This window comes from Pseudomonas sp. NPDC089996, from assembly GCF_044748405.1.
Taxonomy (GTDB): Bacteria; Pseudomonadota; Gammaproteobacteria; order Pseudomonadales; family Pseudomonadaceae; genus Aquipseudomonas.
On the sequence record NZ_JBIVGA010000021.1, the window covers coordinates 1 to 55,791 of the forward strand.

The 55,791-nt window shown below is 59.4% G+C and carries 53 protein-coding genes, 6 tRNA genes and 2 pseudogenes (1 of these 61 only partly in view); 38 read left to right on the plus strand and 23 right to left on the minus strand.

Annotation, left to right across the window (positions count from 1 at the left end):
- Positions 1 to 205 precede the first annotated feature (205 nt).
- From ACIPW4_RS25000 to ACIPW4_RS25010, 3 genes are read left to right on the plus strand one after another with little or no spacing between them, the layout of a single operon-like run.
- Complete coding sequence (locus ACIPW4_RS25000) at positions 206 to 865, plus strand: paraquat-inducible protein A (protein ID WP_400662752.1); 660 nt, start codon at positions 206 to 208, stop codon at positions 863 to 865.
- On the plus strand, positions 852 to 1,475 hold the full coding sequence (locus ACIPW4_RS25005) for a paraquat-inducible protein A (protein WP_400662755.1): 624 nt from the start codon (positions 852 to 854) through the stop codon (positions 1,473 to 1,475). Before ACIPW4_RS25000 ends, ACIPW4_RS25005 begins: the two co-directional genes overlap by 14 nt.
- The gene (locus ACIPW4_RS25010) at positions 1,468 to 3,768 is read left to right on the plus strand and encodes an MlaD family protein (RefSeq protein ID WP_400662758.1); all 2,301 of its coding nucleotides are present in this window, start codon (positions 1,468 to 1,470) and stop codon (positions 3,766 to 3,768) included. The genes ACIPW4_RS25005 and ACIPW4_RS25010 overlap by 8 nt, the downstream gene beginning before the upstream one ends.
- A gap of 202 nt (positions 3,769 to 3,970) precedes the next feature.
- Here ACIPW4_RS25010 and rpsT read toward each other — a convergent pair whose 3' ends face one another.
- Positions 3,971 to 4,249: a 30S ribosomal protein S20 gene (gene rpsT / locus ACIPW4_RS25015; RefSeq protein WP_003247625.1), complete on the minus strand. Its 279-nt coding sequence runs from the start codon at positions 4,247 to 4,249 to the stop codon at positions 3,971 to 3,973.
- A 250-nt stretch (positions 4,250 to 4,499) separates the two neighbouring features.
- Here rpsT and murJ point away from each other — a divergent pair, with 250 nt between their 5' ends.
- The 6 genes from murJ to ispH all read left to right on the plus strand — a co-directional run bounded on the left by murJ (position 4,500) and on the right by ispH (position 11,835).
- Entirely contained in the window at positions 4,500 to 6,038 is a 1,539-nt protein-coding gene (gene murJ, locus ACIPW4_RS25020) for a murein biosynthesis integral membrane protein MurJ (protein ID WP_400662761.1), read from the plus strand.
- A gap of 118 nt (positions 6,039 to 6,156) precedes the next feature.
- A complete protein-coding gene (gene ribF, locus ACIPW4_RS25025) occupies positions 6,157 to 7,107 on the plus strand; it encodes a bifunctional riboflavin kinase/FAD synthetase (protein ID WP_400662764.1) in 951 nt (316 codons plus the stop codon).
- Complete coding sequence (gene ileS, locus ACIPW4_RS25030) at positions 7,104 to 9,935, plus strand: isoleucine--tRNA ligase (protein ID WP_400662767.1); 2,832 nt, start codon at positions 7,104 to 7,106, stop codon at positions 9,933 to 9,935. Before ribF ends, ileS begins: the two co-directional genes overlap by 4 nt.
- Positions 9,928 to 10,443: a signal peptidase II gene (gene lspA, locus ACIPW4_RS25035; RefSeq protein WP_400662770.1), complete on the plus strand. Its 516-nt coding sequence runs from the start codon at positions 9,928 to 9,930 to the stop codon at positions 10,441 to 10,443. The genes ileS and lspA overlap by 8 nt, the downstream gene beginning before the upstream one ends.
- The gene (gene fkpB, locus ACIPW4_RS25040) at positions 10,436 to 10,873 is read left to right on the plus strand and encodes an FKBP-type peptidyl-prolyl cis-trans isomerase (RefSeq protein ID WP_400662773.1); all 438 of its coding nucleotides are present in this window, start codon (positions 10,436 to 10,438) and stop codon (positions 10,871 to 10,873) included. Before lspA ends, fkpB begins: the two co-directional genes overlap by 8 nt.
- 14 nt (positions 10,874 to 10,887) lie before the next feature.
- Entirely contained in the window at positions 10,888 to 11,835 is a 948-nt protein-coding gene (gene ispH / locus ACIPW4_RS25045; protein WP_400662776.1) for a 4-hydroxy-3-methylbut-2-enyl diphosphate reductase, read from the plus strand.
- A 1-nt stretch (position 11,836) separates the two neighbouring features.
- Here the strand turns inward: ispH and ACIPW4_RS25050 are convergent, their stop codons facing one another.
- Positions 11,837 to 12,316 carry a GspH/FimT family pseudopilin gene (locus tag ACIPW4_RS25050; RefSeq protein ID WP_400662779.1) on the minus strand — a complete coding sequence of 160 codons (480 nt, stop codon included), beginning with the start codon at positions 12,314 to 12,316 and terminating at the stop codon, positions 11,837 to 11,839.
- Positions 12,317 to 12,425: 109 nt separating this feature from the next.
- Here ACIPW4_RS25050 and ACIPW4_RS25055 point away from each other — a divergent pair, with 109 nt between their 5' ends.
- From ACIPW4_RS25055 to thiO, 5 genes are read left to right on the plus strand one after another with little or no spacing between them, the layout of a single operon-like run.
- Entirely contained in the window at positions 12,426 to 12,608 is a 183-nt protein-coding gene (locus ACIPW4_RS25055) for a prepilin-type N-terminal cleavage/methylation domain-containing protein (protein ID WP_400662782.1), read from the plus strand.
- Positions 12,605 to 13,252, plus strand: coding sequence for a PilW family protein (locus ACIPW4_RS25060; protein ID WP_400662785.1), 648 nt, complete (start codon positions 12,605 to 12,607; stop codon positions 13,250 to 13,252). The genes ACIPW4_RS25055 and ACIPW4_RS25060 overlap by 4 nt, the downstream gene beginning before the upstream one ends.
- Positions 13,249 to 13,722: a hypothetical protein gene (locus tag ACIPW4_RS25065; RefSeq protein WP_400662788.1), complete on the plus strand. Its 474-nt coding sequence runs from the start codon at positions 13,249 to 13,251 to the stop codon at positions 13,720 to 13,722. The genes ACIPW4_RS25060 and ACIPW4_RS25065 overlap by 4 nt, the downstream gene beginning before the upstream one ends.
- A 1-nt stretch (position 13,723) precedes the next feature.
- Positions 13,724 to 14,113, plus strand: a complete 390-nt coding sequence (locus ACIPW4_RS25070; protein ID WP_400662791.1) for a type IV pilin protein — start codon at positions 13,724 to 13,726, stop codon at positions 14,111 to 14,113.
- Positions 14,114 to 14,166: 53 nt separating this feature from the next.
- Positions 14,167 to 15,264 (plus strand): glycine oxidase ThiO, encoded by a 1,098-nt coding sequence (gene thiO / locus ACIPW4_RS25075; RefSeq protein ID WP_400662793.1) that lies wholly within the window; start codon positions 14,167 to 14,169, stop codon positions 15,262 to 15,264.
- 126 nt (positions 15,265 to 15,390) lie between these two features.
- On the opposite strand, the gene ACIPW4_RS25080 is transcribed toward thiO, so the two are convergent.
- Both ACIPW4_RS25080 and ACIPW4_RS25085 read right to left on the minus strand, forming a co-directional pair.
- Positions 15,391 to 15,621: a PP0621 family protein gene (locus tag ACIPW4_RS25080; protein ID WP_400662796.1), complete on the minus strand. Its 231-nt coding sequence runs from the start codon at positions 15,619 to 15,621 to the stop codon at positions 15,391 to 15,393.
- Positions 15,622 to 15,714: 93 nt separating this feature from the next.
- The gene (locus ACIPW4_RS25085; RefSeq protein WP_400662799.1) at positions 15,715 to 16,734 is read right to left on the minus strand and encodes an outer membrane protein assembly factor BamD; all 1,020 of its coding nucleotides are present in this window, start codon (positions 16,732 to 16,734) and stop codon (positions 15,715 to 15,717) included.
- A gap of 147 nt (positions 16,735 to 16,881) precedes the next feature.
- On the opposite strand from ACIPW4_RS25085, the gene rluD reads away from it, so the two are divergent.
- The 8 genes from rluD (at position 16,882) to ACIPW4_RS25125 (ending at position 22,095) form a co-directional block, all read left to right on the plus strand.
- A complete protein-coding gene (gene rluD, locus ACIPW4_RS25090; RefSeq protein ID WP_400662801.1) occupies positions 16,882 to 17,844 on the plus strand; it encodes a 23S rRNA pseudouridine(1911/1915/1917) synthase RluD in 963 nt (320 codons plus the stop codon).
- Entirely contained in the window at positions 17,841 to 18,581 is a 741-nt protein-coding gene (gene pgeF, locus ACIPW4_RS25095; RefSeq protein ID WP_400662804.1) for a peptidoglycan editing factor PgeF, read from the plus strand. Before rluD ends, pgeF begins: the two co-directional genes overlap by 4 nt.
- A 139-nt stretch (positions 18,582 to 18,720) precedes the next feature.
- Positions 18,721 to 21,285 (plus strand): ATP-dependent chaperone ClpB, encoded by a 2,565-nt coding sequence (gene clpB / locus ACIPW4_RS25100; protein ID WP_400662805.1) that lies wholly within the window; start codon positions 18,721 to 18,723, stop codon positions 21,283 to 21,285.
- A gap of 365 nt (positions 21,286 to 21,650) precedes the next feature.
- A tRNA-Asn gene (locus ACIPW4_RS25105) sits at positions 21,651 to 21,726 on the plus strand.
- 4 nt (positions 21,727 to 21,730) lie between these two features.
- A tRNA-Pro gene (locus ACIPW4_RS25110) sits at positions 21,731 to 21,807 on the plus strand.
- 6 nt (positions 21,808 to 21,813) lie between these two features.
- Positions 21,814 to 21,889: transfer RNA gene (locus ACIPW4_RS25115), tRNA-Lys, on the plus strand.
- A gap of 48 nt (positions 21,890 to 21,937) precedes the next feature.
- Positions 21,938 to 22,014, plus strand: a tRNA-Pro gene (locus tag ACIPW4_RS25120).
- A gap of 5 nt (positions 22,015 to 22,019) precedes the next feature.
- Positions 22,020 to 22,095 (plus strand) — tRNA-Lys (locus tag ACIPW4_RS25125).
- A gap of 95 nt (positions 22,096 to 22,190) precedes the next feature.
- Here the strand turns inward: ACIPW4_RS25125 and ACIPW4_RS25130 are convergent.
- The 3 genes from ACIPW4_RS25130 to ACIPW4_RS25140 form a co-directional block, all read right to left on the minus strand.
- Positions 22,191 to 23,486, minus strand: a complete 1,296-nt coding sequence (locus ACIPW4_RS25130; protein WP_400662808.1) for an NAD(P)/FAD-dependent oxidoreductase — start codon at positions 23,484 to 23,486, stop codon at positions 22,191 to 22,193.
- Positions 23,487 to 23,570: 84 nt separating this feature from the next.
- Positions 23,571 to 23,744, minus strand: coding sequence for a DUF3094 domain-containing protein (locus tag ACIPW4_RS25135; protein ID WP_060512989.1), 174 nt, complete (start codon positions 23,742 to 23,744; stop codon positions 23,571 to 23,573).
- Between the two features lie 132 nt (positions 23,745 to 23,876).
- Positions 23,877 to 24,506, minus strand: coding sequence for a DUF1780 domain-containing protein (locus tag ACIPW4_RS25140; protein WP_400662811.1), 630 nt, complete (start codon positions 24,504 to 24,506; stop codon positions 23,877 to 23,879).
- A 98-nt stretch (positions 24,507 to 24,604) separates the two neighbouring features.
- Here ACIPW4_RS25140 and ACIPW4_RS25145 point away from each other — a divergent pair, with 98 nt between their 5' ends.
- Positions 24,605 to 25,294, plus strand: coding sequence for an energy-coupling factor ABC transporter permease (locus tag ACIPW4_RS25145; RefSeq protein WP_400662814.1), 690 nt, complete (start codon positions 24,605 to 24,607; stop codon positions 25,292 to 25,294).
- A gap of 156 nt (positions 25,295 to 25,450) precedes the next feature.
- Here ACIPW4_RS25145 and yacG read toward each other — a convergent pair whose 3' ends face one another.
- Genes yacG through ACIPW4_RS25165 form a run of 4 tightly spaced genes read right to left on the minus strand, consistent with a single transcriptional unit; the run spans position 25,451 to position 28,348 of the window.
- The gene (gene yacG, locus ACIPW4_RS25150) at positions 25,451 to 25,651 is read right to left on the minus strand and encodes a DNA gyrase inhibitor YacG (RefSeq protein ID WP_400662817.1); all 201 of its coding nucleotides are present in this window, start codon (positions 25,649 to 25,651) and stop codon (positions 25,451 to 25,453) included.
- Entirely contained in the window at positions 25,648 to 26,271 is a 624-nt protein-coding gene (gene coaE, locus ACIPW4_RS25155) for a dephospho-CoA kinase (protein WP_400662820.1), read from the minus strand. Before coaE ends, yacG begins: the two co-directional genes overlap by 4 nt.
- Positions 26,271 to 27,137: a prepilin peptidase gene (locus ACIPW4_RS25160; RefSeq protein ID WP_400662822.1), complete on the minus strand. Its 867-nt coding sequence runs from the start codon at positions 27,135 to 27,137 to the stop codon at positions 26,271 to 26,273. Before ACIPW4_RS25160 ends, coaE begins: the two co-directional genes overlap by 1 nt.
- 2 nt (positions 27,138 to 27,139) lie before the next feature.
- Positions 27,140 to 28,348 (minus strand): type II secretion system F family protein, encoded by a 1,209-nt coding sequence (locus tag ACIPW4_RS25165; protein WP_400662825.1) that lies wholly within the window; start codon positions 28,346 to 28,348, stop codon positions 27,140 to 27,142.
- A 215-nt stretch (positions 28,349 to 28,563) separates the two neighbouring features.
- On the opposite strand from ACIPW4_RS25165, the gene ACIPW4_RS25170 reads away from it, so the two are divergent.
- The 6 genes and pseudogenes from ACIPW4_RS25170 (at position 28,564) to ACIPW4_RS25195 (ending at position 34,436) form a co-directional block, all read left to right on the plus strand.
- A complete protein-coding gene (locus tag ACIPW4_RS25170) occupies positions 28,564 to 28,974 on the plus strand; it encodes a pilin (protein ID WP_400662828.1) in 411 nt (136 codons plus the stop codon).
- Positions 28,975 to 29,044: 70 nt separating this feature from the next.
- Positions 29,045 to 29,120 (plus strand) — tRNA-Thr (locus ACIPW4_RS25175).
- A 164-nt stretch (positions 29,121 to 29,284) separates the two neighbouring features.
- Positions 29,285 to 30,612: pseudogene (locus ACIPW4_RS25180) on the plus strand (tyrosine-type recombinase/integrase).
- A gap of 892 nt (positions 30,613 to 31,504) precedes the next feature.
- Positions 31,505 to 32,485, plus strand: coding sequence for an integrase domain-containing protein (locus ACIPW4_RS25185; RefSeq protein ID WP_400662831.1), 981 nt, complete (start codon positions 31,505 to 31,507; stop codon positions 32,483 to 32,485).
- Positions 32,482 to 32,775: a hypothetical protein gene (locus tag ACIPW4_RS25190; RefSeq protein WP_400662833.1), complete on the plus strand. Its 294-nt coding sequence runs from the start codon at positions 32,482 to 32,484 to the stop codon at positions 32,773 to 32,775. The genes ACIPW4_RS25185 and ACIPW4_RS25190 overlap by 4 nt, the downstream gene beginning before the upstream one ends.
- Positions 32,776 to 32,966: 191 nt before the next feature.
- Positions 32,967 to 34,436 (plus strand): TIR domain-containing protein, encoded by a 1,470-nt coding sequence (locus ACIPW4_RS25195; RefSeq protein WP_400662836.1) that lies wholly within the window; start codon positions 32,967 to 32,969, stop codon positions 34,434 to 34,436.
- Positions 34,437 to 34,666: 230 nt separating this feature from the next.
- Here the strand turns inward: ACIPW4_RS25195 and ACIPW4_RS25200 are convergent, their stop codons facing one another.
- From ACIPW4_RS25200 to ACIPW4_RS25210, 3 genes are read right to left on the minus strand one after another with little or no spacing between them, the layout of a single operon-like run.
- Positions 34,667 to 35,248 (minus strand): hypothetical protein, encoded by a 582-nt coding sequence (locus tag ACIPW4_RS25200; protein ID WP_400662838.1) that lies wholly within the window; start codon positions 35,246 to 35,248, stop codon positions 34,667 to 34,669.
- Positions 35,245 to 36,384: a toll/interleukin-1 receptor domain-containing protein gene (locus ACIPW4_RS25205; RefSeq protein ID WP_400662841.1), complete on the minus strand. Its 1,140-nt coding sequence runs from the start codon at positions 36,382 to 36,384 to the stop codon at positions 35,245 to 35,247. Before ACIPW4_RS25205 ends, ACIPW4_RS25200 begins: the two co-directional genes overlap by 4 nt.
- A 10-nt stretch (positions 36,385 to 36,394) precedes the next feature.
- Positions 36,395 to 36,964 carry a TIR domain-containing protein gene (locus ACIPW4_RS25210; protein WP_400662843.1) on the minus strand — a complete coding sequence of 190 codons (570 nt, stop codon included), beginning with the start codon at positions 36,962 to 36,964 and terminating at the stop codon, positions 36,395 to 36,397.
- A 374-nt stretch (positions 36,965 to 37,338) separates the two neighbouring features.
- Between ACIPW4_RS25210 and ACIPW4_RS25215 the strand changes: the two are divergent.
- The 4 genes and pseudogenes from ACIPW4_RS25215 (at position 37,339) to ACIPW4_RS25230 (ending at position 40,528) form a co-directional block, all read left to right on the plus strand.
- Positions 37,339 to 37,667: pseudogene (locus ACIPW4_RS25215) on the plus strand (GNAT family N-acetyltransferase).
- 347 nt (positions 37,668 to 38,014) lie between these two features.
- Positions 38,015 to 39,460, plus strand: coding sequence for an SIR2 family protein (locus ACIPW4_RS25220; protein ID WP_400662846.1), 1,446 nt, complete (start codon positions 38,015 to 38,017; stop codon positions 39,458 to 39,460).
- A gap of 2 nt (positions 39,461 to 39,462) precedes the next feature.
- Positions 39,463 to 39,930, plus strand: coding sequence for a TIR domain-containing protein (locus ACIPW4_RS25225; RefSeq protein ID WP_400662849.1), 468 nt, complete (start codon positions 39,463 to 39,465; stop codon positions 39,928 to 39,930).
- Between the two features lie 19 nt (positions 39,931 to 39,949).
- Complete coding sequence (locus tag ACIPW4_RS25230) at positions 39,950 to 40,528, plus strand: toll-Interleukin receptor (RefSeq protein WP_400662851.1); 579 nt, start codon at positions 39,950 to 39,952, stop codon at positions 40,526 to 40,528.
- A 585-nt stretch (positions 40,529 to 41,113) separates the two neighbouring features.
- Here ACIPW4_RS25230 and ACIPW4_RS25235 read toward each other — a convergent pair.
- Positions 41,114 to 41,653, minus strand: coding sequence for a hypothetical protein (locus ACIPW4_RS25235; RefSeq protein WP_400662854.1), 540 nt, complete (start codon positions 41,651 to 41,653; stop codon positions 41,114 to 41,116).
- A 120-nt stretch (positions 41,654 to 41,773) separates the two neighbouring features.
- Positions 41,774 to 43,468 (minus strand): DUF262 domain-containing protein, encoded by a 1,695-nt coding sequence (locus tag ACIPW4_RS25240; RefSeq protein ID WP_400662856.1) that lies wholly within the window; start codon positions 43,466 to 43,468, stop codon positions 41,774 to 41,776.
- Between the two features lie 729 nt (positions 43,469 to 44,197).
- Between ACIPW4_RS25240 and ACIPW4_RS25245 the strand changes: the two genes are divergently transcribed.
- Positions 44,198 to 45,352, plus strand: a complete 1,155-nt coding sequence (locus tag ACIPW4_RS25245; protein ID WP_400662859.1) for a Fic family protein — start codon at positions 44,198 to 44,200, stop codon at positions 45,350 to 45,352.
- Between the two features lie 60 nt (positions 45,353 to 45,412).
- On the opposite strand, the gene ACIPW4_RS25250 is transcribed toward ACIPW4_RS25245, so the two are convergent.
- A complete protein-coding gene (locus ACIPW4_RS25250) occupies positions 45,413 to 45,742 on the minus strand; it encodes a hypothetical protein (RefSeq protein ID WP_400662862.1) in 330 nt (109 codons plus the stop codon).
- 470 nt (positions 45,743 to 46,212) lie between these two features.
- On the opposite strand from ACIPW4_RS25250, the gene ACIPW4_RS25255 reads away from it, so the two are divergent.
- Entirely contained in the window at positions 46,213 to 46,434 is a 222-nt protein-coding gene (locus tag ACIPW4_RS25255; protein ID WP_400662864.1) for a hypothetical protein, read from the plus strand.
- A 74-nt stretch (positions 46,435 to 46,508) separates the two neighbouring features.
- Here ACIPW4_RS25255 and ACIPW4_RS25260 read toward each other — a convergent pair whose 3' ends face one another.
- Positions 46,509 to 47,018, minus strand: a complete 510-nt coding sequence (locus tag ACIPW4_RS25260) for a hypothetical protein (RefSeq protein WP_400662866.1) — start codon at positions 47,016 to 47,018, stop codon at positions 46,509 to 46,511.
- Positions 47,019 to 47,387: 369 nt separating this feature from the next.
- On the opposite strand from ACIPW4_RS25260, the gene ACIPW4_RS25265 reads away from it, so the two are divergent.
- Both ACIPW4_RS25265 and ACIPW4_RS25270 read left to right on the plus strand, forming a co-directional pair.
- Positions 47,388 to 49,358 carry a BCCT family transporter gene (locus ACIPW4_RS25265; RefSeq protein WP_400662869.1) on the plus strand — a complete coding sequence of 657 codons (1,971 nt, stop codon included), beginning with the start codon at positions 47,388 to 47,390 and terminating at the stop codon, positions 49,356 to 49,358.
- A 45-nt stretch (positions 49,359 to 49,403) separates the two neighbouring features.
- The gene (locus tag ACIPW4_RS25270; protein ID WP_400662872.1) at positions 49,404 to 50,204 is read left to right on the plus strand and encodes a class I SAM-dependent methyltransferase; all 801 of its coding nucleotides are present in this window, start codon (positions 49,404 to 49,406) and stop codon (positions 50,202 to 50,204) included.
- Positions 50,205 to 50,248: 44 nt separating this feature from the next.
- Here ACIPW4_RS25270 and ACIPW4_RS25275 read toward each other — a convergent pair whose 3' ends face one another.
- The 3 genes from ACIPW4_RS25275 to ACIPW4_RS25285 are packed head-to-tail and all read right to left on the minus strand — an operon-like array spanning position 50,249 to position 53,398.
- Positions 50,249 to 51,610, minus strand: coding sequence for a M48 family metallopeptidase (locus ACIPW4_RS25275; protein ID WP_400662875.1), 1,362 nt, complete (start codon positions 51,608 to 51,610; stop codon positions 50,249 to 50,251).
- On the minus strand, positions 51,601 to 51,966 hold the full coding sequence (locus ACIPW4_RS25280; protein ID WP_400662878.1) for a hypothetical protein: 366 nt from the start codon (positions 51,964 to 51,966) through the stop codon (positions 51,601 to 51,603). The genes ACIPW4_RS25275 and ACIPW4_RS25280 overlap by 10 nt, the downstream gene beginning before the upstream one ends.
- A complete protein-coding gene (locus ACIPW4_RS25285) occupies positions 51,926 to 53,398 on the minus strand; it encodes a CHASE2 domain-containing protein (RefSeq protein ID WP_400662881.1) in 1,473 nt (490 codons plus the stop codon). Before ACIPW4_RS25285 ends, ACIPW4_RS25280 begins: the two co-directional genes overlap by 41 nt.
- A 213-nt stretch (positions 53,399 to 53,611) precedes the next feature.
- Between ACIPW4_RS25285 and ACIPW4_RS25290 the strand changes: the two genes are divergently transcribed.
- Complete coding sequence (locus ACIPW4_RS25290) at positions 53,612 to 54,541, plus strand: malate dehydrogenase (protein WP_400662906.1); 930 nt, start codon at positions 53,612 to 53,614, stop codon at positions 54,539 to 54,541.
- Between the two features lie 72 nt (positions 54,542 to 54,613).
- Here the strand turns inward: ACIPW4_RS25290 and ACIPW4_RS25295 are convergent, their stop codons facing one another.
- Complete coding sequence (locus ACIPW4_RS25295; protein WP_400662884.1) at positions 54,614 to 55,597, minus strand: arsenic resistance protein; 984 nt, start codon at positions 55,595 to 55,597, stop codon at positions 54,614 to 54,616.
- Between the two features lie 71 nt (positions 55,598 to 55,668).
- Positions 55,669 to 55,791, minus strand: the 3' end of a protein-coding gene (locus ACIPW4_RS25300) for a hypothetical protein (protein ID WP_400662887.1). 471 nt of this gene lie beyond the right edge of the window; only the last 123 of its 594 coding nucleotides appear in the window; its start codon lies off the right edge, out of view; its stop codon occupies positions 55,669 to 55,671.

Here is a 55,791-nt window from a genome sequence, read left to right on the forward strand (position 1 = left end):
CAGTGAAACGATGCATCGCCGATGGTAGTGTGGGGTTTCCCCATGTGAGAGTAGGTCATCGTCAAGATTCATTTCGCAAAACCCCTATCTGCGCACGCAGGTAGGGGTTTTGTCTTTCCGGGGATCGTGACAGGCTTTAGTCGGCTCCCACATTTCGAGCTCGGAACACTAGAATAGAGCCGACGTACCTATTCAGAATCTCGAGATGCCCGATCCCTTCAAAACCGAAGCCTTGGACCAGTTACCGCTGGACGAACTGGTTGCTTGCCACGAATGCGATCTGTTGATGCGCAAGCCGGTGCTGCAACATGGCGAAAAAGCCCAATGCCCACGCTGTGGCTACGAGCTGTACGCCCACCGATACAATGTGGTCAATCGCAGCCTTGCTCTGGTGCTGACCGCCTTGCTGCTATTCGTGCCGGCCAACTTCCTGCCCATTATGCAGTTACACCTGCTTGGCCAGACTTCGGACGATACCGTCTGGAGTGGCGTGCTAGGCCTGTACAACTCGGAAATGCGCGGCGTCGCCGTGGTGGTGTTCCTGTGCAGCATGGCCATCCCCTTGCTCAAGTTGCTGTGTCAGCTGGCCGTGCTGCTGAGCATTCGCCTGAATGTCGGGCGCAGTTACGGCCTGCTGTTCTACCGCATCTATCACCACCTGCGCGACTGGGGCATGCTCGAGGTCTACTTCATGGGCGTGCTGGTGGCGATCGTCAAGCTCGTGGACCTGGCCGAGCTGACCGTTGGCCTTGGCCTGTTCTGTTTCATCAGCCTGTTGCTGATCCAGGTCTGGCTCGAAGTGGTGATGTCGCCACACCAGATCTGGAGCGCGTTGTCGGGGGAGGATCTCCATGCGGGCGATTGATGCAGGCATTCTGGTCTGCAATGAGTGTCATGAACTGAACCGTCAGGATGCCGAGAGCGATTCGCAGACCTGTACGCGCTGCGGCGCCATCGTGCACGGGCGCCGACCCAACAGCATCATCCGTACCTGGGCGCTGCTGATCACCGCTTCGATTCTGTACATCCCGGCCAACCTGTTGCCGATCATGACTGTCAGCACCCTGGGGCAGGGTAGCGGCGACACCATCATGTCCGGCGTCATCACCTTGCTCAAGCACGGCATGTTGCCTATCGCCGCTGTGGTGTTCATTGCCAGCATCCTCGTGCCCACTTTCAAGCTGGTGGGCATCGCTCTGCTGCTGTATTCGGTCCAGCGTCGCCAGCCACTGTCGGCAAGGCAAAGGATCCTGATGTACCGCTTCATCGAGTTCATAGGGCGCTGGTCCATGCTGGACATCTTCGTCATCGCCATTCTGGTGGCAGTGGTGAATTTCGGCCGTATCGCCAGTGTCGAAGCCAACCTGGGCGCTGTCGCCTTCGCAACTGTGGTGATCCTCACGATGCTTGCTGCTTTAACTTTCGATCCCCGACTGATCTGGGATAACACGGAGTCGGATGACGACCATGAGTGACATGCCAACGGCTAAAACCCGCCCTGCCTCGAATTGGTCGGCCATCTGGATCCTGCCGCTGATCGCACTGATGATCGGTGGCTGGCTGGCCTGGCAGGCCTATCGCGACGCTGGCGTGGAGATCGAAGTGCGTTTCGAGACCGGCGAGGGCATCGTCGCCAACAAGACCGAGGTGATCTTCAAAGGCATGTCGGTGGGCAAGGTCACCAAACTCGTGCTGGATGCAGAGGGCGAGAAGCAGGGGGTGATCGCCACCATCGAGATGAACAAAGCCGCCGAGCCGCACCTGAACAAGGGCACGCGCTTCTGGCTGGTCAAGCCAAGTGTCAGCCTGGCCGGTATCTCTGGCCTGGAAACGCTGGTGTCGGGCAATTACATCGCGGTGAGCCCGGGTGAGGGTGAGTTGACCAAGCGCTTTACCGCATTGAAGGTTGCACCACCGCTGTCCGATTCCGAGCCTGGTTTGCACCTGACCCTGAAGGCCGAGCGCCTGGGTTCGCTCAATCGGGACAGCCCGGTGTTCTACAAGCAGATCCAGGTTGGCCGGGTGAAAAGCTATCGCCTTTCCGAAGACCAGAGCACGGTCGAGGTCAAAGTGTTCATCGAGCCGGCCTATGCCAGCCTGGTGCGCAAGCACACGCGTTTCTGGAATGCCAGCGGCATCAGTATCGACGCTGATCTGTCGGGTGTGAAAGTGCGCAGCGAGTCGCTGTCGAGCATTGTCGCCGGCGGTATCGCCTTCGCCACGCCAGAGTATCGCAAGGACAGCCCACCGACCGACCCGAGCCTGCCGTTCCGCTTGTATGAAGACTTCGATGCGGCCCAGGCGGGTATCCGTGTCAAAGTGAAACTGAGCGACTACGAGGGCCTGCAGGCCGGCCGTACGCCAGTCATGTACAAAGGTATTCAGGTCGGCTCGCTTAAAACCCTGAAGATGGAAGACAACCTGGCCAGTGCCACGGCCGAGCTGACCCTGGACCCGTTGGCCGAGGACTACCTGGTCGATGGTACGCAGTTCTGGGTGGTCAAGCCTTCCATCTCCCTTGCCGGTATCACGGGCCTGGAAGCGTTGGTCAAGGGTAACTACATTGCCATTCGCCCAGGCGAGAAAGGCGCCAAGCCGCAGCGCGAGTTCGAGGCCCGGCCCAAGGCGCCGCCGCTGGACCTGAAAGCCCCCGGCCTGCACCTGGTGCTGTTCGCCGATACGCTGGGCTCGCTGGAGGTAGGCAGCCCGGTGATGTACCGGCAGGTCAAGGTAGGTAGCGTGCAGAGCTATCAGTTTGCCCGCAACAGCAAGCGCATCCTGATTGGTGTGCACATCGAGAAGGAATACGAGAACCTGGTCAATGGCTCCTCGCGCTTCTGGAACGTCAGTGGTATTACCCTGACCGGCGGCCTGTCGGGTATCAAGATCAAGAGTGAGTCGCTACAGACCCTCATGGCTGGCGGTATCGCCTTCGATACGCCTACACCCAATGTTGCGCTCAAGCGCCATATCCCACGCTTCCGGCTGATGGAGAGCCAAGAGGCGGTGAACCGTACCGGTACCCTGGTCACCATTCGGGTAGACCGGGCCGACGGCCTCAAGCCGGGTACGCCAATCCGCTTCCGTGGCCTGGATGTGGGGAGCGTCGAGAGCGTGGACCTGACAAAGGACTTGCAGGCGGTGCTGCTGCGGGCACGTATTACCGAGGCGGCTGAGCGCATCGCCCGTGCTGGCACGCAATTCTGGGTGGTCAAGCCGGCACTTGGGCTCGTGCGTACCGAGAACCTCGATACCCTGATTGGTGGGCAGTACATCGAAGTGCAGCCGGCGGTGAAGGACAAGGGACCGCAGCGTGATTTCATTGCGCTGGGCGAAGCGCCCGAAATCGCAGGGGAGGAAATCGGCCTGCCGTTGACCCTGAGTGCGCCGCGACGTGGTTCGATCAAGCCGGGAGTGCCTGTTACCTATCGCGAGGTGGCGGTGGGCAAGGTGACCGGCTTCGAGCTGGGCCAGACTGCGGATCGTGTATTGATCCATATTCTGATCGAGCCGCGTTATGCCGCCCTGGTGCGCGGCGGTAGCCGGTTCTGGAACAGCAGTGGTTTCGGCTTCGATTGGGGGCTGTTCAAGGGCGCTACGGTGCGTACGGAGTCGCTGGAGACGCTCATCGATGGCGGTATTGCATTTGCCACGCCTGAGGGCGAGCAGATGGGCAACCCGGCACGGCCGCAGCAGACCTTCGCCTTGTTCGACAAGCCGGAAGATGCCTGGCTGCAGTGGGCACCGAAGATCCAGATCGCCAAGTAGCTGCAATACCGCGTAGGAGCGGCCTTGTGTCGCGAAAGGGGCGCGCAGCGGCCCCAAAAATCTCCGCCCCAGCATAGATTGCCGGGGCCGCTGCGCGCCCTTTCGCGACACAAGGCCGCTCCTGCAAGAGTGCGATGTATCAGCAAGAAATTACAGGCATAAAAAAACCGACCCTAGGGTCGGTTTTTTCGACAAGCGTCGCTTAGGCAGCTGCAGCTTCTTTCAGTGCCTTGATGTGGCCATTCAGACGGCCTTTGTGGCGAGCAGCTTTGTTCTTGTGGATGATACCTTTGTCGGCCATACGGTCGATTACAGGTACAGCCAGAACGTAAGCGGCTTGCGCTTTTTCGGCGTCTTTTGCGTCGATGGCTTTAACTACATTCTTGATGTAGGTGCGGACCATGGAACGCAGGCTGGCGTTGTGGCTGCGACGCTTCTCAGCCTGTTTTGCACGTTTCTTGGCGGAAGGTGTGTTGGCCACCGTCGAGCTCCTCGAAAGACTTTAGGTAAATAGCAAACAAAATAGGCCGCGAATCATGCCGATGAGTCGACCGGATGTCAAGGCCACCTGCAGGGTTCCGCCGAGTGGTGCAGTAACAGGCGGGAAATATTCCTTTCTGCCGTGCTACCTGTAAACTCGGGATTTTTTGGCTCCCCTGCGAAGGCGCGGGAGTATCGCACATTCGGACGCTGTCTGGCAGCGCCCTCTGTCCCTGGCGTGAATCTTTTCGATGAATCTGCTCAAATCCCTCGCTGCAGTCAGCTCCATCACCATGATTTCGCGGGTACTGGGCTTCGTGCGCGACACCATCCTGGCCCGTGTTTTCGGTGCCGGTATCGCCACCGATGCCTTCTTCATCGCTTTCAAACTGCCCAACCTGCTGCGACGGATCTTTGCCGAAGGGGCATTTTCCCAGGCGTTCGTGCCGATCCTGGCCGAATACAAGACCCAGCAGGGCGAGGAGGCCACGCGCACCTTCATCGCCTACGTCAGCGGCCTGCTGACCCTGGTACTGGCCCTGGTCACGGCCGTCGGCATCCTCGCCGCGCCCTGGGTGGTCTGGGCCACTGCCCCCGGCTTCGTCGACAGTGCCGAGAAATACGCGCTGACCACCGACCTGCTGCGGGTGACCTTCCCTTATATATTGCTGATTTCGCTGTCGTCCCTGGCCGGCGCGATTCTCAACACCTGGAACCGCTTTTCGGTCCCGGCGTTCACCCCGACCTTGCTCAACGTGGCGATGATCATCTTCGCCTTGCTGCTCACGCCATATTTCGACCCGCCGATCATGGCCCTGGCCTGGGGCGTGCTGGCCGGTGGCCTGGCGCAGTTGCTGTATCAACTGCCAGCACTGAAGAAGATCGGCATGCTCGTGCTGCCACGTCTCAACCTGCGCGACGCGGGTGTGTGGCGGGTGCTCAAGCAGATGTTGCCGGCGATCCTCGGGGTGTCTGTGAGCCAGATCTCGCTGATCATCAACACCATCTTCGCCTCCTTCCTGGTGGCCGGTTCAGTGTCGTGGATGTACTACGCCGATCGCCTCATGGAACTGCCGTCCGGCGTGCTGGGCGTGGCCTTGGGTACCATCCTGCTGCCGACCCTGGCCAAGACCTACGCCAACAAGGACCGCGAAGAGTATTCGCGGATCATGGACTGGGGCCTGCGCCTGTGCTTCCTGCTGGTGCTGCCGTGCACCCTGGCCCTGGCGATCCTCGCCGAGCCGCTGACCGTGGCGTTGTTCCAGTACGGCAAGTTCAGCGCCTTCGACGCCGCGATGACCCAGCGCGCGCTGATTGCCTACTCGGTCGGCCTGCTGGCGATCATTCTGGTCAAGGTACTGGCACCAGGCTTTTATGCGCAGCAGAATATCCGTACCCCGGTGAAGATCGCCGTCTTCACCCTGGTCTGCACCCAGCTGTTCAACCTGGCGCTGGTCGGCCCGCTGCAGCACGCCGGCCTGGCCCTGGCCATCAGCCTGGGCGCCTGCCTTAACGCGGGCCTGCTGTTCTGGAAGCTGCGCAGCCAGCAGTTGTTTCAGCCACAGCCGGGCTGGGCGATGTACCTGCTCAAACTGGTGCTGGCAGTCAGCCTGATGACCGCAGTGCTGTTGCTGGGCATGCACTACCTGCCGGCCTGGGAACAGGGCAACATGCTGCAGCGGTTCCTGCGCCTGGGCGCGTTGATCGCGGCGGGTGTTGTGACCTATTTCGGTTGCCTGTACTTGTGTGGTTTCCGTCCCCGGCATTTTGCCCGCAAGGCCCTGCATTGAGCTTGAAGGCGGGTCAGGCGTCGGTTTTTCGCATTCCACGCCACCCCTTGGCGCTGCTGCCTGTCACCAGCGCCCGGGTGTGGTTATAATCGGCCACTTTATGAGCAAGAAGCGCGTTATGCAGCTGGTTCGAGGTCTTCACAACCTGCGCCCCGAGCACCGGGGCTGTGTCGCCACCATTGGCAACTTCGACGGGGTTCACCGCGGCCACCAGGCGATCCTGGCGCGCCTGCGCGAGCGCGGCCAGGAATTGGGCCTGCCGACGTGCGTGGTGATCTTCGAACCGCAGCCGCGCGAGTACTTCGCCCCGGACACCGCGCCCGCCCGCCTGGCGCGCTTGCGCGACAAGGTCGAGCTGCTGGCCGCAGAAGGCATCGACCGGGTTCTGTGCCTGGCGTTCAACCAGCGCTTGAGCAAGCTCAGCGCCGATGACTTCGTCAAGGCGATCCTGGTCGACGGCCTGGGCGTACGTCACCTGGAAGTGGGCGACGACTTCCGCTTCGGCTGCGATCGCGCCGGCGACTTCGCCTTCCTGGTCGCCGCTGGCAAGCAGCACGGGTTTACCGTCGAAGCGGCCAACACGGTGATCCAGGACGGCCTGCGGGTCAGCAGCACCGAAGTGCGCAAGGCGCTGGCCGAGGGCGACTTCGAGCTGGCCGAGCACTTGCTGGGCCGGCCATATCGTATTACTGGCCGCGTGCTGCATGGCCAGAAGCTGGCCCGCCAGCTTGGTACGCCGACCGCCAACATCCAGCTCAAGCGTCGCCGTGTGCCGCTGTCCGGGGTCTACCTGGCCAGCATCGAGATCGACGGCAAGGCCTGGCCGGGTGTCGGCAACATTGGCGTGCGCCCGACGGTGGCCGGTGACGGCCGCCCGCACCTCGAGATTCATCTACTGGATTATGCCGGCGATCTGTATGGCCGGCGCCTGACGGTGGAATTCCACCACAAGCTGCGTGAAGAGCAGCGATTCGCCTCCCTGGAGGCGCTGAAGTCGGCGATCGATGCGGATATCGCCGCCGCACGTGCACATTGGCACGCTCAACCGCTAACCAAGAGCCTGAAATGACCGACTACAAAGCCACGCTAAACCTTCCGGACACCGCCTTCCCCATGAAGGCCGGCCTGCCTCAGCGCGAACCGCAGATCCTGCAGCGCTGGGACAGCATTGGCCTGTACCAGAAGCTGCGCGAAATTGGCAAGGATCGTCCGAAGTTCGTCCTGCACGACGGCCCGCCCTATGCCAACGGCAAGATTCACATCGGTCATGCGCTGAACAAGATCCTCAAGGACATGATCGTCCGTTCCAAGACCCTGTCCGGCTTCGATGCGCCGTACGTACCGGGCTGGGACTGCCACGGCCTGCCAATCGAGCACAAGGTCGAGGTCACCCACGGCAAGCACCTGACTGCCGACCGTACCCGCGAGCTGTGCCGCGAGTACGCCGCCGAGCAGATCGAAGGGCAGAAGACCGAGTTCATCCGCCTGGGCGTGCTGGGTGATTGGGACAACCCCTACAAGACCATGAACTTCGCCAACGAGGCCGGTGAAATCCGTGCTCTGGCCGAGATGGTCAAGCAAGGCTTCGTGTTCAAGGGCCTCAAGCCTGTGAACTGGTGTTTCGATTGCGGCTCGGCCCTGGCTGAAGCCGAAGTCGAATACGCCGACAAGAAATCCCAGACCATCGACGTGGCGTTCCCGGTCGCCGATGAGGCCAAGCTGGCCGCCGCCTTCGGCCTGGCGTCGCTGGCCAAGCCAGCCGCCATCGTGATCTGGACCACCACCCCGTGGACCATCCCGGCCAACCAGGCGCTGAACATCCACCCGGAGTTCAAGTACGCCCTGGTCGATACCGGCGAGCGCCTGCTGGTGCTGGCTGAAGAGCTGGTCGAGTCGTGCCTCAAGCGCTACAACCTGGAAGGTTCGGTTATCGCCACCGCCCCGGGTTCGGCCCTGGAGCTGGTGAACTTCCGTCACCCGTTCTACGACCGCCTGTCGCCTGTCTACCTGGCCGACTACGTCGAACTGGGCGCCGGTACCGGCGTAGTGCACTCGGCACCTGCCTACGGTGAAGACGACTTCGTCACCTGCAAGCGCTACGGCATGGTCAACGACGACATTCTCACCCCGGTGCAGAGCAACGGCGTGTACGTCGAGTCGCTGCCTTTCTTCGGCGGCCAGTTCATCTGGAAGGCCAACCCGGCCATCGTCGACAAGCTGAGCGAAGTCGGCGCGCTGATGCACACCGAAACCATCAGCCACAGCTACATGCACTGCTGGCGCCACAAGACCCCGCTGATCTACCGCGCCACCGCGCAGTGGTTCGTCGGTATGGACAAGCAGCCGAGCACCGGCGAGCCGCTGCGCGAGCGTGCACTCAAAGCCATCGAAGACACCAAGTTCGTTCCGGCCTGGGGCCAGGCGCGCCTGCACTCGATGATCGCCAACCGCCCAGACTGGTGTATCTCGCGTCAGCGCAACTGGGGCGTGCCGATCCCGTTCTTCCTGCACAAGCAGACCGGCGAGCTGCACCCGCGTACCGTCGAGTTGATGGAAGCCGTGGCCAAGCGCGTCGAGCAAGAGGGCATCGAAGCCTGGTTCAAGCTGGACGCCGCCGAACTGCTGGGTGACGAAGTCGGTCAGTACGACAAGATCGCCGATACCCTGGACGTCTGGTTCGACTCCGGTACCACCCACTGGCACGTGCTGCGTGGCTCGCACGATATCGGCCACGCCACTGGCCCGCGCGCCGACCTGTATCTGGAAGGTTCCGACCAGCACCGCGGCTGGTTCCACTCTTCCTTGCTGACCGGCTGCGCCATCGACGGCCACGCGCCGTATCGCGAACTTCTGACCCACGGCTTCACTGTGGATGAAAACGGCCGCAAGATGTCCAAGTCGCTGGGCAACACCATCGAGCCGGAGAAGGTCAACAACACCCTGGGTGCCGACATCCTGCGCCTGTGGGTTTCGGCGACCGACTATTCGGGCGAGATGGCCGTTTCCGAGCAGATCCTGCAACGCAGCGCCGATGCCTACCGCCGCATCCGCAACACCGCGCGCTTCCTGCTCTCCAACCTGTCCGGCTTCGACCCGTCCCGCGACCTGCTGGCCCCGGAAGACATGCTGGCCCTGGACCGCTGGGCGGTGGACCGTACCCTGCTGCTGCAGCGCGAGCTGGAAGAGCACTACGGCGAATACCGCTTCTGGAACGTCTACTCGAAGATCCACAACTTCTGCGTGCAGGAGCTGGGCGGCTTCTACCTCGACATCATCAAGGACCGCCAGTACACCACCGGCGCCAACAGTGTCGCCCGACGTTCCTGCCAGACTGCGCTGTACCACATCAGCGAAGCGCTGGTGCGCTGGATCGCGCCGATCCTGGCGTTCACCGCCGACGAGATCTGGCAGTACCTGCCGGGCGAGCGCAACGAATCGGTGATGCTCAATGGCTGGTACCAGGGCCTGACCGAGCTGCCGGAAGGCACCGAACTGGACCGCGCCTACTGGGACCGCGTAATGGCCGTTAAAGCTGCGGTCAACAAGGAGCTGGAGAACCAGCGTACCGCCAAAGTCATCGGCGGCAACCTGCAGGCCGAAGTCACCCTGTTCGCCGAGGAAGGCCTGAGCGCCGACCTGGACAAGCTGGGCGACGAACTGCGCTTCGTGCTGATCACCTCGGCCGCCAGCGTCGTGCCGTTCGCCCAGGCCCCGGCCGAAGCCGTGGCCACCGAAGTCGAAGGCCTCAAGCTGCAGGTGGTCAAGTCTGGCCACGTCAAGTGCGGCCGTTGCTGGCACTTCCGGGCTGACGTCGGCAGCCACCCGGAACACCCGGAAATCTGCAGCCGTTGTGTCGACAACCTGAGCGGCTCCGGTGAGGTGCGCCACTATGCCTAACCCTGCGGCGGGGCGCTTCGGGCGCCTTGCATGGCTCTGGTTGAGCTTGCTGGTCCTGGTCATCGACCAGGCCACCAAGCTTTACTTCAACAACGCGTTGACCATGTACCAGCAAATCGTCGTCATTCCTGACTACTTCAGCTGGACCCTGGCCTACAACACCGGCGCTGCGTTCAGCTTCCTGGCCGACAGTTCGGGCTGGCAGCGTTGGCTGTTCGCCCTGATCGCCGTGGTGGTCAGTTCGGTGCTGGTGGTCTGGCTCAAGCGCCTGGGGCGCAACGAGACCTGGCTGGCCGTGGCGCTGGCGCTGGTACTGGGTGGTGCCATTGGCAACCTGTACGACCGTATCGTGCTTGGCCACGTGGTCGACTTCATCCTGGTGCACTGGCACAACACCTACCGCTTCCCGGCCTTCAACGTGGCCGACAGCGCCATCACCGTTGGTGCGGTGATGCTGGCGCTGGATATGTTCAAGAGCAAGAAGTCCGAGGATCCGGTCCATGACTGACACCCGTATCGGCCAGAACACCGAAGTCACCCTGCACTTCGCGCTGCACCTGGAAAACGGCGACACCGTCGACAGCACGTTCGACAAGGCCCCGGCCACCTTCAAGGTCGGCGACGGCAACCTGCTGCCAGGCTTCGAGAGTGCCCTGTTCGGCTTCAAGGCCGGTGACAAGCGCACCGTGGTGGTGGCCCCGGAGAATGCCTTCGGCCAGCCCAACCCACAGAACGTGCAAGTCATGCCACGGTCCCAGTTCGAAGGCATGGAGCTGTCCGACGGGCTGCTGATCATCTTCAACGACGCCGCCAACACCGAGCTACCGGGTGTGGTCAAAGCCTTCGATGACAATCAGGTGACCATCGACTTCAATCACCCACTGGCTGGAAAGACCCTGACCTTCGAGGTGGAGATCCTCGAGGTCAAGGGCCTGTAAGCCTGGAGCCGAGCATGCAAATCAAACTCGCCAACCCGCGCGGCTTCTGCGCGGGGGTCGACCGGGCGATCGAAATCGTCAACCGCGCGCTGGAAGTCTTCGGCCCGCCGATCTATGTGCGTCACGAAGTGGTGCACAACAAGTTCGTGGTGGAAGACCTGCGCAACCGTGGCGCCATCTTCGTCGAAGAGCTGGACCAGGTGCCGGACGACGTCATCGTCATCTTCAGTGCCCACGGTGTTTCCCAGGCCGTGCGCCAGGAAGCTGCCGGCCGTGGCCTGAAAGTGTTTGACGCGACCTGCCCGCTGGTCACCAAGGTGCACATCGAAGTGGCCAAGTACAGCCGCGATGGCCGTGAGTGCATTCTCATCGGTCACGAGGGGCATCCGGAAGTCGAAGGCACCATGGGGCAATACGACGTCAGCAACGGGGGGGCCATCTACCTCGTCGAAGACGAAGACGATGTTGCCCAGTTGCAGGTGAACGACCCGGACCACCTGGCTTTCGTTACCCAGACCACGCTGTCGATGGACGACACCAGCCGCGTCATCGATGCACTGCGGGCACGCTTCCCGAACATCGGCGGCCCGCGCAAGGACGACATCTGCTACGCCACGCAAAACCGCCAGGACGCTGTGAAGCAACTGGCTGACGAGTGTGATGTATTGCTGGTGGTTGGCAGCCCCAACAGCTCCAACTCCAACCGCCTGCGCGAGCTGGCAGAGCGCATGGGCACCCCGGCCTATCTGATCGATGGCGCGGAGGACATGCAGCGAGCCTGGTTTGAAAAGGCGCAGCGGGTGGGCATCACTGCCGGTGCTTCGGCCCCCGAGGTGTTGGTGCAGGGTGTGATCGAACAGCTCAAGGCATGGGGCGCTACCGGCGCCGAGGAGCTGGATGGGCGGCCGGAGAACATCACGTTCTCCATGCCCAAAGAGTTGCGGGTTCGCTCGCTGATCTGAGTCAGCGGCCTGCGCACAGGGGGTCTCTTTCTTCTTTTGTGCGCAGGTCGACTCTGCCTGCCCTTGATATCACCACCTGGTACCTGCTGCTCGCTGAAGAGCGCTCGCATACTTTCAGTGTCGCGCCGAATCGCCCCGCAGTTATACCCAGAGCACTGAATTTCACCTGTCCCTTGGTGTTTTCGGCGATTCGTATCGAGCGCATCAAACGGTGTTCACGCAGCACTTGCTGATTGTGCTCGAGTTGCACGATCCAGCCCTTGCTCCAGTCATTTTCCAACGGTCGCACAAGCACCGGCTGGCTTTGCAGCATGGCATGGCTGCGTGCACTGCGCAGTGCCTGTGCCAGATCCCGAGCTGCCGCCGCCCTGTGCAGGTCATCGCTCAGCTTCGCGTAGGCAGGCATACCGAGTTGCGTCAGTAACGCGGCCATGGCCAGGGCGAACATCATTTGAATCAGTGTTACACCACGTTGCCTCACCGTGCATTCCTCCCTGGAAGTGCTTGGCTATAGCTTCACGGTCGTTGGGCAGGAGGTCCAGTCGACCAAGTTCAAGACAATTGCGGGAAAAGTCGCAGGAGGTGCAGGGATGCACAAGAAACAGAGGGGCATGACGCTTCTGGAAGTGTTGTTGGCGGTCGTTGTGGTGGCTGTGGGTTCGTTCGCTTCAGCAGCGTTGCAATTGAAGGCATTGCGAGCAACCGACGAAGCGCGCCGTGACGGGCAGGCGGCATTGGCGGCGCACAGCGAACGTGAACGGGGTCGGCAATGAGGCGTATGCAAGCCGGCTTCGGTTTACTGGAGGTGATGCAGGCGCTGGCAATCGGGCTGATGGTGCTGTCGGCTGCCAGTCAGCTGTTCGTTTCCGCCCATCAAACATGGCGTCTTCAAGGCGCCGCACTACGCCTGCAGGATGATGCGCGTCTGGCGCTGCTGCGGATGGCGCAGGATATCCGCATGGCAGGGATGTTCGGTTGCCTGCGACTGAAACACGATGACTTCGTCGATCCGATGGCTCGGCAGGCATTTGCGCAGCCACTGTTGATTGGTCCGTCCAGCCTCGAACTGGTGGTCGGGGAGACAGTTGAACATACAGGTAGGCCGGACTGGACGCTGGTGACTGACTGCCGTACGGAATCCCGAGTGCACAAAGATCCCCCTTCGCCCACGGGAAAGCTGATGGCTCTGCGTATCAGTCGTCATCGCTATGAACTACGCGGCTCAACCCTTCAATTCATATGGGGAGGAGGCTCCCAGCCACTGATCGAACATGTGCGTGAGATGCAGGTTACGCAGGTTGATGCACCAGGCGGCGGGAGGGTGGATCTAAGGCTGACGTTATTCGAGCCGACGTTACAACTTGAGCAGCGCCATGAACTCAGCGTGGCACTGAGAAATTCGGGCTTCGACTCATGAGCCGCCAACGGGGAATGGTTCTGCTGCTATCTCTGGTACTGAGCCTGCTCTTGGCTTTGCTGGCGGCCTCAGCCCTTCGCGATGCCTTGCTCGAGACGCGAATGACTGGCGCGATGGAAGACGCCCTGCAGGCATTTGAAGAAGCAGAAGCCGTGTTGCAAGCAGGCGTTGAAGGACTCCTGCATTCGCCTCCGGGCAAGTGCAGCGACTGCAAACCTCCACCGCACCCCCACGATCTGTCAGGCCAATGGCAAAGCGTCAGAGACGGCTACTTTCACCTGCAGAACCTGGGGACAACGGAGCGCGCCGCCCACATGCCCGAGGGCGAAAAGGTCACCCTGTATCGAATAACAGCCGTCAGCCAGCAATTGGCCGCTCGCCAGGTGCTTGAAGCCGTCTACGCCATACCAACCGCTCAACCACAAGCTCCCCAGCGCATCCTCTGGCGGCAAAGACTGAGGCAGGACTGACATGCAGCAAGGTATGACCCTGATCGAGTTGTTGATTGTCGTGGCCGTGACCGGCATTCTGGCAGCCATTGCCTACCCCAGTTACAGCGACCAGCTCAGGCGAGCCGCACGCAGCGAAGTGGTTGGCCTGCTGCATGACGCCGCCCTGCGCCTGGAGCGCCATCGCGTGCGCACCGGCCAGTACGCCGAGGGCGACCCGCAACTGCCCACCAGCAATCGCCACTACCGCCTGCAGGCCCAACGCGACAGCGACACCTTCACGCTGATCGCACGCCGGCTGCCCGAGGGGCTGATGGCCGATGACCGTTGTGGCGACTTCCAACTCGACCAAGCCGGCGTGCACAGCAACCCGGGTGGTGTCGAAAGCAGCGAGCGCTGCTGGGGAAGCTGAAGGTTGAATGATGCCCATGCATCGCGGATTTACTTCAGGTGTTGGATCGACAGATGAGCAAGCAAGTAGTGGTGGTCGGCGGCGGGGTGATCGGCCTGCTGACCGCGTTCAACCTGGCAGATAAGGTCGGCCAGGTGGTGGTGTGTGACCAAGGCGAAGTGGGCCGAGAGTCTTCCTGGGCCGGTGGCGGCATCGTTTCGCCCTTGTACCCTTGGCGCTACAGCCCGGCGGTGACTGCCCTGGCCCACTGGTCGCAGGATTTTTATCCACAGCTGGGCGAGCGGCTGTTCGCCAGTACGGGTATCGACCCGGAAGTACACACCACTGGCCTGTACTGGCTCGATCTGGACGATGAAGCCGAGGCGCTGGCTTGGGCCGAGCGCGAGCGCAGGCCACTCAGCGCTGTGGATATCTCGGCCGCCTATGACGCGGTGCCGGTACTTGGCTCGGGTTTCAAGCACGCCATCTACATGGCAGGCGTGGCCAACGTGCGCAATCCCCGGTTGGTGAAGTCGCTCAAGGCAGCGTTGCAGGCGCTGCCCAACGTGACCTTGCGCGAGCATTGTCAGGTCAGTGGTTTCGTTCATGAGAACGGGTGTGTCACTGGCGTACAGACGGCTGACGGTGTGCTTGCAGCAGATGAAGTGGTGCTCAGCGCTGGCGCGTGGAGCGGTGATCTGCTGCGCACCTTGGGGCTCGAGCTGCCGGTCGAGCCGGTGAAGGGCCAGATGATCCTGTTCAAATGTGCCGAAGACTTCCTGCCCAGCATGGTGCTGGCCAAGGGGCGCTATGCGATCCCGCGTCGTGATGGGCACATTCTGGTGGGCAGTACGCTGGAGCATGCCGGCTACGACAAGACCCCGACCGAGGACGCGCTGGCCAGCCTCAAGGCTTCGGCTATCGAGTTGCTGCCTGAGCTCAAGGATGCAGCGGTGGTAGGCCACTGGGCCGGGCTGCGGCCGGGTTCGCCTGAGGGCATCCCCTACATCGGGCCAGTGCCTGGGCATGATGGCCTGTGGTTGAACTGCGGCCACTACCGCAACGGGCTGGTGCTGGCGCCGGCTTCGTGTCAGCTGTTTACAGACCTGCTGACCGGGGGCGAACCGATCATTGACCCGGCGCCGTATGCGCCAGACGGGCGTTTGGGCTGAGATTGCCGGGCCCGCTGCGCGGGCCTTTCGCGACACAAGGCCGCTCCTACAACAGTCCGCGATCCCTGAGCGGCCTTGTGCCGCGAAAGGGCTGCAAGGCAGCCCCAATTTCACCAAGCTAAACGATCACCGCGATTGGCCAGGCCCTTGCTGCAAGTGCGCCTGGCTGCAATACCACTCCGTACCCTGCTGCAACGCGTTGTTGTCGGGCAGGTGTACGCCGCAGTGGGCGCAGCGCACCATCTTCAGTGGCGCGTCGAGCTTGGGCTCGGAGTGCGACTGCTGGCTGACTTTGAACTTGCGCCACAGCCAGAACGCGGCGGCGATCAGGGCGATCCAGAAAAGTAGGCGAACCATGGTGTCCAGCTTGTTGGTTGTAGAAGCCGACAGTCTAGGGCGCGGCCATGAAAAAAGGGAGGCCTCGGGCCTCCCTTTCTCACAGCGCATGGGTCAGTCGAACAGACCAAAGGTCATGTAGCTGAACCACGAGCGGCCTTTTTCGGCCTCTTTCGGGCCTTCCGGCAGGATTGGCTCGCCGTTCTCGTCCTTCGGCAGCAGCTCTTGGGGCATTTCGTCGCGTGCGTCCTGGAACTGCTTGACCACATCCTGGTTGGCGCGAGTTTCGCCCGGCGGCAGCGGGGTTTCGGTCTCGATCAGGCCCAGGGTGGCCTTGGACAGCCAGCCGCGGCCATCAGACTCGGTCTGCTTGGGCTGGAACTGGCCATCGACCAGGCTCGGGTGGTCCGGGTAGTTGAGCTTGAGGGTTTCCAGGCTGGTGGCAGCCAGCTCGTCCAGGTGCATCTTCTGGTACGACTCGACCATGACCGCCAGGCCGTCGCCGACCGATGGGGTTTCCTGGAAGTTCTCGACCACGTAGCGGCCACGGTTGGCAGCGGCCACATAAGCCTGGCGGCTAAGGTAGTAGTCGGCCACGTGAATTTCGTAGGAGGCCAGCAGGTTGCGCAGGTAGATCATGCGCTGCTTGGCATCCGGTGCGTAGCGGCTGTTGGGGAAGCGGCTGGTCAGCTGAGCGAACTCGTTGTACGAGTCACGGGCGGCGCCCGGGTCACGCTTGGTCATGTCCAGCGGCAGGAAGCGCGCCAGCAGGCCGCGGTCCTGGTCGAAAGAGGTCAGGCCCTTGAGGTAGTAGGCGTAGTCGACATTCGGGTGCTGCGGGTGCAGGCGAATGAAGCGCTCGGCGGCCGATTTGGCCGCCTCCGGCTCGGAGTTCTTGTAGTTGGCGTAGATCAGCTCGAGCTGCGCCTGGTCGGCGTAGCGGCCGAACGGGTAGCGCGACTCCAGGGCCTTGAGCTTGTTCACGGCGCTGGTGTAGCTGGAGTTGTCCAGGTCAGCCTGAGCCTGTTGATACAGTTCGGCCTCGCTGAGGTTCTCGTCAATGACTTCCTTATTGGAGGAACAGGCCGCGGTGAGCCCGAGGATGGCGATCAGCAGCAGGTGTTTCACTTGCATGGCGGCTTGCGTCCCTTTGACGGCCGCTGTCTTGGGCGGTGCCGTCCTGTTATGATGAGCGCCCCGGCCAACCCCGGGACAAAAGAAGCCGTATTTAACCACAAGCTCGCAGCTGAAACCAAAGGCTGTGCGCCCGCCGAATCGAGCATGTCCGAGATCATTCAACTTAGCGCAGAGGTCCCGTCCGAACTGGGCGGTCAACGCCTCGACCAGGTCGCCGCCCAATTGTTCGCCGAGTATTCGCGTTCGCGGCTTACTACGTGGATCAAAGAGGGCCGCCTGACGGTCGATGGTGCCGTCGTGCGCCCTCGTGACCCGGTTCATGGTGGTTCGCAACTTCTTCTGGAGGCCGAGCAAGAGGCCCAGGGCGAGTGGGTCGCAGAAGATATCGAACTGGATATCGTCTACGAAGACGACCATATCATGGTGATCAACAAGCCTGCCGGGCTGGTTGTGCACCCGGCTGCCGGGCATGCCAGCGGTACGCTGCTCAATGCGCTGCTGCACCACGTGCCAGACATCGTCAACGTGCCGCGCGCCGGTATCGTTCATCGCCTGGACAAAGACACCACCGGTCTGATGGTGGTGGCCAAGACCCTGCAGGCGCAGACCAAGCTGGTCGAGCAGTTGCAGAGCCGCACTGTCAGCCGCATCTACGAGTGCATCGTGGTTGGGGTGGTGATCGCCGGCGGCAAGATCGACGCCCCGATCGGCCGTCACGGTGGGCTGCGTCAGCGCATGGCGGTCACGGACGGCGGCAAGCCTGCGGTCAGCCACTACCGGGTGCTCAAACGCTTCCGTTCGCACACCCATGTACGGGTCAAGCTGGAAACTGGTCGTACTCACCAGATCCGTGTGCACATGGCGCATGTCGGTTATCCATTGGTCGGCGACCAGACGTACGGTGTGCGTTTCCGTATTCCGCCGGCAGCCAGCCCAACCATGGTCGAGGCGGTCAAGACCTTCCCGCGCCAGGCGCTGCATGCTCGGTTCCTTGCTTTGGTCCATCCGATCACCGGTGAGAAGATGAAGTGGGAGTCGCCACTGCCGGACGACTTCGTCTGGCTGCTGTCGCTGCTCAACCAGGACCGCGAGAGCTTTATCGGATGAATGGCCTGGCGCAGTCGCTGCTGATCCCCGACTGGCCAGCCCCGGCGTCGGTTCGCGCCTGCGTCACCACTCGTGAGGGCGGCGTCAGCCTCCCGCCCTATGACACCTTCAATCTTGGTGATCACGTCGGCGACGACCCGGCCTCCGTCGCCGAGAACCGTCGCCGCCTGAGCAACGCGTTCAGCATCCAGCCCGCCTGGCTCAAGCAGGTGCACGGCCTGGTGGTGGCGGATGCCGACCCGACCGTGGTGGCCGAGGCCGATGCCAGCTGGACTGCCCAGCCGGGCATCGCCTGTACCGTGATGACTGCCGATTGCCTGCCGGCGCTGTTCTGTGACCGCGCTGGTACCCGCGTGGCTGCGGCTCATGCCGGCTGGCGCGGGCTGGCGGGTGGCGTGCTCGAGGCCACCCTCGATCGCCTGGCGCTGGCGCCTGAAGAGGTGCTGGTGTGGCTCGGGCCGGCCATTGGCCCTAAGGTGTTCGAAGTGGGGCTGGAAGTGCGTGATGCCTTTACCGCTGCGCACCCTGAAGCGGCCCGGGCCTTCGTCGAGGGCGAGCGGCCGGGCAAGTTGATGGCCGATATCTATGCGCTGGCGCGCATTCGCCTGGCGGCACGTGGGGTGACGGCTGTGTATGGCGGTGGCTACTGCACGGTGACTGATGCCCGCTTCTTCTCCTATCGCCGCACCCCACAGGGTGGGCGTTTTGCATCGCTGGTCTGGCTGGACCCGCGCTGAGCGATCAAGCTGACCCCGGTCAACCCCGCTACGCTTGAATCTTCCAGAATCAGCCTTATCTATAAGGCATCTCAGGCAGGTTTCTTCATAAACAGGCGCTGTCCATCGCTCCGACCTGCCCTTTAAAGGAAGGTACACCATGCGAATAGACCGTTTGACCAGCAAGCTCCAGCTTGCAATATCCGATGCCCAATCCCTGGCCGTTGGCATGGACCACCCCGCCATCGAGCCCGTGCACCTGTTGCAGGCGTTGCTCGAACAGCAGGGCGGTTCGATCAAGCCGCTGCTGATGCAGGTTGGTTTCGACATCAACAGCCTGCGCCAGGCGTTGGTGAAAGAACTCGACCAGTTGCCGAAAATCCAGAACCCCACCGGCGACGTGAACATGTCGCAGGACCTGGCGCGCCTGCTCAACCAGGCAGACCGTCTGGCCCAGCAGAAGGGCGACCAGTTCATTTCCAGCGAACTGGTGCTGCTCGCCGCCATGGACGAGAACAGCAAGCTCGGCAAGCTGCTGCTCGGCCAGGGTGTGAGCAAGAAAGCCCTGGAAAACGCCATCAACAACCTGCGCGGCGGCGCGGCGGTGAATGACGCCAATGCCGAAGAGTCGCGCCAGGCCCTGGACAAGTACACCGTCGACCTGACCAAGCGCGCCGAAGAAGGCAAGCTTGACCCGGTGATTGGCCGTGACGATGAAATCCGCCGCACCGTGCAGGTGCTGCAGCGCCGCACCAAGAACAACCCGGTGCTGATCGGTGAGCCAGGCGTCGGTAAAACCGCCATTGCCGAGGGCCTGGCCCAGCGCATCATCAACGGTGAAGTGCCCGATGGCCTGAAAGGCAAGCGCCTGCTGGCGCTGGACATGGGCGCGCTGATCGCCGGTGCCAAATACCGCGGCGAGTTCGAAGAGCGCCTCAAAGGCCTGCTCAACGAGCTGTCCAAGCAGGAAGGCCAGATCATCCTGTTCATCGACGAACTGCACACCATGGTCGGCGCCGGCAAAGGCGAGGGCGCCATGGACGCCGGTAACATGCTAAAGCCGGCCCTGGCCCGTGGCGAATTGCACTGCGTAGGCGCCACAACGCTCAACGAATACCGGCAGTTCATCGAGAAAGACGCAGCCCTGGAGCGGCGCTTCCAGAAAGTGCTGGTGGAAGAGCCGAGCGAGGAAGACACCATCGCCATCCTGCGTGGCCTGAAAGAGCGCTATGAAGTGCACCACAAGGTGGCCATCACCGACGGTGCGATCATTGCTGCGGCCAAGCTCAGCCACCGCTACATTACCGACCGCCAGCTGCCGGACAAGGCTATCGACCTGATCGACGAAGCGGCCAGCCGCATCCGCATGGAGATCGACTCCAAGCCGGAAGTGCTCGACCGCCTCGACCGTCGCCTGATCCAGCTGAAAGTGGAATCCCAGGCGCTGAAGAAGGAAGAAGACGAAGCGGCCAGGAAGCGCCTCGAGAAGCTCACCGAGGAAATCGAGCGGCTGGAGCGCGAGTATTCCGACCTGGAAGAGATCTGGGCGTCGGAGAAAGCCGAAGTGCAGGGCTCTGCGCAGATCCAGCAAAAGATTGAGCAGGCCCGTCAGGAGCTGGAGGCCGCCCGCCGCAAAGGTGACCTGAGCCGCATGGCCGAGTTGCAGTACGGGGTGATCCCGGACCTGGAGCGCAGCCTGCAGATGGTGGACCAGCACGGCAAGACCGACAACCAGTTGCTGCGCAACAAGGTCACCGAGGAAGAAATTGCCGAAGTGGTGTCCAAGTGGACCGGCATTCCGGTGGCGAAGATGCTCGAAGGCGAGCGCGAGAAGCTGCTGAAGATGGAAGCATTGCTGCACCAGCGGGTGATCGGCCAGGGCGAGGCGGTGACTGCGGTTGCCAACGCCGTGCGCCGTTCGCGTGCCGGGCTGTCCGACCCGAACCGGCCAAGTGGTTCGTTCCTGTTCCTCGGCCCGACCGGGGTGGGCAAGACCGAGCTGTGCAAGGCACTGGCCGAGTTCCTGTTCGACACCGAAGAGGCCATGGTGCGCATCGACATGTCCGAGTTCATGGAGAAACACTCCGTGGCTCGCCTGATCGGCGCTCCGCCAGGCTATGTCGGTTATGAAGAGGGCGGTTACCTGACCGAGGCCGTGCGCCGCAAGCCGTACTCGGTGGTGCTGCTGGACGAAGTGGAGAAGGCCCACCCGGATGTGTTCAACGTGCTGCTGCAGGTACTCGAAGATGGCCGCCTGACGGACAGCCATGGCCGCACCGTGGACTTCCGCAACACGGTGATCGTGATGACCTCGAACCTGGGCTCGGCGCAGATCCAGGAGCTGGTGGGTGACCGCGAGGCGCAGCGTGCGGCCGTGATGGACGCCGTGGGTTCGCACTTCCGCCCTGAGTTCATCAACCGTATCGACGAAGTGGTGGTGTTCGAGCCACTGGGCCGCGAGCAGATCGCCGGTATTACCGAGATCCAGCTTGGCCGCTTGCGCAGCCGCCTGCTCGAGCGCGAACTGTCGCTGAGCCTGAGCCCGGAGGCGTTGGACAAGCTGATCGCCGTGGGTTACGACCCGGTGTATGGCGCACGTCCGCTCAAGCGGGCAATCCAGCGCTGGATCGAGAACCCGCTGGCGCAGCTGATCCTGGCTGGCACGTTCATCCCGGGGGCGGCGATTACCGCCAAGGTGGAAGGCGACGAAATCGTCTTTGCCTGATTGCTGTCATGAACCAGCCCCGCTTCGGCGGGGCTTTTTTTGCACTGCGCCTGTGGTGGGGCCAGTAAATCCGGGCCTTTCCGCCTTTTCTGGATAACCTGCTGAAATTTTTGAAATTTCTGCTTGCATCAAAAAACGAGTGCACCTAATATACGCCGCGTTGTCAGGCACTAAGCGAATCACCAGCAACAACGGTGACCGCAAAACAACTTACAAATCAGTAAGTTGAATGAAAAAAAGTGGTTGACAAGCAAAACGAAGAATGTAGAATAGCCGGCCTCAGCAGCGACAACGCGAAAGCGGATAGCCAAAGAGACCGAAGCTAACACAGGCTTCGAGGTGGTAAAGATGTACCGAAGTTCAGTTCCGCGATAGCTCAGTCGGTAGAGCAAATGACTGTTAATCATTGGGTCCCTGGTTCGAGTCCAGGTCGCGGAGCCAATCTCGGGGTGTAGCGCAGTCCGGTAGCGCGCCTGCTTTGGGAGCAGGATGTCAGGAGTTCGAATCCCCTCACCCCGACCATTTTCCGGGTCGTTAGCTCAGTTGGTAGAGCAGTTGGCTTTTAACCAATTGGTCGTAGGTTCGAATCCTACACGACCCACCATGTAGAAAAGGGCATCTCCAAATGAGATGCCCTTTTTTTTGAAAGACCCGGGGTGTAGCGCAGTCCGGTAGCGCGCCTGCTTTGGGAGCAGGATGTCAGGAGTTCGAATCCCCTCACCCCGACCATTTTTGGGTCGTTAGCTCAGTTGGTAGAGCAGTTGGCTTTTAACCAATTGGTCGTAGGTTCGAATCCTACACGACCCACCATGTAGAAAAGGGCATCTCGAATGAGATGCCCTTTTTCTTTGCCTCGGATTTATCCGGACCGGTCGGAAAGGGGCGCAAAGCGCCCCCAGCAATGGTCAATGCAGCTTCAGACGCGGCTCGGTACCCCGGCCGATCTTGCTCCCCAGCATCATCAATGCCGTGCGGAAGAACCCATATAGCGCCATCTGGTGCATGCGGTACAGCGACACGTAGAACATCCGCGCCAGCCAGCCCTCCAGCTTCACGCTACCCATCAGATTACCCATCAGGTTGCCCACCGCCGAGAAACGCGACAGCGACACCAGCGAGCCGTAGTCCTTGTACGCGTAAGTCGGCAGCGCCTTGTTCTCCAACCGTGCCTTCAGGCTCTGCGCCAGCATTGAAGCCTGCTGGTGCGCGGCCTGGGCCCGTGGCGGCACATTGCGGTCGCTATCCGGTTGCGGGCACGCGGCACAGTCACCAAAGGCGAAGATGTTGTCGTCGCGTGTTGTTTGCAGGGTAGGGCGCACCACCAGCTGGTTGATGCGGTTGGTTTCCAGCCCATCGATATCCTTGAGGAAGCCCGGTGCACGGATGCCCGCCGCCCACACCTTGAGGCTGGCCTGGATCACTTCGCCGTCCTTGGTTTTCAGGCCATCCTCGGTCACTTCGCTGACGGCGGCGTTGGTCATCACCTTCACCCCGAGCTTTTCCAGGGTCTTGTGCACCGGCACGCTGATGCGCTCCGGCAGCGCAGGCAGCACGCGCGGCCCTGCCTCGATAATGGTGATGTGCATGTCCTTGGGCTGGATGCGGTCCAGGCCATAGGCCGCCAGCTCGTGCGCTGCGTGGTGCAGCTCGGCCGCCAGTTCCACGCCGGTGGCGCCGGCACCGACAATGGCCACGCTGATCTGCTCGCTGGCCACATCGCCAGCGTGGGCGCGCAGGTAGTGATTCAGCAACTGCTGGTGGAAGCGCTCGGCTTGCTTGCGAGTGTCGAGGAACAGGCAGTGCTGCGCCGCGCCAAGGGTACCGAAGTCGTTGGTATTGGAGCCGACCGCGATCACCAGGGTGTCGTAGCCCAAAGTGCGCGCAGGCAGCAGCTCGCGGCCCTCTTCATCGAGGGTGGCGGCCAGTTGAATCTGCTTGCCTTCACGGTCCAGGCCGCTCATGCGCCCCAGCTGGAAGTTGAAGTGGTTCCACTTGGCCTGGGCTACGTAGTTCAGCTCGTCTTCCGAGGAGTTCAGTGAGCCGGCGGCCACTTCGTGCAGCAGGGGCTTCCAGATGTGCGTGAGGTTGGCGTCGACCAGGGTGATCTCGGCCTGCTTGCGCTTGCCCAGGCTTTTACCCAGGCGGGTCGCCAGTTCCAGGCCGCCGGCGCCGCCGCCGACAATCACGATGCGATGAGTCATGGGGATATCTCATAAGGTTTACGGAATTCGTGGCCACAAGGGCCGGCCGCAAACTGCGCGAATGAAGGGCGAGCGCCAAGCAGCTCATAGCACCAGTTCACTCAGCAGGCGGCTGATGAGACCCAACCCGATGGTCACGGCCAGTACCAGCACAAGGAGCAGCCAGGGCCGAAAAGGCCGGCGCTCGACTTGGTGCTGGGGGGCTCGCAGATACTCATCGACACGACGCTGATCTTCCGGGTTCAGGCGGCTGGTCATGGTGGGCCTCGTCAGGTAGACGTTTGTGACTGCACGAACGCCACAGCGTTCATGCAAGCGCTTCAGACAAATGATAATGCTTTCTATCCCTGGCGCCGAGTTTACGTGATCGCAAAGACTCTCGGCAGTGGATCAAAGACTGATGCCCACGTCGAAAACGATGCTGCGCCCCAGGTTGCCGCGCAAAAAGTCTGGCGCGTCGGGGTGGGCGAACAACACCCGGGCGAAGGTCGGCCCGACCAGCGACAGCGAGCGCCAGCCCTGGCGCAGGTATTCGGTGGGCGGCGGGAAGTGCGTGTTGAGGTCGAGCACTTCGCGCTTGAGGCTGGCAAAGGCAATGATGTCCAGTTCGTTAAGGTCCAGCCCGCGTTCGCGGTAGTTGTGCGCTTTCTTGCGCAGGGTCGGTGCCAAGCGCGCGAGCAGTTCGGCGGCGGCAATGCGCCGGGGGCGGGCTTCGCGGCGCACCAGCTGGGCCAGGGAAAAGGCACTGCGCCGGCGCTGCAGCTCTTCACGCCATTCGTCGTTGAGACGCCGGCCTTCGTCGAGCACGAAAAACACCTCGAATGCCGCGTCGCGAAACAGCACATCCGGAGGCTCCTGGCCGGCTGGGGTGAAGTCCTCGCTGCGGTATGGAATATTCAGCCCTTGCAACAGGCGCTGGCACACCCACCGCTCCCGCTCCCACTTGCGGGCGTTGGAGAGAAAGGCATTGGCTTGTTCGGCCTGGATGGTAAGCAGGCGCAGGTAGTCTGAGTCATCCATGGGAACAAGCTTAGTCGGCAATTGTGAACGTAAGACCCTGTTTGACCGTAGGAATCGGCATCAGGGTGTAGACTCTGGCTATCGGTGCCAGGAGCGCGATGCCAGTGATCAGTGCACAAGTCCTGTCTTCTGCCAGCCTGACCCTCGGCTGGCTGGGCTATATCCCATTGTTGCTCTGGGCTGCATCACGTACGCGGTGGGTAGAGTTATGCACCGACCGGCGCCGTCAGCACCTGCTGTTCGGCACGGTGTTCTGCCTGTTCACCCTGTGGCTGGTCCGGCGCGATTTCGATACGGGTGTGTCCTATCACTTCATCGGCATGACGGCGGTGACCTTGCTGCTGGACTGGCCGCTGGCGATTCTGGGTGGTTTCCTCGCCCAATTGGGCTTGTTGGCGCTGGGGCGGCAAGACCTGGCAGCACTCGGGGTCAACGGCTTGCTACTGGTCGGCTTGCCCGTGCTGATTACTGAGGTGTGCGCGATCCTGGTCGAGCGCGCGCAGCCGCGAAACCTGTTCGTCTACATCTTCTGTTCGGGGTTCTTTCCCGCTGCACTGACAGTGCTGATTTGCGTGCCGGTGGCGTTGGGAGTGCTGTGGCTGGACGGGCGCTTTGCGATGCCGGAGTGGCTCAGCGATTTTATCGGCTACCTGTGGCTGATGATGTTCCCCGAGGCGTTCATCAACGGCATGGTGATCAGTGCACTGGTGGTGTTCTGCCCGGAGTGGCTGGAAACCTTCAACCGCACCCGGTACCTGCAGGCGCCCTGGAAGGATGAAGAGCGCTGAACAGTCGACCAGCGCGGCCTTTGTAGGAGCGGCCTTGTGTCGCGAAAGGGCTGCAAAGCGGCCCCAGGATTTCCGCCCCAAGCTGAAATTGCCGGGGCCGCTTCGCGGCCCTTTCGCGACACAAGGCCGCTCCTACAGAGACCGGGTGTGTTCATGTCAGTGCCGGGGCTCCAGCTCCCCGGAGAACAGCTCATCCTCGGCATCCGGCGCCACCGGAATCTTGTGCTCCTCAGCCGCCCAGGCCCCCAGGTCGATCAGCTTGCAGCGATCGGAACAGAATGGCCGGTACGCATTGTTCTCGTTCCATTCCACAGGTGCGCCACAGGTCGGGCATTCGACGGTCAATGGCTGGCTCATGGCTGGCCTCCTCGTAAAGTCAGGTAAAAATGATGCAGGCGGTCAACCTGCTCATGCAGCGCGGCAAGGTCGCCGTCGTTGACCAGCACATCGTCGGCATGGCCCAGGCGTTCTTCACGGGCCAGCTGGGCCTTGAGAATGGCCTGCACCTGCTCAGGGCTGGTGTTGTCACGCGCCAGGGTTCGCGCCACCTGCAGTTCCTGCGGCACATCTATCACCAGCACGCGCTGGACCCTCTGGTACTGCCCCGACTCGATCAGCAGAGGTGAAACGTACACCGCGTAGGGCGACTCGGCCTTGGCCAGGTAACTGAAAATCTCCTGCCCGATCAGAGGGTGCAGCAGTTGCTCCAGCCACTTGCGCTGAGCGGGGTCGGCAAAGATCAGCTGGCGCAGGGCCGCACGATCAAGCTGGCCATCGTCAAGCAGCACGCCGGGGCCGAAGCGCTCGACGATGCTCGCCAGCGCCGGGCGGCCGGGCTCGACCACCCAACGCGCCGCCTGGTCGGCATCGACCAGGTGTACGCCAAGTTCGACGAAGCGCTCGGCGGCGGCGCTCTTGCCGCTGCCGATGCCGCCGGTCAACCCGAGAATCCAGGGGGTGAAGGCCTTGGTGGTCATCACATTCCAAACAGTTGCAGATAGAAGGCGTATATTTCATCACCCCAGAGCACAGCAATCCACCCCGCAATGGCCAGATAAGGGCCAAAGGGTATGGCAGTGCCGACCGATTGCCTGCGCACGCGCAGCAGGCACAACCCCGCCACCACACCGATCACCGATGACAGCATCAAGGTGACCGGCAATACCTGCCAGCCGCCCCAGGCGCCGATCAGTGCCAGCAGCTTGAAGTCACCATAGCCCATGCCTTCCTTGCCGGTGATCAGCTTGAACACCCAGTACACCGACCACAGGCTCAAGTACCCAGCCACCGCCCCCCACAATGCATCGTGTAAAGGCATCACAATGTCGAAGGCATTGACTACCAGCCCCAGCCACAGCGTCGGCAGCACCAGCACATCGGGCAACAGTTGCTGGTCATGGTCGATCAGGCTCAGCGCCAGCAGGCTCCACGTCAGCAGCAGCAGGGCCAGCGCCTCGAGGCCAGCGCCGGAATGCCAGGCCACCACCATCGACAACAGTGCACAGGCCAGCTCGACCAGTGGATAACGCGCACTGATCGGCTGTTTGCACGCCGAGCAGCGTCCGCGCAATGCCAGGTAGCTCAGTACGGGAATGTTCTCCCAGGCGCGGATCGCGTGGTTGCAATGCGGGCAGTGGGACGCGGGGAGGGACAGGTTGAAGCGCGCGTGCTCGGTGGTCGGCAGGCCCAGCACCTCCTGCGCCTCGCGCTGCCACTGGCGTTCGAGCATGATTGGCAGGCGATGCACCACTACGTTGATGAAGCTGCCCAGCAATAGGCCGAACACGCCGGCCAGGGCAATGAAGCAGGCCGGCTGCTCGGCCAGTAAAGTCCATGAAGTCATATTCAGATCAAGCTACCCAACTGGAAGATCGGCAGGTACATCGCCACCACCAGGCCGCCGACCAGCAAGCCCAGGACCAGCACGATGGCCGGCTCCAGCAGGCTGGTCAACTGGTCAAGCGCCTGGCTTACCTGTTCCTCGTAATGGCTGGCAGATTTCTCCAGCATCTGGTCCAGCGTGCCACTGGATTCACCGATGGCGGTGAGTTGCACCAACAATGGCGGAAACAGCGGTTCAATGGCCATCGCCTGATTCAGCGCCTGCCCGTTGGCCATGCCTTGGCGCAAGCGCAGCACCGCCTGCTCGTGCAGGCCATCGCCGCAGGCTTTGGCTACCGTGACCAGCGCATCCAGCAACGGTACCCCGGCAGCATAGGATGTCGCCAGGGTGCGGGCGAAGCGCGCCAGGGCCGCCTGGCTCAAGAGCTTGCCGAACACGGGGAGGCGCAAGGCTTGTGCAGTTATCCACAGACGTGCTGGCGCGTGCTTCTGATACAAGCGGGTCACGGCATATCCCAGGCCAAGCGTGGTTATCAACAGCAGCGGTGCATGGCGCGCCAGCCCTGTGGACAAGTCGATCACCCACTGCGTGAAGGCCGGCAACGCTGTATCGAAACCGGCAAATAGGCTCTCGAACCGTGGAATCACCTCCAGCAACAAGATCGCCGACACCCCTAATCCGGTCAGCAGCAGTAGCAACGGATAGAGCATCGCCTTGCGCACGCGTTTACGCAGCAGCTGGCGCTGTTCCAGCATTCCTGCCAATTGCTCCAGCTGCCGATCGAGCGTACCGGACTGCTCGCCCACGCGAATCAGGTTGCAGTACAACCCATCGAACCACGCAGGATGGCGCTGCAGCGCATCCGCCAGCCCCAGGCCCGAGCCCACATCCTGCTTCAATTTACCCAGCAATGCTGCCTGCCCCGCATCGCAGCCACTGCGGCCCATTACCTCGAAAGCCTGCAGCAGCGGCACCCCGGCCTTGAGCAAGGTGGCCAGTTGGCGGCTGAAACCCGCCGGGTCGGTCTTTTCCCGAGCTTTAGGCAATCGCCATTCAAACCCGCCGGCCGCCCGCAGGCTGACCACGTGGATGCCCTGGCGCTGCAAGCCGGCCCGTGCATAGGCCGGGCTGAGTCCGCTGACCTGGCCGCTGACCGAGGCGCCGCTGGCATCGGTGCCGCGCCAGGTATAGAGATGTGTGGATGGGTTCATGCAAAGGTCCTGTTCTGCTCGTGCGACAAGCCTGGAAACAGCTTGCCGCGTCCATGAGCGGGCGTATGTCCGTGATGCTCACTAGAGTAGTTCAGCGAAGATGACGCCCCGCCAGGCAGGGGTGACAAAAGGTGTCTGTTCAGGCCTACTGCGCCGCTGCCAGCTGGGGGGCAGTAGGCTCCCCACGAGTACGCGTATCAAAAAGGAAATCGTTCATGAAAGGGCAACGGGGTATCACCCTGATCGAACTGATGATCGTCGTCGCGATCATCGGCATTCTGGCGACCATCGCCCTCCCGATGTACACCAATCACCAGTCGCGCACCAAGGCGGCGGCCGGGCTGCTGGAGATCAGCGCGCTGAAGACGGAGATGGAACTGCGGTTGAACGAGGGCAAGGAGGTGACCAATGTGGCCGAGTTGGGCGGCCAGCCGGCCACGGCGAACTGTGCCATCACGGTCAGCAGCAAGGCGGCGGACGGGACCGGGACCCTTGAGTGCACCCTGGCTGATGCACCGGCCAATGTGGTTGGCAAGAGCCTGACCCTGACCCGCTCGCCTACTGGCTGGAGCTGCACGACCAACATCGAGGAAGACCTCGCGCCGAAGGGCTGCAAAGCGTCCTGAGGAAAGGGGAATAAGGTCGGGGAAACAGGGGTTTACGCGGCGGGTGCGGCAGTGGTACGTTGCGCTACACGCCGGTGTAGCTCAGTCGGTAGAGCAGCGCACTCGTAACGCGAAGGTCGCAGGTTCGATTCCTGTCTCCGGCACCACATCCAGCTCCACTGCATTCCGCTGAATGCTTTGGAAGCCCTCTAAACCGGCCTTCTGGCCGGTTTTTCGTTTCCACGACCCTCCGTCTGGAACCAACAAAATCCCCAATAACCGGGGGTATTTTTGGGGTACAGCGTCTTTCCTGAATGGAGAACGTACCCCTATGCCACGCCTAGCCAATCCGCTCAGCGACCTCAAATGCCGCACGGCCAAACCGCGTGATCGGGCCTACAAACTGTTCGACGGCGGGGGTATGTACCTGTATGTCGCGCCCAGTGGCTCTAAGACTTGGCGGCTGCGGTATTTCAAACCCAACGGCAAGGAAGGCACGCTGATCATCGGCAAGTACCCCATCGTTTCGTTGGCCGTGGCGAGGACCAAGCGCGATGAGGCCAAGGCCCTGTTGCTCGACAACCTTGATCCGATGGAAGAAAAGCAGAAGGCCAAGATCGCAGCTCAGCGGGCGAGTCTTCTGTTTGAAACCGTCGCTTTGGAGTGGCACGGCGAAATGTCCCGACGGTGGACTGAGGCCATGCCAAGACGGTGCTGAGCAGGTTGCGCACTCATGTTTTTCCACTGATTGGCCAGCGGCCTATTGCTGAACTCGACACCCATGATCTCCTTGAGGTCACCCAGCAAATCAAGGATCGCGGCACCATGGATGTAGCGCTGCGTGTGCAGAACTATCTCTCCACGATAATGCGGGGTGCGAAGCGGGCGCGGCAGATCACCCAAAATCCGGCGCTCGATCTGGCTGGCTCGATTCAAGCGCCGCGTACAGTTCACCGTCCAGCACTCTCACTGAATCGCCTACCTGAGCTGTTGAACCGAATCGACAACTACACCGGTCGCGAGCTGACTCGACTCGCAGTGCTGCTGACGCTGCATGTGTTCGTGCGCTCCAGCGAACTGCGCTTTGCACGGTGGGATGAATTCGATCTGCAACGGGCAATGTGGGAGATCCCCGATACCCGCAAGCCGATTGAAGGCGTCCGCTATTCCACACGCGGGACCAAGATGAGTGGGGACATTCAGATAGTGCCGCTGTCGCCTCAAGTGATCGAAATCCTTGAACGGCTGCGCAGCTTGAATCGCTTCTCTGAACTCGTATTGCCCGGTGACCACAGATACTGGAAACCCTCGTCGGAGAATACGGTTAACCAGGTGCTGCGCAATATGGGGTATGACACTACCAAAGACGTATGCGGGCATGGTTTCAGGACCATGGCTTGTAGCGCCTTGCTGGAATCGGGTCTATGGACGGATGCGGCGATTGAGCGGCAGATGAGCCATCAGGAGCGTAACCGCGTGCGCGCCGCGTACATCCACAAGGCCCAATTTCTGGAGCAGCGTCGGTTGATCATGGCGTGGTGGAGTAACTACATCGATGCCAACAGATCGGGCCATGTTACCCCTCATGAGTTTGCCCACCCGGTAGGCGACAACGTCACCGCCTTGCCAAATGGCCATGGCGCATTCAATCGCGGGTGAGCCTCCAAGATCGGCGCTGGCTGCTCTTTCACGCAGGTCCATCCAAACAGGGCTGCAAAGCCGCCCTGTTTGGATGGACCTTACTCTGAAGAGCTAAAAGCCACGATGTTGTCCGGGATTTACCACGGAATTCCACCGGTGGATAACCGCTTTTCAGGTCCGAAGTAGCGCTGAATTGCGGCCCTTGACCGGGTTTATCCACAAGCGTAGAACTGGCCGTGCAAGCGCTGTCGATGACAGCACCCCAGGTGGCCCGAACCTTCAAGGTCACGCCCCTCTCGCGGTGGTTCTCCCCAAGGGCGATTAGCATTCGGCAGCTCGCCCGGTCACTACCCATGTGATGGATGCTCTTACACATATAGCGCTCGTGCGCCAGATACACCGTACCTCGCTGCCCTGCAGCAACCTATCCGCTTGGCCGGCTATTGCGCCAACCTGTGCCCGTCTCTTTCTGTGGAAAGAGACGGGCATTTCTACCACTGCTGCAGCCCTGATCGCACATGGCTTTGCGGCATTCCCCCTCGTGACAATCGGCGTGACAAACGCCGATGTCACCAGCAACAGCCATGTAGATGATGGTGCCGCAGACCAAGGAATGGACTGCACCTGACTGACAGTCAGGCATGCCCCTGTCATCACATTGCTGCTTGCACATAGCTCAGGATCTCGCGGCATCGGTCTCGTCAGCCAATGCAGCCTCCACCCGCCCACCGGTAAGGTGCTCAGGAGGCCAGATCATGAGATGCCCTTGCTCTTGGACGTAAGGAGCCGCTAGTCCCGCGTTAGAGGACATCCCCACAGGTCGCAGGGGCCTTGATCCCTGATAACACTCAGCATTCTTGGCGGGATGACGTGGGGCGAGGATCGGAGAGCGAACGATGAGGAGACCAACATGGCATTGGTGGGCAGACGCGATGGCCGCAATTTCGGCTACGGCAGGCAACTGAGCTATGCAGGGCCGCAGGCGTTGAAAGACATGTTCGGCAGCGGCCACTACGGCACGGTGAAGGCACACTGTGATCGGTGGCAGGCATTCGTGAAGTGGTGCCGCTCAGAACAGGGGCCGGGTATCAATGATGCGCGGCAGATTGATCGGAAGGTGTTGGCGGACTATGCGGCGTATCTGCGCGACGTGGTTAGGCGCGGTGACCTTGCTGTCAGCACCGCACAAAATCGCCTATCCAGCGTTAACAGGACCATGGCGGCGCTTCGCGGTGATCAGTACGTGAAGTTGCCAAGTCCGAGCAAGGCGTTGGGTATGCAGCGCACCGGGGTTCGCCAGTCTGTGCCACAGGGCCAGGACCGCAAGCAGGTTATGCAGATCGTCGATGCGCTTTGCCGACATCATCAGCTACGAGCCGCTGCGATCGATTTGTTGGCACGAGCGACTGGCATGCGTTTACGTGAAGCCATCTTGGCTGACCTGCCACGGTTAAGCCGTGAGGCTGAAGCCTGCGGCAAGATCAACATCCAGGACGGCACCAAAGGCGGCCGCGCCGGCGCATCGGCGCCACGCTGGATTACGGTGGACGACCATGTTCGAGGTGCACTTGAGTTTGCACAGAGGGTTTCGCCTGCGGGTAGCCGCAACCTGATTGCGCCACACGAAAGCTACCTGCATGTTCTGCAAGAAATCATCCGACCTGCGCGGGGCATCCTGCATTCACACAACCTCAAAGGCTTCCATGAGCTACGAGCGGCATACGCATGTGAGCGCTATGAGCAAATCACCCAACACCGCGCGCCTATCAACGGCGGCCAATGTTGCCAGGTAGATAGGAACCTTGATCGTGAGGCCCGTTGGCAAGTCAGCTACGAACTGGGGTACGGTCGGATCGATGTGGTCGCCGCCTACTTCGGAGGACGGACATGAGCAAGCGATTCGATATGGAGTTGTTCTTGGCTGGCGTGCTGACCGGATCGCACGCCACACAACAACGCCATTTGCGGCAGGCGAGAATCATCCAAGCAGAAATTTCAGAGCGTTGGCAGCGACAGACGCCTTGGGCTTGGCAGAAAAAGCATGTGGATTGGTTTCTTGAGCATCGCCTAAATCGACCCAGCGAGACGACGCGGTATTACTATCTGCTGACCGTGCGGCTGCTCGCCCGTCGTTTACAGAAAGCATGGGTTTTCAACCTCAGAGCGAGGTACTGCTCTTGATAGGCACGACTGGCAGCAATCGACCCACTGAGGCCATTCACAGATGTCTGTTATCGACCAACAGCGGACGTTTAGAATCTCTCATTTAGCTACATAAGGTTACTGCGGGACGCTGGCCTTTGCCTGGCCGTATTGATAAATTATTGGGCTGTGATAGCTTTCAAACAAATACTGGAATACGGTGGGGATCGATGAAGCTCAACCTGGAAGAAGTTTTCGTTACTGAGGGTGTCCCTACCTTCACTTTTGTTAAGCCACCGAACTTTAATCGGATATTGCTTGATGTCCGCAGCGCGGGAAAGCCTGTTGTTCTGGAAGGGCAGTCCGGCACTGGAAAGACAACCTGCATCAAGCAAATCCTCAAGGAGTTGGCCGATCAGTTTCCGACGGAATATCTGGCGGCTCGCGAGCCTGTCGATGTATCACGAATCGAAGAAATCGCTCGTGAAAGGCCAGCTGGGCGCTTTGTCATCGACGACTTCCACCGCCTATCTTCGAAGCTTCAAGAGAGCCTTGCTGACCTTGCAAAGGTTTCCGCAGAGAGCTCCAACCCTAGCACGTGCACAAAACTAATTATTGTCGGAATCAACAACGTAGGGTCTAACCTAATTCAACTCGTTTCCGATATCGCCAAGCGTGTCGGAATCTACACCATTGCGCCGGGTGGCGAGAAAGAAATTCGTGATCTCGTGGACCGAGGTGCGGAGAAAATGGGAGTCAAAATCCCTGACGTCAATTTGATCTTCGAAGAGGTTCGCGGCGACTACTGGCTAGCGCAACAATTCTGTCAATCTATATGCCTAAAAGCTGGTGTGATGGAAACCTGCGACGAAATAATTGACATTACCTTCGATGTCGCCGACGTGCGCAGGGATGTCGTGGAACAATTACGCGCCGCCCACTATCCAGCAGTGAAAGAATTCTGCCGGGGAAAACGCTTTCGGCCCAACAATCTACCGTATTTCAAATTACTAAAGGCAATCGCTGAAAGCGGGTCATCCAACGTCGAGCTTACAGAGCTAGCGAATAGCGATCCATTAGTAAGGGGTAGCATAAACAATATCAAAGATCGTCGCCTGCCGATCCTGCTTGAGTCCAAGCCACTCGCAGCTAGATGCTTTTACTACAACAAAGAGACCAAGTATTTCTCGATTGATGACCCGGCTCTTTTCTATTTTTTGCGCCACCTTGATTGGGAAGCGCTGCGCCGGGACTGTGGTTTTCGGGAGCTGGCGGAAAACTACGAATATGATATCGCGCTTTCGTTTGCTGGAGAGAACCGCGATCTTGCCAAACATATAGCAAATCAGCTACTGGACCTCGACGTTCCTGTTTTCTACGACGAAGCTTTCGAATCGAATTTTCTCGGTAAGGCGTGGACAAAAAAATTCAGAGAAATTTTCGCGGACGAAAGCCGTTATGTCGTGGTGCTACTTGACAAGCATCATGCCGAGAAAATCTGGCCAACATTCGAGCGCGAGCACTTTACACCTCGCGTCGCCGATGAGCATGTAATCCCCATTTACTTGGATGACACCAAGTTTGTTGGGATCCCCGCGGACATTATCGGCGTGCATTTTAAATTCGATCAGGATGATCCTACATGGCGGGAGAATGCTGATCGGGAGATCGTTGAAAAACTAATTGGTAAGTTAACATAAAGTTACAATACAGTCACGCATCGCTTCGCTAACTGAGCATTGTGAGCGTACGTTAACGGCCGAGGTTGTGTAAAAACGTTTTGAGCGCCGAAATTGATCGATTAATGACTAAGTTCGGCGTCTCCAAACGAATTCTGAGTATCCATCACCGCTCTAGCGATGAAAAGTGGTTCATCGATGCATGAATCTGACTGCAGATGGCGCGGTCCCGCAGTAGATACCTTGGCTAATTAAGTCTGGTTCCGCGGCTCTGTCTGAGAAATTCCGAGCTCCTCCGAGAACAGGCGTGCGAAGTCCACACGGTCTTCTGTCATTCCTAGCCGTTTTGCCAAATCTTGCGCAGCTCCTCCAGGCGCGAAAACGGGAAGAATCGCGGCGTCAGGATGCATGCGGGCAAAGAGTTCGTACTCCTCTATTACTCCCTCCATTCCGCCAATGAACACTGCTGCGTGAAAAGAGCCTGAGAGCATCTTTTCTCGCATCTGTACTAGGCTGGCCTTTCGATCGTTTTCAACGGCATCGACGATCGTGAGGTTCGAGAACTTATCGTTTTCCTCCGGAAATCCCGCTGCGAAAAACCTACTTTGGAATAAGTGAACAGCAGCGGAATAGGTAACTCCCAAATCTGAACAGATTGCCCATATCATTGGAGTAATCGCTGGATGGCCACCCCAAACAATCTGTCTGCGGCCGAGTGCAACCGTCATCAGTTCTCGTACCGCGAATTGGATCAGGAACGGATCGGCGGTTTCATGGAAATTGCCACGATCAGGTCGAGGAACGCTCGCAGAAAGGAAGATTCGCTTTATCATGTGGCCTCCCAACCCGCAAAGTCCCAAGCCGCGTCACTTTGACGAACCCAGCGGGATCTCCCCACTCGTTTGGCGAGCCACTCGAGGTGCTCCTGCCAGCTTCTCATCATCCCGAAGTGGTTGTACACCACTGCACAATCGTCGTGACCTGCTCGGAGCAGAGTTTCCTGGAGTGTCATTGCCGTGGGCACTCCTAGTGTTGGTTGCACAGAAAGCCGGCGGCCATTGCGCAGTGTGACCTCCATCAGGCGACCGGGACCAATACCATTGACCTGACCTTCGATTTGTTCGATGGCATTTCGTACGGATTCGATGAGGCTCATGGTTCGTAGCGCGTGGCTCTGGCTACGCACGGCTTCCAGCTGACGGCAGATCCGCTTCACTGCCTCATTTGAAAGCTGGCCGTCGGCCAGGAATTCCTCGGACAGCAACTCAGCCCGGCTCGCTGTGCTTGTCACGGGGGACGGTGTGGAGTCAGGCCATTGGACGCGAAGCACACCTATTCCCTTAGCCAAGGCACGCCCATATTCGGCATCGGTCCAACGGCTTTTGAAGTATTCGGGGGTATCCAGCATCAGCAGCACGTCGACGTCGGATAGCTGATGCCACAGATGCTCTTGAAAGTCGACACCTGCGCCAATGCGGTGAGTATCCAGAAAGACGTCAAACTGGCGAGCAGACAGCTCGGCAAACAACTGAACTGCAACCGCTGTCGACTCGGCACGGCGGTAGCTGAGGAAGACTCTGCGCTGCCGAGGTAGCAGTCCGACGCATTCCAATAGTGCCGAAAACACTCGCTCCATGGGTACCTGGTCGAGAAAGATGCAATTGAAAGCGCGCAGTGAAGGTGGGACTTCGGCGGGGACCAGCCTCTCCGTACTGACAACTGGCAGGACTGGAACAATTTTGGGGTCGACTACGGCTGTGATATCGACGTCGGCGCCCATTGCACCGCCGATGAAGAGGGCTGCTGCGCAGGATCGGGGATTCGGCTGGAAATTGTCCGGACAAATTTGCAGTGCGAGCTCGACTGCGTCGAACCCGAACTGCACCTGCACTTCGGCCACCAAGTTCTGCAGCTCTTGAACCTGTGCATCGTTTGGATGCCCTAACACCGCTAATTCATACAGCGCCATAGCCTTTCCCTTACGCAATCCAGGTCGCGAAATTGTCGAAGCCCCTGTCCGCGACCCAATCATAGGTGGGTAACCAGTGGGATAGCTGGAAAAGTTTCCCGCGCTTCTCTGCGGACTGTTGAGAGATGTTGAATGAGCCTAGGTCGCTGTAGGCCACCCAAGAGCGTCCGTTCCAAATCTTCGGTGTGCCGGTACACCCATCTGCACTAATGCTTAGGCCCATGTAGTCGAATGGGTTTGGCCCTTGGGTGTGTACGTTGCTGTAACGATCACGGATGCCGTTGATATGGATCCCGATGACGAGATTCCCGCGTTCAATGCTCTTCATGATCTCGTACTGGACCCAACGCCTGGCATATGTACCGGATCCAATCAGTACAGCCGTGGCACTGGTGTTTTCGAGGCCACCATGGATCAGCCGCTTCAGCGCAAGGTCGCCCTGCTTCTTAGCGGTTTCCCATATCGAAGCATCAAAGAAGCCACCGTTGTCATCCTTCGTGATGTTGTGGTTTCGCACCACATTCGCGCGGAAATCGATAACGTTCTGGTAGTGGAAACTGAAAAAGCAGCGTCGGGCCATGAAATCTTCCTTCTGATGATCCTTCCCTTACAACTGGGACCGGCGTTAGCAGCTGATAGGGCAGCCTGTGTAAAACGAGAGACCTCTTCACGCTTATGATCACGAAGCCATGATAGTGATTGCAATGGCTTTTTTCGCGAAATAATACGGATTGCCGAGGCGAAACGCCGCGGGAGTTACGCGTAGTCTCACCACCTTCAAATCCGCCAAGCCGCCTGGCCTGGCCGCAAATTGCGTAATTGCATGGACTTGACCACCATGCTTCGCAAGATGAGCCTGGATGACTTGCCCAGCGCCAATGCCCTCTGCATGGAGGCATTCAGCTGGCGGTCGCGCCCTCGCTGTCGGTGCAGGTCGTGGAAACCTTTGCCAAGGTGGCGGCACAGCAGGCCTTTGCCGAGCGCATGACGGGCGACAACCTGATGCTAGTTTGTGTAGCAGAGGAGACCTTGGCGAGGCTGCTCGCACTTAAGGAAGGGCGCGATGTGGCAATACTGTTCGTCGCACCGGTTTGGCAGCGTCGCGGTGTTGGCAGGCGTCCGCTGGTGCGGCGTTGGAGCATGTCAAGGGCGACGTCGTGACGGTCAGGGCGTCGTTGTCTTCTGTGGGGGCTTATGAGCGCTATGGGTTTGCGCTGGCGGGGGAGGTAGGTGAGCTTGCCGGGCTGGTCTATCAGTCGATGGAAAAGCAGCTGGTCGGTTGAGGGCCAGCTTTCCTTATCTCCGACAGGCTGGGCTTGGCTGATGATCTGTTAAAAACTGTGCTCTGACCGCCCTCAGGGCGTGAAGCGGACGGTGGCAACGAGCATAAGTCGGTCAGGACCGGACACTTGCCAGGAACAGGTTCGCCCCTAAAGCTGACGTTTGAAACGTGTCTAGGATAGTAGGCGCGATCCAAAAGAGATGGCTTCGTAGCGCCGCACGATAAGTCACTAAATGAGTCGAGAGCTAGTCAGCGCAAAACAGACCTTGAAATCCTGTTATGTCGGCACCAGATAGCTTACTCGTGATGGCTAGTGGCCAGATTTTCCATACAAGGAGGTACTCGAGAGTGACTGCGCAGTTTTCGCCTGAAATCGAAGCGTTCATCAAGACCTACGTCAAAGATATCGAAGCAGGAGTGGCCGCCGTATTCGCAGGGGCCGGGTTGTCCAAGAGTTGTGGCTTCGTGAATTGGAGCGAGCTGCTCAGCGATATCACCTTAGAGCTAGGCCTCAAGGTTGAGCTGGAGCACGACCTGATTTCCGTGGCCCAATACCATGTCAACAAGAAAAACAGCCACGCTGGCCTAGCCCGGAAAATCCTTGAAGAGTTCTCCGAGCAGGCAGAACCCTCTGAGGCCCATAACATCGTTTCGCGACTTCCGATCAGAACCTATTGGACGACCAACTACGACACCCTGATCGAAGATAGCCTCAAGGCGAACTATCGTGTTGCTGACGTCAAACGCAGGGTTAATGACCTCGTCACCACCCGCCCCAAGCGAGACGCTGTCGTCTACAAGATGCACGGTGACGTGTCATTGCCTGGTGATGCCGTCCTCTATAAAGAGCAGTATGAGAAATACCACAGAACCCATGAATCCTTTGTAACGGCTCTCAGCGGGGATCTGGTCTCCAAAACATTTCTGTTCATCGGCTTCAGCTTCACGGACCCGAATCTTGATTATGTATTGAGCCGACTCCATGTCGCGGATAATTTTCGCCGGACCCACTACTGCTTCCTTCGCAAAGAACCTGCAGAACCTCAAGGCAAAGAAGATGCGGAGCTAGCGAAGTATCGCCAGCGTCGGCAGGAGTATCACGTCCGTGATCTGCAGCGCTTCGGAATTCAAGCACTGCTGGTCGACAACTATGAAGACATCCCGAAGATCCTAAAGGAGATCGAGAGCCGTTTTCTCAAAAAGACCATCTTCATCTCAGGCAGCGCCGAGGAGTATGGCGTTTGGAAGAAGCAAGAAGCCCTGAATTTCATACACTCCCTCTCAGCCGCCCTAGTGAAAGAAGGTTATCGAGTCGTTAACGGGTTTGGCTGGGGCATCGGTAGTGCCGTCATCAACGGTGCACTCGATGCCATCTACTCTAAGCCGGAGAAGTATTCCGAAGACCAGCTTATCATGCGACCATTCCCGCAGGTGGCCTCAAAGGGCAAAGACTTGAGAGAGCTGTGGCAAGAGTACAGGCATCGAATGATTGGGCTTTCTGGTATTGCTATTTTTGTCTTCGGCAATAAGGTCAAAGACGGTACCATCGTTAATGCTGATGGCGTACGCAGTGAGTTTTCGATCGCTCAAGAGAAAGGATGCGCTGCATTACCTATTGGTGCCACCGGCTACATGGCCAAAGAGCTGGCTGATGAGATGCTGGCCAATCAGGCTAATCACTTCTCCCAGCACCCTTGGCTGGAGGAGGAAGTAGCAAAACTCGCAGATCAAGCAGTTGATCGGGCCACTATCGAGAAAAAAGTTTTGTCTATCATCAAGAAGCTTGGGGGTTAGGGATGAAACGCAAGGTCTTTTATAGCTTTCACTTCGATAACGATGTGATGCGAGTGCAACAAATTCGCCAGATGGGCGCATTGGAAGGAGACGAGCCCGTCAGTCCCAATACCTGGGAGCAGATTAAACGCACTGAGAAAGGTGTGAAGGACTGGATTGATCGAAATTTAAATGGTAAATCCTGCCTTGTGGTGTTGATCGGTAGCAAAACAGCCGAGCGCCCCTGGGTTAAATACGAGATTAAACGCGCCTGGGAGCTTAATAAGCCGGTTGTCGGTGTCTACATTCATCGGCTAAATTGCCCCCGGAATGGCTATAGTTCGAAAGGTTCCAACCCCTTCGACAATTTCACCTTTAAGCGTAATGGTGTAACCGTCAAACCACTGGTGTACGAGCCCAAGGCCACAGATGCCTATGGTGATATTAAAGAAAACTTGGCTACCTGGATCGAAAACGCCATCAAACTCTAGCTAATTGGAAGTGATAAATATGGCCTACTTCACTAAAAGCGAGGCGCGTGCCGCTGCGGCCGGAGCTCGTGGCTATCGCACCGCGCAAGCTGTTTTGACCGCAACAATGGAAAGCTACAAGCCTCGTGAGGAGTTCGACATTTTCCTGTCTCACTCGATCGATGACTCTGATCTAGTTCTGGGAGTGATGCTGCTGTTGCAGAAACAGGGCCTGAAAGTCTATGTGGATTGGGTCGTCGACAAAAAGCTGGATCGCAATTCGGTAGATAAAGAAACCGCTGCAGTCCTGCGGGAGCGTATGAAATCTTCTCGCTCTATGATGTATATCGCCACCGGTAACTCCTCAGGATCAAAATGGATGCCCTGGGAGCTGGGCTTCTTTGATGGTCACAAACCAGGCCAAGTCGCAATCCTCCCGCTGCTGGACTCGGAGAGCCAAAGCTTTGAGGGGCAGGAATACCTAGGGCTATATCCGGTCGTCACCAAGAAACTGGAGAACTATGTCACGTACCATTTCGTGGAAGACCGAGGCAATCAATGGAGCAATCTCAAGAGCTTTGCGAGCGGTGCCCCGTCGTGGCAACGCTACAACCGCTAGCCTACACCCGAATCCCCGACCTGGCTGCATCATCCTTTGGCCACTGCGCGCAAAACGTAGTGCTCGGGGCGTGTCAGTATCCGTGACGATAGCGGCATCGACACTTAGCAAGGGGATTTTTTCTATGTGCAGCAGCAGTCGGATCGGTTTCACACACTCTGCGAGAGCATACTCGCGAGACTTAAGGTGTTAGTCGATGTCTAATAGGGTGAAGCTTCCAACTTCCTGGGCGCATTCAACTGGCTCCTTTTGGCCGTTGTCCGCCGGTGTTGAAGGGCAGCTTCGAGGCGTTTTCTGCCGTTCCTCACCTAGCATTTGACGTGGGTGTAGCTCTCACTGGAGTCTCCGCAATTCCCAATTCGATTCCACTGAAAGCCATAACTAGCTGATTTGTTTATAGATACCTTATGAGGTACATCAAAAGGTACATCAAATTCCAGCCCCCCGAAATCCGGGACCTTACGGCCAACAACCGTCCGTCTGTCTCCGCACCAGTTCACCAGGTTTTATGCAGCCTTATTTGCATGCTGCCTCCCACAAGATGCCCGCCCTGTGCGGGCATTTTTGTTTCTGCCGCGAGCAGCGTCAGCTATTTTTCCATTTACTCCTCAGGCTTTTTATCGAAGAGCGCAAATTGGCTTTTTTGGCTTCAGGTGTCAGTAAGCAAACGGAGCCGCGGGGCAGACCGAAAACCTTCTCAATGTTTGATTGAATGGTTTTAACGGATGCGTCACTGCGCGCTACCTTGAACCGGGTGCCTACAGGTTTTTTATCCACGCCAAGCTCTGTGTCGTCGTAGTCGACGCTTATTTCAAGTTGCCACTTGAACGGTTTGCTGCACAATGTTCTGCTTGGCTTGCTGATACGATCGATTTTTACCGTGTAGCCGTCAAACTCAAGGTCGTAGATGATGTGGTCTTCGATTCTTTTTACGTTAATCGAGTTCCAGGTTGTCCAATCTGTCGACTTTGTTAGAACCTCAATTTGGCAAGATAATGGGTTTGTATTGTCACGGTGCAGCATCAGAGAATCCGACAAATCCAGCCTGCTGCGCACTGACGCTGCAATGACATTATCGTTTGAGTCCAGGCAGGTTATTTTTGAGTGTGCTGGCCATTGAATCATTTTCAAGCTCCATTTGTTTGTATTGGCTATAAAGAAACTATTGCGCTGTAAGCATTTTAGGCGTTACACCATTCATGTAGTCGGCCCAGTTTTTTAGATCAGGGCGAGAGTGCAGTCTATTTAAAGATCACTTATCAACGCTGCGACGATCTTATCGTGCCTCGCCTGGATTGAATCTTGGTCCCAAACGCTACCTGCGCTGACAAATTTGACTATTTCGCGTTGTTGGAAATTGTGCTGGTAGGTCTTCAGTTTTTCGGCGAATGGGATGTTTCCCACCGCACAGTTGTGGGATTTGGACACCAGCAGGTAATTGCCGAGGCAGTTCAGGTATTCGCCCTTGAAGGTTTCGTCGTAGGCGCCGTAACCATGAGGACTAGCTGTGGGCTCGGTGGTTGGGGCGATGTGCTCCAGTTCTGGACGCTTGATGTCGTCATTACGCCGCGGCTCATAACCGCGCTGACCTTGTCCTTCCAGGTGCACTTCGTACTTCCATAGCAGGTGCCTAGCGGTAGAGTGTCTGATACCCCATTCTAGAGCCTCTGCCAGTTTTTCATTGTTCCAATAAGCCCACCACCCACTGCCTACAGTCTTGAGACGCTCGATGTTCTCAAGGATAGGCCCTATCGCCGGTGCGTCACTGGTAAATGCCTCGTAAGTATCATTAATGCGGGATGTGATATCCGCACGAGTGCCAATCAGGCGATGTCGGATGATCAGGCTTTCAAAGGCAACACAAAGCTGGTTCTTGTCCGGGAGAGGAAGACCAAAGCTGTAGGCCTTGAGAATAAATGGCAGTACAATCCCGATTCCGCCCAAGCTCACAAGTGAGTGAATCGGAAAACTGCTTCGCTCGTCAGCGCCGAAAAATGCCGTTAAATGTTCGAAACTGATGGCCAGTGAGCTGGTGAAGTCTTTCACAAACTCAAGAGGCGACTCTGCTGTAAGCATTTTCTCAATCCGGTCCAGCGCACCGCTTTCCCACAGCGAATTGAAGTGAACGCGCAAGGTGTGCTGCAGCACGTCGTCTTCATTGATGCGGTAATCAATTGCCGAGATCGACTTGTAGATGGTTTCGAAGCGGTTCTGGATCTCTTCGATCAGGTTGTCCCGCGCTTGTTGATCTTCGCTGTGAAGATGGATGGCATACATGAACTGCGCCTTAACCACCTCAAGGTTGGATGGGCGCTTGCCGCGGTTGTTCTGGAAGATGAACATCTGGATGGCTTCAGCCTCGTCCCGCACTGGGTGTGTACTGCATGATGCCTGGGACACGATTCGCAGCATGTCGGTCAGGAAGGCTTCAGGCTGAGAACCCAGCTTCTTTTTGAAGAAGTCGAAAGCATTGATGAGCCGCTGGGCAGATGTGGTCAGCGAAGCAGGGGCGACGGTTCTGGACTGGTTGATCACATAATCGACAAAGGTCTGGTTGTCGTAACCGACCGTCTTGAAGCGGATCTGACTTTCCCGCTTGATCATGTCTTTGTAGCAGTCCTGCTCATCTTCGGTGAGTGCGCGCTTGGCTTGTAGGCATGCGAACAATGCAGCTAGAAACAGCGTGATCGTGGTCAGGCGCTGCTGGCCGTCAATTACCCGGTACTCTCCCTGTGTCTGCTCAAATAGGAAATGGCCAAAGTAATAAGGGCTGCGGGAGTTGCTGCTGCGATAGGCTTCCAGGTCGGATAGAAATACCGCTGTCTGACTGACGCGGGTTGAACCTTCAGCTGGCGTATCCCAGGCATAAGCGCGTTGATATGTGGGCACGACGATGCGGTTGTTGGCCAGCATGTTGCGAATGGTTGAAGAGGCTTCCAAGAGGTATGTCCTTATGGGTGGTGGCGTTTTGCCTCATCATCGCTTGAGTGGTGCTTTTTTGCATGCTTGGGCACTATATTTATTTTGCTTGGCCCCGTCAGCATCCCCAGGGCTTCGCGGTTAGGGCTCAATGGCCAAGCGGTATGCAATCTCCTACTCTCGCTGGGCACCAATTTAAACAGCCCAAAAATTCCCGATTCGATTCCACCGAAAGCCATAAATAGCTGATTTTTTTATAGATAACCTTTGAGGTACATCGAAAAATCCACCAAATTCCAGCCCTACTAAAACCGAGCCCTCACTACCAACAACCGTCCTTCTGTCTCCGGCACCAGTCTTTAATCCGCGATGGTTCACCACCATACGTGGAGCCCAATGAAACCGCCGCCTAGGCGGTTTTTTGCGCCCACTCCCTGGGCGTTAAAACGCCACATTCTGCGGCATTTATGTACATTCGTTAGTACATCCTAGGTTCGGTTAGCAGGCGATGTACTCGCGCATCGTGCCGGTTGCCCGAGGTTGGGTCTGACGATTCGCAGGCCGGTTTCCTACCTTGTACTGTTCGTCCAGCCCCTCGCCCAATCGACTTATCGCCCCGCCTTTTTTGACTTAATCTTGCAGGGGATTTGAGATAATGCTTTTCTTTGATATGCCTTGAGCCCAGTGTTTACGGGCATAAGAGCAAAAAAATTTGAGATAATGCATTCGCCTCCTAGAGATAATTCCGAGATGCCTCAATTTTCTCACCACGATCTCCAGCTGTTGAACCCATCCTTTGACTCGCCCCTGGTCGACGTGCTGAGCGAGCTTGAGTTCCTGCGTCGTCTGAGTCTTGAGGGCGATACCCCGGCATCGATTTTCTTCCAGCTCAAGGACATCTTCCACACCCTCGAGAGCTTGGGTTCTGCGCGAATCGAGGGTAACCACACCACCTTGGCGGACTACATCGACAGCAAGGTCGAAGGCACGGCCGATAGCACCGATCAGTTGCTGGAGGTTGCCAATATCGAAAGAGCGATGGACTACATCGAAGAGGTGATGCAGCCCGGTGTGCCCCTGACGGAGCACATGATCCGCGAACTGCATGCCATGACTGTGGTCGATCTCCATCGCGAGGGTGACCGCACGCCTGGGGCCTACCGTGAAGGGGGTGTGCAGATTTCGCAGTCGGACCATCTTCCCCCGGAGGGGCTGCTGGTGCCGCAGTACATGCAGGAGCTGGTCTGCTTCATCAATCGCGACGATTCACCTAAATACGCGTTGATGAAAGTGGCGCTGGCGCACCATCGCTTTGGCTGGATCCACCCATTCGGTAATGGTAATGGGCGGGTGGTGAGGTTGCTTACTTACGCGTTGCTGATGAAGTACGGTTTCAACGTGAACGGTGGCGGCAGGGTGCTGAACCCCACGGCGGTGTTTTGCAACGACCGGGAGAAGTATTACGGCATGCTGGGGGTAGCCGATACCGGCACGCCGACAGGATTGGAAGCGTGGTGCGTTTATGTCCTCGAGGGCATTCGGGATGAGCTGGAGAAGGTGGACAGGCTCACTCAGTATGATTACCTCACGAAATCGATCTTATCCCCTGCGGTAAGCTATGCGCGCAGCCGGAAGTGGATTACCCCGGTTGAAGAGCAAATCCTGGACTGTGCGATACGCATGAAGGTGGTGAAGTCTAGCGACATCGGACAGGCGGTCCCGAAGCTCACTGCGCCACAGCGTACCTACCAGATCAAAAATCTGGTGGACCAAGGGATGCTGCTGCCGCTTAGCCCAGGTTCAAGGCAGTACACGATCGGTTTCTCGAACAACTACTTGATACGTGGCGTGATCAAGGCATTGAGAGAGCAAGGCTTCATCCCCGAGCCACTCGATAGCCCCTGACCCGCACAGGCACCGCGCTGTAGGAGCGGTCTTGCGCTGCGAAGGGCCGCAAGGTGGCCCCTACCTCCGCACTGGTCCCTGCCCGAAGGTCGCCGCCGCAATCCTCAAAACACTTTTTTCTTTTGCCCAATCGATCAGGATTTCACTTACTTTGGTCCCTCGTGGAGTGGGCTGAGGCGTCCAGTTCACCACCGAGTAGTGAAAGCCGAGCACCCGATCACCTTCGCGTGGTTCCAGGGTCAGAGTATCGTCCACCGGTCGCAGCAGTGTGATGCGCTTTTTAGCCGCTGAAGGATGACGGGCATCGTGGTAGATCTCGGTGCCTTGTGCCATGAGTGAGGCGCTGAACGCTGCCAGATGATCTGGGCTACTGATGCCCCTTTTCATCATGAGGGGCCGTTTCGTAACGTTTGCGGCCCTACTACCTGTGTGGGCTTCCGACTGGCCCTCACGCTTGCGAAAGCAGCCGCATAGGGATAAATTCCCCCAGTCGCCGAAGCATCGGTGATGCGACCTTGGCCGGTCGGAATCGAAAGGCGCAGCAGCGCCCAATCTTCATCGCAGGCGCTTTTTTTGTGCCCGCGATGTTGCGTTATGGCGGTGGTGCGCGGGACACCTTCGGGTGTGCCGGGCTCCTTTCGTCCCGGTCGGCCAACCCGCGTACTGCTGCCACCTAAACTTGCTTGGCCGCGAGCGGTGGCAGTTCCACAACGAAAGGAACTCATGCATGACCATCAGAAATCCGTTCAGGACCCTCGCATCCGCTCTCCGCCGCCGCCCCGCGCCGGCTCCCGAACCTCATCGCTTCTACCCCATCTGCAACATAACGCACCCCACCTCCAAGCCCAGGCAGGTGCCCCATGACTGACCAAGATCGCCTCTCCAACCTCCAGAGCTACGCCTGGACCCTCGAACTGCTCGGCGAAGCCCTGGTCCAGCACGATGAAGTGCTGGAGTGCGAGCACAACCCTCAGCTCAGTTTCCGCAACACTGCCGGCATTCACCAGGCAATCCGCATCATCAGCCGGTTGGCCAGCGAGCAGTGTGGAAAGATGATCGAGCCTAGCGACCAGCATACGTAGCAGACCGGCGAAGTCACCGCTGCCGCCAGCCAACGCTGGCGCAGCTGTTGACTTGAACAGGCTATGCCCGACAACTAGATTTCATCCGGGTGATTCAGCCACGCGGCATTGCGTTCCAGTATGGTGAGTTTCAAATGCAGCTTTGCATCGTAGCTGGCAAACAGGTAGGTGTGCCTGGAGTCGTGGCGCCGGTGTAGATGCAGGCAATGACCGCTTGCACGTTCGCGCAACATGCAGGCGACAGAGTCGCCGGTCATGTCTGCCAGGGTCAGGGGGCCGTACGCACCGAGCAGCTCGAACCGGGCGGGTGCTGTGCGCTCTGTACTGAATGCGCCGATCTCTCCCTGGCTGCCCCGGCTGATCGCCTTTCCGAAATGGCCGCCGGGAGATCTTACATACAGCTGATAGCCATCCTTGGTGTGCCTGAAGTACAGGATAGGCGATAGGTGAGGGTTGGCTGCGGGCTGGTGGCCGAGCAGGTGAGAATCGTCCCGTTCGTTGAACCGGCCACTGAATACGCCTCCCCCAGACCCTGCGATGAGGATTTTCGCTGGCCTCCCCAGCAGCACATCGAGAAAGTTCAAGTGCGCGCCAGGGACGCTGATTTGCCCAATGAATGACTGTTGCCTGTGGCTAAGCATGGTGCAGACCCTTTTTGCTGGAAATGCCCGATGCTAAGGAGGCTACGGCCATCGGCTCAGCGAGTTGCATTTCCATGCACATGCGAAAAAGCCCGGCACAAGGCTGTACAGCAGTTCACATGAATATGATGCACACGGTTTGGGGCCGCTTCGCAGCCCATCGCCGGCAAGCGCGGCTCCCACACCAGTACAAGGCTTGTAGATAAGCAGGCCCAGCATCCAATGCACTAAAACCCTTCTGAACTACACTCCATGAGCCGTTGCGGCCTCCCAGCATGCGAGCGCTTAGCGCCAGAAGAGACCGACCCCTTTATGGACAGCTCCAAGCCCAAAAGCACCCTCAATCCGCCCGTGTTCTACACCAGCGCCATCTTGATCTTGTTGCTGGTGATGTACGCCGTGTTCTTCCAGGGCGAGGCACAGACTCAATTCGACCAAATCCAACGCTGGATCAATACCAACGCCAGCTGGTTCTACATTCTGTCAGTCGCACTGATTCTGATCAGCGTGGTGTTTCTGGCCGTGAGTCGCTACGGGGACATCAAGCTGGGGCCGGATCACAGCGAGCCCAATTACCGCAACAGCAGCTGGTTCGCCATGCTGTTCTCGGCAGGCATGGGCATCGGCCTGATGTTTTTCGGCGTGGCCGAACCGGTCATGCACTTCACCAGCCCTCCGGTAGGCGAGGCCGGTACGGTGGCCGCTGCGCGCGAGGCGATGAAGATCACGTTCTTCCACTGGGGGCTGCATGCCTGGGCGATCTACGCCATGGTTGCGCTGATCCTCGCTTACTTCAGCTTTCGCAATGGCCTGCCACTGACGCTGCGTTCAGCGTTGTATCCGCTGATTGGCGACCGCATCCATGGCCCGATCGGCCACGCAGTCGACGTGTTTGCCATACTCGGCACGGTGTTCGGCGTCGCGACTTCGTTGGGTTACGGCGTGTTGCAGATCAACAGTGGTTTCCATCACTTGTTCGGGCTGCCGGTGAACACCACCGTCCAGGTCATCCTGATCACGGCGACGTGCGCGCTGGCCACGCTCTCGGTGGCCAGTGGCCTGGACAAGGGCATCCGCATCCTGTCGGAGATCAACCTCGGGTTGGCCGTGGTGCTGATGCTCTTCGTGCTGCTGCTGGGGCCGACGGTTTTCCTGTTGCAGGCCTACGTGCAGAACACTGGTGCGTATCTTTCGGACATCGTCAACAAGACCTTCAACCTGTACGCCTATGAACCCACCGACTGGATTGGCGGGTGGACGCTGCTGTACTGGGGGTGGTGGTTGTCGTGGTCGCCATTTGTGGGCCTGTTCATTGCGCGCATCTCCCGTGGCAGAACCATTCGCGAGTTCGTGTGTGGCGTGCTCTTCGTGCCTGCCGGCTTCACGCTGTTCTGGATGACCATCTTCGGCGACTCGGCGATCCACATGGTGCTCAACCAGGGCGTCACGGAGCTGGCGAAGGTGATCGATCAGGACAGCTCACTGGCGCTGTTCGCCTTTCTCGAGCACTTCCCGTTCTCGCGCCTGATCTCGATGGTCGCCGTGCTGATGGTGGTGGTGTTTTTCGTGACTTCCGCCGACTCGGGGGCGCTGGTGGTCGACATGCTGGCGTCTTCCGGGCACGACCATTCGCCCTTGTGGCAGCGTATTTTCTGGTCGGTGACCATCGGTGTGGTGGCTATCGCGCTGTTGCTGGCCAATGGGCTGAAGGCCTTGCAGACGGCAACCATCGCCAGTGCCTTGCCCTTCTCGATCATCTTGCTGGCATCGATCTGGGGCTTGTTCAAGGCGCTGAGCCTGGATGCCACCCGGCGTGGCTTGCGCAATCAGGCACTGCCCGGCCCTCAGCACGCCCGTCATGCACACGGCGGCTGGCAGCGGCGCTTGCGCAACATCGCGATGCGCCCGCGGCGCGCCCATGTCAATCGTTTCATCAGCGAGGTGGCCAAACCCGCGTGCGAAGAAGTGGCGAGCGAACTGCGCAAGCAGGGTTACGAAGTGACGGTCAACGAGGCCGAGAACGGCAGCGTCGCGCTGGAGCTGCTGCAAACGGGGGAGGGGCGTTTTCTTTATGAAGTGCGCCCGCGCGCGTTCACCGAGCCCAGTTTTGTCGTGCGCGACAGTGATGATGCCTCCGATGCGCGCAAGTACTTCCGTGCCGAAGTTCATCTGCGCGAAGGCGGGCAGGATTACGACATCATGGGCTGGGCCCGTGAGGATGTCATTGGCGATATTCTCGATCAGTACGAGCGGCATTTGCACTACCTGCACGTGGTGCGTTGATGTGTCTGGTTCTGGCCGCTACCTACGTAATGTCAGAGGTTCAAGATGGTTTCTCACAAGGAAGTTATCGAAGCAAATCGTGAGGCGTGGAATGCCTCTGCCGACCATCACCGGCGCAGTGCCGCCTGGTCTTGGCTTATGGATGCCGTGGCTCACAAGGACTTTTCCTGCCTCGACCCGACCCTGACCGAGTTGCTGTCACAGGTGGGTGTAACGGCAAAAAGTGTCGTTCAGCTGGGCTGCAACAATGGGCGCGAGGCGTTATCGCTGTTCGCGCTGGGCGCATTGGAGGTGGTCGGGGTTGATCAGTCTCGCGAGTTTCTCAAGCAGGCGCACGAACTGGTGGAGCGCTCACATTACCTGCCTGAGTTTGTCGAGGCGGACATCCACGAACTTCCGGCAAGCCTCTACGAACGCTTCGATATCGCGTTGATCACCATCGGTGTTGTGAACTGGATGCCCAACCTCGGGTTGTTCTTCAGCCAGGTTGCCAGGACATTGAAACCGGGTGGGACGTTGGTGATTTACGAGACGCACCCGCTCCTGGAAATGCTCGATCCCGAAGCCGGTGACCCGTGGCGTATCTGCAGTTCCTACTTCCAGAGTGAGCCGCTGGTCGAGACTGGCGCGATTGTCTACGAGGGCAAAGGCGAGCAGAACGGGCAGCCGTCTTACTGGCATTTCCACCCGTTGGGCGATGTGCTCACGAGTATCGCTGGCGCAGGGATGAGGCTGCGTGCATTCAACGAGTACCCGCATTCCAATCGGGAAGATATCTACGATGTCTACGAGCAGGGCGTGGCCCAGATACCCATGTGCTACACCCTGGTCGCGGACAAGCCATGAAGATGTTTGAGCCCATCGATTGAAAACCGAAGGCGCCCTAGCGATCACCAGTTTGCGCTGCCACCCTGCTTTGCCAGCCCTTCGAACTTCGCGCAGGTCTTATAGGTGGTCACGTCATCGACCATATTGGAGATGCACCTTCCGTATGCCACCAGCTCGTACACCTGCAGGCCGTGGCGCTTGGTCAGGTAGTACTCCACCGGTAACAGCTGTGCCATGTAGCCGACTTCCAGGTGCGAGTCTTCGATGGCCTTCATGACTTGCGCACGATCGCCACTGCGGTCCACCTGCTTGAACAGCATGTTGAATGTCCAGGCGGTGCGCCCGGTACTCTGCAAGCTGGTGTGCATGTAAGCGCTCGCACGCTGCTGGTCACCGGCGATGGCGTACGCCATCGCCAACTTGTTGGTGACAGCCACATTGCCCTGCAAGGTCGGGGGCAATGGTTGCGTTTCAATTTTGGCCAGGGCCGCCTTCAGCTGTGGTCGATTGCTGGCGACCAGGTCATTCAGGCGGAACAGGTAATCGGTCGAAGCGAACACCGGCAATGGTCCCCCTTCCCGGCGTCGGCGCTGCTCGGGTGGCAGGCTGGCGGCCAGTTCTACGACCGGCTCCAGCCGCTTTTCAGGCGATTCATAGATGCTCTCGTTGACTCCGCTAAATGCCTTGCTGCAGCCCCGCAGGCTGAACTGGTAATTGCCGTTCTTGCCGTTCACGCACTGGGGCGCCTGCGGCGCTTGGGTCAGCTGTACACCTTTGCCGTATTGCCCCAGACGACGCACAGCCATTTTCAGGCCATCGAGGGAGTACCCGGCCTTGAGCAGCAACTGTGCCGAGAAACGGTCGGCAGCTATTTCCTGGTCCTGGTTCCAGCGCTTGTAGACAAGGCCTTTGGTCACGTCATCCACGGTTTCGCCAAACAGCAGCGTGTAGCCGCCAGCCCCGGAGGCCCAGCCAGCCAGTTTGGCCATGTCCAGGGCCATCTGCTGTTGGCTGCCCTTGGTGGTGTCGCCCTGATACACATGGCCGAGTTCGTGTGCGATGACTGCGGCAACCTCGTCTTCGGAACCTGCCTGGGCTATCAGCCCGGCCGACACCACGATGGTTGTGGTAGAGAGCGAGTAAGCTTCGTAGCCGCTGAACGAGTCGACTACCACCACGCAATCGCACGGCTTGCCCCAGGCAGTTTCAAGGCGCTGGCGGATGCGCTGCACATAGGCGATCAGGTCCGGGTCCAGGACCGGCGTGCGGTCCATCTGGCGCAATTGCCGGACATCGTTGATGTTGACCTTTCGGTCGGCTCCTTCCAGTGGTTTGAGCGGGCTGTACTTCGGGTCGACAGCGCAACCGCAGAGCATGGCAAGCGCCAGTGCGAGCAGGCCGCAGCCCAGCCTGGTCATTTGCATCCTTCACCCGCTCCTTTGACGCTTGCAGATTTCGCATCGCCGGCGAGGGTCACCGGCAGGGTGCTGCAGGCGTCGACCACCAGTTTTTCATTCACCAGTTCCACGTCGGCACGCGACACTCGCCACGCGGCATTGCCCTGGCGAAACTCCAGGCGCTTGCCTGCCACTGCCTTGGCCGGTAGTGGGTAGGTCAACTTGCCCAACTCCGATACCCACCGGTATTCACCACCTTTGGCGGACTCCGCCTCAACCTGCTCGGGGTGGGGGATGTTCTGGATGCGCAGCGTTTCGGCCGAGACCGGCACGACGCTCAGGCTAGCCAGCAGCAACAGATAGATCGCAGAGCGTTTTTTCACTGGGTTCTTCCTTGGAATAATTCGACTCGGTCGCCGCGATGGCTTCCCTCAGCAGCGGGAGGAAGGCGACCAACGCCATCCAGCCTTCGGGGGCGACGTGCAGCGTGTGGCACAGGTAGAAGCTTGAGGCGATCAGCAGGATCGTGACCAGGGTCAAAAGCCCTGCATTGATCAGGTTCGAAAGAAACGTCCCGCTCTCGCTGGTGGCCGTAAGCCGGGACTGGGCGCTGTAGCCAAGCGTGCCGGCCTTCCACATCCAGAACACAACCGCCACGAGCAAACAGAGGAAGACCAATGGTTGAACGCTGCTTTGCCGCACATACCCCTGTCCCATTTCATTCAGGTTCACCAGTGCATTGGCATGCAGGTAGACGCCAGCCACCTGGCCGTAAAGCGGCGAGGCCACGTAGTCGTTGAGGCTCGGCATGACGTTCCCCACCAGCACTACGAACGGTTCGCCGGGCTTGAGATGCGGCGGCCTGAGGCTGGCCGGGTGCTCGCCATACAACTGCGACAACCGTACCTGATGGACAGGCATGCATTCGGCGGGCGGGTTGTGTATCTCCGGTGATAGGCCGGCAAACCTGTGGAGCACTGCTACCACATCCTGCCAGGTGCCCACTGGCCCGGCCCGGCAGACGTCCCGGGCCGTGATACTCCACTGGATGGCCAGGTCCGGCAGGTTTGGCGCGTCGATCCAGTGGCAATCATCACCCCGTGCCTTGCACAGCGCCTGGTAGAGTGCAGCGGCTGCCGTTGCAGAGGGTTCGGCGCCTGTCGTTGCCGCCAGAGGCGCCTGCAATGGATAAAGATCGCCGCTGCCTTCCCAGGCAGAAACGGCCAGTGAGGCAGATTGCAACTGATCAACGGATGCCTGGGACAGTGGCACGAACTTCCCGCCACCGGCCAGGTGGATCCTGGCTGCGGAAGGGTCAGCGTCCAGCCGTTTCAACGTACGGCCGAGCTGCTCCAAGTCTCCGCTGGTGGCGCGTGGGCGCTCGAAGAAGATGTCGTAGAAGATGGCTGCAGGGGCTGCCTCAGCGTCTTTGGGCAGCGCAATGTCACGAAGAATTCGCCCATGGTCGGCGTAGGTCAGGGGCCAGTCATTGGCCTGCATCCAGCCATCGCCGTGGTTGTTCAACCCCGCGATGCTTGGGTAGTCGATGGCGACGACGGTGACAGGGGCGGGTGCGATGGGTTGGGCAAAAGCCCGGAATCGCCCGAGCTGATCTGACAAGGCCTTGTCGGCGGCAGAGGACAGGCCGAACGGGTCACTGAACATGACCCACGAAGCAAAGGCCAGATATAGCGCTGCACGAACGAGTGGGAATTGTCGCAACGTCTCACACTTTTGATCCAGCACATTCAAGGTTTTCGTGACGGCCGCTCGCCACGATGAACAGCGAGACACCAACCTGCAGAAGATCTTCACCCATCACTCCGTGATGTCACTTGGCCACTTTGCTGCGAAGGATATCCAAATGTTTTACGTTGTGTAAATTCAAACAATGACTCAGTTTCGTCTGCCACGTTTGCTGGAGGTACACAGCAGGTGCCTTTCGAGTGGCCTTTTCCCCCCGGCGGTCAATACTTCTCACTATAGGCAGGCGTGCTCCTGGTGGCGCGCGCCGCTGGGAGGTGTGAGGTGAAGAAACTATCAATCGTGGGTGCCGGGCTGGTGGGCGAGGCGGCGGCTCAGATCATTGCCCGAGAAGAGTACTGCCGTGAACTGATGCTGATCGATGTGCAGGGAGAACTGGCGCAGGGCAAGGCGCTGGATGTCTGGCAGGCGGCGGTCGAGTCGGGTTCCGATACCCGGGTTGTCGGCGGGTCCAAGGCCGCAATGCTGGAAGGCTCCGAGCTGGTGGTGATCACCGCAGGCGTGCCGCGCAAGCCTGGCCAGTCGCGTCAGGATGTATTGAGCATCAACTTGCCGATCATCGACGGCATCATGCAGGACATAAACCATCATGCCCCGGAAGCGACGGTGCTGGTGGTGTCGAACCCGGTCGATGTGTTGACCTATCGGGCCTGGTCGCTCAGCAAACTGGGGCGGGGCAGGGTGTTCGGCCAGGCGGGGGTGCTGGATACCGCGCGCATGAAGTGCTTCATTGCCGAGGAGACGGGGTTTTCTGCCCGGGATATCACGGCGCTGGTGCTGGGTGGGCATGGCGACAGCATGGTGCCGCTGATGCGCTACTGCCAGGTCGGGTCGGTGCCGCTGTCTCATTTCCTGTCCGACGAGCAGATCGAGCGGATTGTCGAGCGTACGCGTAAAGGTGGCGGCGAGATTCTGGGCTTGAAGAAGGTCGGTAGTGCCTGCGATGCGCCGGGCGTGGCCATTGCGCAGATGGTGGATGCGATCGCCAATGGGCGTAACCGCATTCTGCCGGCGGTTGCGATGCTTGAAGGGGAGTATGGGCGCACCGATATCGCCATGGGGGTTCCCTGCGTTTTGGCAGATGAAGGGATTGCGCGGGTGATCGAGTTGCCGCTGGATGCACAGGAGCAGGCGATGTTTGATCACTCTGCCGATCAGGTGGCGCGGGATCTTGCAGAGATGAAGGCGTTGTAAGCGGGGAAGAGCGGCTTCAGCTGGCGAGAATTTGGGGCTGCTTTGCAGCCCTTTCGCGACGCAAGGCCGCTCCTACAACGATCGCGTAATGGGCTGTCGTGGTCGTATGAGGGCCGGGATGGCCCGGACGTAAATCAATTCACTTAGCAGCTCAACCAGTGTCTGGGTAATCACCGCCGCCGCCGCCAACCCACGCAGGTCCTCCGGCAGCGCCAGCGCCAAGGGCAACACCACCAGCGAATTGCGCGTCGCGGCGCTGAAGGTTACCGAGCGAGCTTCAGTCACCGGCAGGCGCAACAGCCGCGCCGAAACGAACCCGAGCACCGGTGCCAGCAGCATGAAGCCGATGTACACCGGGATCACCGGCAGCAAACTATTGAAGTCCCGTAGCACTATGGCGATTTGCGACCCGATCACCGCCACCAGCACCAGTGCCATCGCCGGCACCGGCATCCACGCCCAGCCGTCGTTCCAGGCCGATACTGCGCGCCAGCGTCGGGCGCCAGCGCTGGTAAGTATGGCGAGGATCATCGGCAGCACGATCAGCAGCACGAAGGCTTCCACGAACGGCGCGATGCTGATGGCTACGCTGCTGCTGTTGTCGCCGAGCATCAGCGCCAGGTAAACGGGCAGCAGCACCAGTTGCACCAGCAACAGCACGGGCGTGGCGGCGAGGGTCAGACGCGAGTCGCCTTTGCCGATGTGGGTGAACACCACCACATAGTCGATGCACGGCGTCAGTAGCACCAGCAGGGCGCCAATCAGGATTGCCGAGTGCTCGGCAAGGCCGCGGGTGAGGGCCCAGACCAGCAGTGGTACGAGGATGAAGTTGGCGAGCAGCAGGGCGGCCATGAAGCGGCGGTTGCCCATGCCCTGACGCAGGTCAAGGAAGGGAATCTGCAGGAACATCGCGTACATCAGCACGGCAATGGCAGGGGTGACCAGGGCTTGCAGGTGTTGTGCGGCGGCGCTGGCCTGCAGGCCAAAGGCAATGGCAGCGAGCACCGCCGCAAAGTAGATCGGGATTTGCTGGGTTTCGAGTTGCTCTCTGGTCAATGCCGTGCCTGTGCTGGGTTGTGCTTGGGGTGGCACAGGTTAATACGTGACGACGGGAGGCGCACGACGTATCAGGTCGGCTTGAGCCAATCGACCACGCGATCCTGGATGATCAGGCTCAAGGTGCCTTGGCGGGCAGCCGGGTAGCACGCAAGAAAACCGCCTACCGGGTACAGCGCGTGGATTTCCAGTGG

Coding starts and splice junctions, on each gene's coding strand:
- ACIPW4_RS25000 (WP_400662752.1), top strand. CDS start 206: ATGCCCGATCCCTTCAAAACCGAAGCCTTGGACCAGTTACCGCTGGAC.
- ACIPW4_RS25005 (WP_400662755.1), top strand. CDS start 852: ATGCGGGCGATTGATGCAGGCATTCTGGTCTGCAATGAGTGTCATGAA.
- ACIPW4_RS25010 (WP_400662758.1), top strand. CDS start 1,468: ATGAGTGACATGCCAACGGCTAAAACCCGCCCTGCCTCGAATTGGTCG.
- murJ (WP_400662761.1), top strand. CDS start 4,500: ATGAATCTGCTCAAATCCCTCGCTGCAGTCAGCTCCATCACCATGATT.
- ribF (WP_400662764.1), top strand. CDS start 6,157: ATGCAGCTGGTTCGAGGTCTTCACAACCTGCGCCCCGAGCACCGGGGC.
- ileS (WP_400662767.1), top strand. CDS start 7,104: ATGACCGACTACAAAGCCACGCTAAACCTTCCGGACACCGCCTTCCCC.
- lspA (WP_400662770.1), top strand. CDS start 9,928: ATGCCTAACCCTGCGGCGGGGCGCTTCGGGCGCCTTGCATGGCTCTGG.
- fkpB (WP_400662773.1), top strand. CDS start 10,436: ATGACTGACACCCGTATCGGCCAGAACACCGAAGTCACCCTGCACTTC.
- ispH (WP_400662776.1), top strand. CDS start 10,888: ATGCAAATCAAACTCGCCAACCCGCGCGGCTTCTGCGCGGGGGTCGAC.
- ACIPW4_RS25055 (WP_400662782.1), top strand. CDS start 12,426: ATGCACAAGAAACAGAGGGGCATGACGCTTCTGGAAGTGTTGTTGGCG.
- ACIPW4_RS25060 (WP_400662785.1), top strand. CDS start 12,605: ATGAGGCGTATGCAAGCCGGCTTCGGTTTACTGGAGGTGATGCAGGCG.
- ACIPW4_RS25065 (WP_400662788.1), top strand. CDS start 13,249: ATGAGCCGCCAACGGGGAATGGTTCTGCTGCTATCTCTGGTACTGAGC.
- ACIPW4_RS25070 (WP_400662791.1), top strand. CDS start 13,724: ATGCAGCAAGGTATGACCCTGATCGAGTTGTTGATTGTCGTGGCCGTG.
- thiO (WP_400662793.1), top strand. CDS start 14,167: ATGAGCAAGCAAGTAGTGGTGGTCGGCGGCGGGGTGATCGGCCTGCTG.
- ACIPW4_RS25080 (WP_400662796.1), bottom strand. CDS start 15,621: ATGGTTCGCCTACTTTTCTGGATCGCCCTGATCGCCGCCGCGTTCTGG.
- ACIPW4_RS25085 (WP_400662799.1), bottom strand. CDS start 16,734: ATGCAAGTGAAACACCTGCTGCTGATCGCCATCCTCGGGCTCACCGCG.
- rluD (WP_400662801.1), top strand. CDS start 16,882: ATGTCCGAGATCATTCAACTTAGCGCAGAGGTCCCGTCCGAACTGGGC.
- pgeF (WP_400662804.1), top strand. CDS start 17,841: ATGAATGGCCTGGCGCAGTCGCTGCTGATCCCCGACTGGCCAGCCCCG.
- clpB (WP_400662805.1), top strand. CDS start 18,721: ATGCGAATAGACCGTTTGACCAGCAAGCTCCAGCTTGCAATATCCGAT.
- ACIPW4_RS25130 (WP_400662808.1), bottom strand. CDS start 23,486: ATGACTCATCGCATCGTGATTGTCGGCGGCGGCGCCGGCGGCCTGGAA.
- ACIPW4_RS25135 (WP_060512989.1), bottom strand. CDS start 23,744: ATGACCAGCCGCCTGAACCCGGAAGATCAGCGTCGTGTCGATGAGTAT.
- ACIPW4_RS25140 (WP_400662811.1), bottom strand. CDS start 24,506: ATGGATGACTCAGACTACCTGCGCCTGCTTACCATCCAGGCCGAACAA.
- ACIPW4_RS25145 (WP_400662814.1), top strand. CDS start 24,605: ATGCCAGTGATCAGTGCACAAGTCCTGTCTTCTGCCAGCCTGACCCTC.
- yacG (WP_400662817.1), bottom strand. CDS start 25,651: ATGAGCCAGCCATTGACCGTCGAATGCCCGACCTGTGGCGCACCTGTG.
- coaE (WP_400662820.1), bottom strand. CDS start 26,271: ATGACCACCAAGGCCTTCACCCCCTGGATTCTCGGGTTGACCGGCGGC.
- ACIPW4_RS25160 (WP_400662822.1), bottom strand. CDS start 27,137: ATGACTTCATGGACTTTACTGGCCGAGCAGCCGGCCTGCTTCATTGCC.
- ACIPW4_RS25165 (WP_400662825.1), bottom strand. CDS start 28,348: ATGAACCCATCCACACATCTCTATACCTGGCGCGGCACCGATGCCAGC.
- ACIPW4_RS25170 (WP_400662828.1), top strand. CDS start 28,564: ATGAAAGGGCAACGGGGTATCACCCTGATCGAACTGATGATCGTCGTC.
- ACIPW4_RS25185 (WP_400662831.1), top strand. CDS start 31,505: ATGGCATTGGTGGGCAGACGCGATGGCCGCAATTTCGGCTACGGCAGG.
- ACIPW4_RS25190 (WP_400662833.1), top strand. CDS start 32,482: ATGAGCAAGCGATTCGATATGGAGTTGTTCTTGGCTGGCGTGCTGACC.
- ACIPW4_RS25195 (WP_400662836.1), top strand. CDS start 32,967: ATGAAGCTCAACCTGGAAGAAGTTTTCGTTACTGAGGGTGTCCCTACC.
- ACIPW4_RS25200 (WP_400662838.1), bottom strand. CDS start 35,248: ATGATAAAGCGAATCTTCCTTTCTGCGAGCGTTCCTCGACCTGATCGT.
- ACIPW4_RS25205 (WP_400662841.1), bottom strand. CDS start 36,384: ATGGCGCTGTATGAATTAGCGGTGTTAGGGCATCCAAACGATGCACAG.
- ACIPW4_RS25210 (WP_400662843.1), bottom strand. CDS start 36,964: ATGGCCCGACGCTGCTTTTTCAGTTTCCACTACCAGAACGTTATCGAT.
- ACIPW4_RS25225 (WP_400662849.1), top strand. CDS start 39,463: ATGAAACGCAAGGTCTTTTATAGCTTTCACTTCGATAACGATGTGATG.
- ACIPW4_RS25230 (WP_400662851.1), top strand. CDS start 39,950: ATGGCCTACTTCACTAAAAGCGAGGCGCGTGCCGCTGCGGCCGGAGCT.
- ACIPW4_RS25235 (WP_400662854.1), bottom strand. CDS start 41,653: ATGATTCAATGGCCAGCACACTCAAAAATAACCTGCCTGGACTCAAAC.
- ACIPW4_RS25245 (WP_400662859.1), top strand. CDS start 44,198: ATGCCTCAATTTTCTCACCACGATCTCCAGCTGTTGAACCCATCCTTT.
- ACIPW4_RS25250 (WP_400662862.1), bottom strand. CDS start 45,742: ATGATGAAAAGGGGCATCAGTAGCCCAGATCATCTGGCAGCGTTCAGC.
- ACIPW4_RS25255 (WP_400662864.1), top strand. CDS start 46,213: ATGACTGACCAAGATCGCCTCTCCAACCTCCAGAGCTACGCCTGGACC.
- ACIPW4_RS25265 (WP_400662869.1), top strand. CDS start 47,388: ATGGACAGCTCCAAGCCCAAAAGCACCCTCAATCCGCCCGTGTTCTAC.
- ACIPW4_RS25270 (WP_400662872.1), top strand. CDS start 49,404: ATGGTTTCTCACAAGGAAGTTATCGAAGCAAATCGTGAGGCGTGGAAT.
- ACIPW4_RS25275 (WP_400662875.1), bottom strand. CDS start 51,610: ATGCAAATGACCAGGCTGGGCTGCGGCCTGCTCGCACTGGCGCTTGCC.